General features: G+C 69.4%; 56 protein-coding genes and 1 tRNA gene (1 of these 57 running past the window's edge). 34 read left to right on the top strand and 23 right to left on the bottom strand.

What is annotated here, in order from left to right:
- Nucleotides 1–112: 112 nt before the first annotated feature.
- On the bottom strand, nt 113–2,851 hold the full coding sequence (locus ACLFA2_RS14950) for a phosphoenolpyruvate carboxylase (RefSeq protein WP_208323588.1): 2,739 nt from the start codon (nt 2,849–2,851) through the stop codon (nt 113–115).
- A 68-nt stretch (nt 2,852–2,919) separates the two neighbouring features.
- Between ACLFA2_RS14950 and nhaA the strand changes: the two genes are divergently transcribed.
- The 4 genes from nhaA (at nt 2,920) to ACLFA2_RS14970 (ending at nt 7,022) form a co-directional block, all read left to right on the top strand.
- A complete protein-coding gene (gene nhaA / locus ACLFA2_RS14955) occupies nt 2,920–4,089 on the top strand; it encodes a Na+/H+ antiporter NhaA (protein ID WP_029260412.1) in 1,170 nt (389 codons plus the stop codon).
- Between the two features lie 136 nt (nt 4,090–4,225).
- Nucleotides 4,226–4,831 (top strand): MazG family protein, encoded by a 606-nt coding sequence (locus tag ACLFA2_RS14960; protein ID WP_208323757.1) that lies wholly within the window; start codon nt 4,226–4,228, stop codon nt 4,829–4,831.
- Nucleotides 4,832–4,900: 69 nt separating this feature from the next.
- The gene (hisS, locus tag ACLFA2_RS14965; RefSeq protein WP_426622479.1) at nt 4,901–6,151 is read left to right on the top strand and encodes a histidine--tRNA ligase; all 1,251 of its coding nucleotides are present in this window, start codon (nt 4,901–4,903) and stop codon (nt 6,149–6,151) included.
- 64 nt (nt 6,152–6,215) lie between these two features.
- Nucleotides 6,216–7,022, top strand: a complete 807-nt coding sequence (locus ACLFA2_RS14970) for an SGNH/GDSL hydrolase family protein (RefSeq protein WP_240750690.1) — start codon at nt 6,216–6,218, stop codon at nt 7,020–7,022.
- Here the strand turns inward: ACLFA2_RS14970 and ACLFA2_RS14975 are convergent.
- Complete coding sequence (locus ACLFA2_RS14975; RefSeq protein ID WP_426621572.1) at nt 6,991–7,557, bottom strand: VOC family protein; 567 nt, start codon at nt 7,555–7,557, stop codon at nt 6,991–6,993. The two genes, ACLFA2_RS14970 and ACLFA2_RS14975, sit on opposite strands and share 32 nt — an antisense overlap.
- Nucleotides 7,558–7,644: 87 nt before the next feature.
- On the opposite strand from ACLFA2_RS14975, the gene ACLFA2_RS14980 reads away from it, so the two are divergent.
- Nucleotides 7,645–8,436, top strand: a complete 792-nt coding sequence (locus tag ACLFA2_RS14980) for a helix-turn-helix domain-containing protein (protein WP_029266611.1) — start codon at nt 7,645–7,647, stop codon at nt 8,434–8,436.
- 79 nt (nt 8,437–8,515) lie between these two features.
- Here ACLFA2_RS14980 and ACLFA2_RS14985 read toward each other — a convergent pair whose 3' ends face one another.
- From ACLFA2_RS14985 to ACLFA2_RS15005, 5 genes are read right to left on the bottom strand one after another with little or no spacing between them, the layout of a single operon-like run.
- Entirely contained in the window at nt 8,516–9,745 is a 1,230-nt protein-coding gene (locus ACLFA2_RS14985) for an APC family permease (protein WP_426621573.1), read from the bottom strand.
- Between the two features lie 4 nt (nt 9,746–9,749).
- Entirely contained in the window at nt 9,750–11,483 is a 1,734-nt protein-coding gene (locus ACLFA2_RS14990) for a CocE/NonD family hydrolase (protein WP_021199517.1), read from the bottom strand.
- Nucleotides 11,480–12,778 (bottom strand): MFS transporter, encoded by a 1,299-nt coding sequence (locus ACLFA2_RS14995; RefSeq protein WP_031207206.1) that lies wholly within the window; start codon nt 12,776–12,778, stop codon nt 11,480–11,482. The genes ACLFA2_RS14990 and ACLFA2_RS14995 overlap by 4 nt, the downstream gene beginning before the upstream one ends.
- A 35-nt stretch (nt 12,779–12,813) precedes the next feature.
- Entirely contained in the window at nt 12,814–13,830 is a 1,017-nt protein-coding gene (locus ACLFA2_RS15000) for an alpha/beta hydrolase fold domain-containing protein (protein ID WP_021199519.1), read from the bottom strand.
- Nucleotides 13,827–14,837, bottom strand: a complete 1,011-nt coding sequence (locus ACLFA2_RS15005; RefSeq protein ID WP_029260402.1) for an alpha/beta hydrolase — start codon at nt 14,835–14,837, stop codon at nt 13,827–13,829. Before ACLFA2_RS15005 ends, ACLFA2_RS15000 begins: the two co-directional genes overlap by 4 nt.
- A gap of 104 nt (nt 14,838–14,941) precedes the next feature.
- Between ACLFA2_RS15005 and ACLFA2_RS15010 the strand changes: the two genes are divergently transcribed.
- Nucleotides 14,942–15,946: a LacI family DNA-binding transcriptional regulator gene (locus ACLFA2_RS15010; protein WP_318391221.1), complete on the top strand. Its 1,005-nt coding sequence runs from the start codon at nt 14,942–14,944 to the stop codon at nt 15,944–15,946.
- Here the strand turns inward: ACLFA2_RS15010 and ACLFA2_RS15015 are convergent.
- Nucleotides 15,927–16,397 carry a PaaI family thioesterase gene (locus ACLFA2_RS15015; protein ID WP_021199522.1) on the bottom strand — a complete coding sequence of 157 codons (471 nt, stop codon included), beginning with the start codon at nt 16,395–16,397 and terminating at the stop codon, nt 15,927–15,929. The genes ACLFA2_RS15010 and ACLFA2_RS15015 overlap by 20 nt on opposite strands.
- Nucleotides 16,398–16,506: 109 nt before the next feature.
- On the opposite strand from ACLFA2_RS15015, the gene ACLFA2_RS15020 reads away from it, so the two are divergent.
- From ACLFA2_RS15020 to ACLFA2_RS15070, 11 genes are all read left to right on the top strand, one after another.
- Complete coding sequence (locus ACLFA2_RS15020) at nt 16,507–16,935, top strand: GntR family transcriptional regulator (protein WP_021199523.1); 429 nt, start codon at nt 16,507–16,509, stop codon at nt 16,933–16,935.
- Complete coding sequence (locus tag ACLFA2_RS15025) at nt 16,932–18,002, top strand: DUF1648 domain-containing protein (protein WP_021199524.1); 1,071 nt, start codon at nt 16,932–16,934, stop codon at nt 18,000–18,002. The genes ACLFA2_RS15020 and ACLFA2_RS15025 overlap by 4 nt, the downstream gene beginning before the upstream one ends.
- Nucleotides 17,999–18,949, top strand: coding sequence for a CPBP family intramembrane glutamic endopeptidase (locus ACLFA2_RS15030; protein ID WP_426621574.1), 951 nt, complete (start codon nt 17,999–18,001; stop codon nt 18,947–18,949). Before ACLFA2_RS15025 ends, ACLFA2_RS15030 begins: the two co-directional genes overlap by 4 nt.
- Before the next feature lie 31 nt (nt 18,950–18,980).
- Complete coding sequence (locus ACLFA2_RS15035; protein ID WP_021199526.1) at nt 18,981–19,640, top strand: O-methyltransferase; 660 nt, start codon at nt 18,981–18,983, stop codon at nt 19,638–19,640.
- 132 nt (nt 19,641–19,772) lie between these two features.
- Nucleotides 19,773–21,053 (top strand): phosphopyruvate hydratase, encoded by a 1,281-nt coding sequence (gene eno / locus ACLFA2_RS15040; RefSeq protein WP_021199527.1) that lies wholly within the window; start codon nt 19,773–19,775, stop codon nt 21,051–21,053.
- Nucleotides 21,054–21,128: 75 nt separating this feature from the next.
- On the top strand, nt 21,129–21,704 hold the full coding sequence (locus ACLFA2_RS15045) for an FtsB family cell division protein (protein WP_021199528.1): 576 nt from the start codon (nt 21,129–21,131) through the stop codon (nt 21,702–21,704).
- Nucleotides 21,705–21,751: 47 nt separating this feature from the next.
- On the top strand, nt 21,752–22,294 hold the full coding sequence (locus ACLFA2_RS15050; protein ID WP_021199529.1) for a DUF501 domain-containing protein: 543 nt from the start codon (nt 21,752–21,754) through the stop codon (nt 22,292–22,294).
- Nucleotides 22,291–23,598 (top strand): S8 family serine peptidase, encoded by a 1,308-nt coding sequence (locus ACLFA2_RS15055; RefSeq protein ID WP_029260395.1) that lies wholly within the window; start codon nt 22,291–22,293, stop codon nt 23,596–23,598. The genes ACLFA2_RS15050 and ACLFA2_RS15055 overlap by 4 nt, the downstream gene beginning before the upstream one ends.
- 25 nt (nt 23,599–23,623) lie before the next feature.
- Nucleotides 23,624–25,150, top strand: a complete 1,527-nt coding sequence (locus tag ACLFA2_RS15060; protein WP_426622480.1) for an NAD(P)/FAD-dependent oxidoreductase — start codon at nt 23,624–23,626, stop codon at nt 25,148–25,150.
- A gap of 625 nt (nt 25,151–25,775) precedes the next feature.
- Nucleotides 25,776–26,384 carry a hypothetical protein gene (locus tag ACLFA2_RS15065; protein ID WP_231494486.1) on the top strand — a complete coding sequence of 203 codons (609 nt, stop codon included), beginning with the start codon at nt 25,776–25,778 and terminating at the stop codon, nt 26,382–26,384.
- Between the two features lie 6 nt (nt 26,385–26,390).
- Nucleotides 26,391–27,056: a DedA family protein gene (locus ACLFA2_RS15070; RefSeq protein WP_347123056.1), complete on the top strand. Its 666-nt coding sequence runs from the start codon at nt 26,391–26,393 to the stop codon at nt 27,054–27,056.
- A 24-nt stretch (nt 27,057–27,080) separates the two neighbouring features.
- Here the strand turns inward: ACLFA2_RS15070 and ACLFA2_RS15075 are convergent.
- Nucleotides 27,081–27,153: transfer RNA gene (locus ACLFA2_RS15075), tRNA-Leu, on the bottom strand.
- An 86-nt stretch (nt 27,154–27,239) separates the two neighbouring features.
- On the opposite strand from ACLFA2_RS15075, the gene ACLFA2_RS15080 reads away from it, so the two are divergent.
- The 3 genes from ACLFA2_RS15080 to ACLFA2_RS15090 all read left to right on the top strand — a co-directional run bounded on the left by ACLFA2_RS15080 (nt 27,240) and on the right by ACLFA2_RS15090 (nt 30,452).
- Nucleotides 27,240–28,487, top strand: a complete 1,248-nt coding sequence (locus tag ACLFA2_RS15080; RefSeq protein ID WP_347123055.1) for an amino acid deaminase/aldolase — start codon at nt 27,240–27,242, stop codon at nt 28,485–28,487.
- On the top strand, nt 28,484–29,797 hold the full coding sequence (locus ACLFA2_RS15085) for a D-arabinono-1,4-lactone oxidase (protein ID WP_347123054.1): 1,314 nt from the start codon (nt 28,484–28,486) through the stop codon (nt 29,795–29,797). Before ACLFA2_RS15080 ends, ACLFA2_RS15085 begins: the two co-directional genes overlap by 4 nt.
- Before the next feature lie 88 nt (nt 29,798–29,885).
- On the top strand, nt 29,886–30,452 hold the full coding sequence (locus ACLFA2_RS15090) for a LemA family protein (protein WP_021199536.1): 567 nt from the start codon (nt 29,886–29,888) through the stop codon (nt 30,450–30,452).
- Nucleotides 30,453–30,477: 25 nt separating this feature from the next.
- Here ACLFA2_RS15090 and ACLFA2_RS15095 read toward each other — a convergent pair whose 3' ends face one another.
- Both ACLFA2_RS15095 and ACLFA2_RS15100 read right to left on the bottom strand, forming a co-directional pair.
- Entirely contained in the window at nt 30,478–31,383 is a 906-nt protein-coding gene (locus ACLFA2_RS15095) for a hypothetical protein (RefSeq protein WP_426621575.1), read from the bottom strand.
- Nucleotides 31,380–32,633, bottom strand: a complete 1,254-nt coding sequence (locus ACLFA2_RS15100; RefSeq protein WP_167254595.1) for a winged helix-turn-helix domain-containing protein — start codon at nt 32,631–32,633, stop codon at nt 31,380–31,382. The genes ACLFA2_RS15095 and ACLFA2_RS15100 overlap by 4 nt, the downstream gene beginning before the upstream one ends.
- 88 nt (nt 32,634–32,721) lie before the next feature.
- Here ACLFA2_RS15100 and ACLFA2_RS15105 point away from each other — a divergent pair, with 88 nt between their 5' ends.
- Nucleotides 32,722–33,918, top strand: coding sequence for an AI-2E family transporter (locus tag ACLFA2_RS15105; RefSeq protein WP_021199539.1), 1,197 nt, complete (start codon nt 32,722–32,724; stop codon nt 33,916–33,918).
- Entirely contained in the window at nt 33,915–35,144 is a 1,230-nt protein-coding gene (gene ilvA, locus ACLFA2_RS15110) for a threonine ammonia-lyase (protein ID WP_029266649.1), read from the top strand. Before ACLFA2_RS15105 ends, ilvA begins: the two co-directional genes overlap by 4 nt.
- 69 nt (nt 35,145–35,213) lie before the next feature.
- Here the strand turns inward: ilvA and greA are convergent, their stop codons facing one another.
- Together greA and ACLFA2_RS15120 are read right to left on the bottom strand one after the other, a co-directional pair.
- A complete protein-coding gene (greA, locus tag ACLFA2_RS15115) occupies nt 35,214–35,702 on the bottom strand; it encodes a transcription elongation factor GreA (protein ID WP_021199541.1) in 489 nt (162 codons plus the stop codon).
- Between the two features lie 98 nt (nt 35,703–35,800).
- The gene (locus ACLFA2_RS15120; RefSeq protein ID WP_021199542.1) at nt 35,801–36,187 is read right to left on the bottom strand and encodes a DUF4307 domain-containing protein; all 387 of its coding nucleotides are present in this window, start codon (nt 36,185–36,187) and stop codon (nt 35,801–35,803) included.
- A 67-nt stretch (nt 36,188–36,254) separates the two neighbouring features.
- On the opposite strand from ACLFA2_RS15120, the gene ACLFA2_RS15125 reads away from it, so the two are divergent.
- A complete protein-coding gene (locus ACLFA2_RS15125) occupies nt 36,255–36,554 on the top strand; it encodes a hypothetical protein (protein WP_021199543.1) in 300 nt (99 codons plus the stop codon).
- Between the two features lie 7 nt (nt 36,555–36,561).
- Here the strand turns inward: ACLFA2_RS15125 and trhA are convergent, their stop codons facing one another.
- The gene (trhA, locus tag ACLFA2_RS15130; RefSeq protein ID WP_426621576.1) at nt 36,562–37,293 is read right to left on the bottom strand and encodes a PAQR family membrane homeostasis protein TrhA; all 732 of its coding nucleotides are present in this window, start codon (nt 37,291–37,293) and stop codon (nt 36,562–36,564) included.
- 97 nt (nt 37,294–37,390) lie between these two features.
- On the opposite strand from trhA, the gene ACLFA2_RS15135 reads away from it, so the two are divergent.
- From ACLFA2_RS15135 to ACLFA2_RS15150, 4 genes are all read left to right on the top strand, one after another.
- Entirely contained in the window at nt 37,391–38,170 is a 780-nt protein-coding gene (locus ACLFA2_RS15135) for an isoprenyl transferase (RefSeq protein WP_029260386.1), read from the top strand.
- A 55-nt stretch (nt 38,171–38,225) separates the two neighbouring features.
- The gene (locus ACLFA2_RS15140; RefSeq protein WP_036271866.1) at nt 38,226–39,356 is read left to right on the top strand and encodes an aminotransferase class V-fold PLP-dependent enzyme; all 1,131 of its coding nucleotides are present in this window, start codon (nt 38,226–38,228) and stop codon (nt 39,354–39,356) included.
- Between the two features lie 158 nt (nt 39,357–39,514).
- Nucleotides 39,515–40,897, top strand: coding sequence for a PhoH family protein (locus ACLFA2_RS15145; RefSeq protein WP_426621577.1), 1,383 nt, complete (start codon nt 39,515–39,517; stop codon nt 40,895–40,897).
- 515 nt (nt 40,898–41,412) lie between these two features.
- Nucleotides 41,413–41,988, top strand: coding sequence for an endonuclease domain-containing protein (locus ACLFA2_RS15150; protein ID WP_426621578.1), 576 nt, complete (start codon nt 41,413–41,415; stop codon nt 41,986–41,988).
- Nucleotides 41,989–42,155: 167 nt separating this feature from the next.
- Here the strand turns inward: ACLFA2_RS15150 and ACLFA2_RS15155 are convergent, their stop codons facing one another.
- Genes ACLFA2_RS15155 through xseA form a run of 5 tightly spaced genes read right to left on the bottom strand, consistent with a single transcriptional unit; the run spans nt 42,156 to nt 46,430 of the window.
- Nucleotides 42,156–43,550 carry a class II fumarate hydratase gene (locus tag ACLFA2_RS15155; protein ID WP_021199548.1) on the bottom strand — a complete coding sequence of 465 codons (1,395 nt, stop codon included), beginning with the start codon at nt 43,548–43,550 and terminating at the stop codon, nt 42,156–42,158.
- Nucleotides 43,547–44,236: a carbonic anhydrase gene (locus tag ACLFA2_RS15160; protein WP_167254587.1), complete on the bottom strand. Its 690-nt coding sequence runs from the start codon at nt 44,234–44,236 to the stop codon at nt 43,547–43,549. Before ACLFA2_RS15160 ends, ACLFA2_RS15155 begins: the two co-directional genes overlap by 4 nt.
- Complete coding sequence (locus ACLFA2_RS15165) at nt 44,233–44,877, bottom strand: DUF4245 family protein (RefSeq protein ID WP_021199550.1); 645 nt, start codon at nt 44,875–44,877, stop codon at nt 44,233–44,235. The genes ACLFA2_RS15160 and ACLFA2_RS15165 overlap by 4 nt, the downstream gene beginning before the upstream one ends.
- Entirely contained in the window at nt 44,874–45,116 is a 243-nt protein-coding gene (locus ACLFA2_RS15170) for an exodeoxyribonuclease VII small subunit (protein WP_021199551.1), read from the bottom strand. Before ACLFA2_RS15170 ends, ACLFA2_RS15165 begins: the two co-directional genes overlap by 4 nt.
- Before the next feature lie 36 nt (nt 45,117–45,152).
- The gene (gene xseA / locus ACLFA2_RS15175) at nt 45,153–46,430 is read right to left on the bottom strand and encodes an exodeoxyribonuclease VII large subunit (protein ID WP_021199552.1); all 1,278 of its coding nucleotides are present in this window, start codon (nt 46,428–46,430) and stop codon (nt 45,153–45,155) included.
- A 66-nt stretch (nt 46,431–46,496) separates the two neighbouring features.
- On the opposite strand from xseA, the gene ACLFA2_RS15180 reads away from it, so the two are divergent.
- The 3 genes from ACLFA2_RS15180 to ACLFA2_RS15190 all read left to right on the top strand — a co-directional run bounded on the left by ACLFA2_RS15180 (nt 46,497) and on the right by ACLFA2_RS15190 (nt 49,157).
- Nucleotides 46,497–47,576 carry a 4-hydroxy-3-methylbut-2-enyl diphosphate reductase gene (locus tag ACLFA2_RS15180; RefSeq protein ID WP_172889151.1) on the top strand — a complete coding sequence of 360 codons (1,080 nt, stop codon included), beginning with the start codon at nt 46,497–46,499 and terminating at the stop codon, nt 47,574–47,576.
- A 2-nt stretch (nt 47,577–47,578) separates the two neighbouring features.
- Complete coding sequence (locus ACLFA2_RS15185; RefSeq protein ID WP_315069359.1) at nt 47,579–48,370, top strand: IclR family transcriptional regulator; 792 nt, start codon at nt 47,579–47,581, stop codon at nt 48,368–48,370.
- 247 nt (nt 48,371–48,617) lie between these two features.
- On the top strand, nt 48,618–49,157 hold the full coding sequence (locus ACLFA2_RS15190; protein WP_426621579.1) for a DUF6264 family protein: 540 nt from the start codon (nt 48,618–48,620) through the stop codon (nt 49,155–49,157).
- 93 nt (nt 49,158–49,250) lie between these two features.
- On the opposite strand, the gene fbaA is transcribed toward ACLFA2_RS15190, so the two are convergent.
- Nucleotides 49,251–50,279, bottom strand: coding sequence for a class II fructose-bisphosphate aldolase (gene fbaA, locus ACLFA2_RS15195; RefSeq protein ID WP_426621580.1), 1,029 nt, complete (start codon nt 50,277–50,279; stop codon nt 49,251–49,253).
- A gap of 185 nt (nt 50,280–50,464) precedes the next feature.
- Here fbaA and glpX point away from each other — a divergent pair, with 185 nt between their 5' ends.
- Entirely contained in the window at nt 50,465–51,451 is a 987-nt protein-coding gene (gene glpX / locus ACLFA2_RS15200) for a class II fructose-bisphosphatase (RefSeq protein ID WP_017828697.1), read from the top strand.
- A gap of 180 nt (nt 51,452–51,631) precedes the next feature.
- Nucleotides 51,632–51,916, top strand: coding sequence for a hypothetical protein (locus ACLFA2_RS15205; RefSeq protein WP_021199558.1), 285 nt, complete (start codon nt 51,632–51,634; stop codon nt 51,914–51,916).
- 30 nt (nt 51,917–51,946) lie between these two features.
- Here ACLFA2_RS15205 and ACLFA2_RS15210 read toward each other — a convergent pair whose 3' ends face one another.
- Together ACLFA2_RS15210 and ACLFA2_RS15215 are read right to left on the bottom strand one after the other, a co-directional pair.
- Nucleotides 51,947–53,242, bottom strand: coding sequence for a DNA recombination protein RmuC (locus tag ACLFA2_RS15210; RefSeq protein ID WP_021199559.1), 1,296 nt, complete (start codon nt 53,240–53,242; stop codon nt 51,947–51,949).
- Between the two features lie 119 nt (nt 53,243–53,361).
- Nucleotides 53,362–53,964: an exonuclease domain-containing protein gene (locus ACLFA2_RS15215; RefSeq protein WP_021199560.1), complete on the bottom strand. Its 603-nt coding sequence runs from the start codon at nt 53,962–53,964 to the stop codon at nt 53,362–53,364.
- 59 nt (nt 53,965–54,023) lie between these two features.
- Here ACLFA2_RS15215 and ACLFA2_RS15220 point away from each other — a divergent pair, with 59 nt between their 5' ends.
- Nucleotides 54,024–54,764 (top strand): class I SAM-dependent methyltransferase, encoded by a 741-nt coding sequence (locus ACLFA2_RS15220; protein ID WP_096359590.1) that lies wholly within the window; start codon nt 54,024–54,026, stop codon nt 54,762–54,764.
- Nucleotides 54,765–54,907: 143 nt separating this feature from the next.
- Here the strand turns inward: ACLFA2_RS15220 and ACLFA2_RS15225 are convergent, their stop codons facing one another.
- Nucleotides 54,908–55,345 (bottom strand): hypothetical protein, encoded by a 438-nt coding sequence (locus ACLFA2_RS15225; protein ID WP_021199562.1) that lies wholly within the window; start codon nt 55,343–55,345, stop codon nt 54,908–54,910.
- Between the two features lie 77 nt (nt 55,346–55,422).
- On the opposite strand from ACLFA2_RS15225, the gene ychF reads away from it, so the two are divergent.
- A protein-coding gene (gene ychF / locus ACLFA2_RS15230; protein ID WP_426621581.1) for a redox-regulated ATPase YchF crosses the window boundary here: on the top strand, nt 55,423–55,842 show its start. It continues 657 nt past the right edge of the window; 420 of the gene's 1,077 nt are visible here — the first part of the coding sequence; it begins with the start codon at nt 55,423–55,425; the stop codon falls past the right edge of the window.

The raw sequence follows: 55,842 nt of genomic DNA on the forward strand, positions 1-55,842 counted from the left end.
GGGGATGGTGGTGCAGGCGATCGTGTCGCGTGAGGCTGTGCCGGATCCGGCAGAGACTTCACTCTAGTCGCCACCGAAGCGGGGGTTCCCGCCGGTTCGGTGGCGACGTCGGTCACCCGGTGTTCTGCAGGCCGGCGGCCACACCGCTGACGGAGAGCAGCAGCAGTCGCTGCTGTTCCGCGTCGGCGCCGGAGCCCGTGGGATCCTCCGCGGCCGAGCGCAGCGCCCGGAGCGCGCGCAGCTGCAGGAGCGAGAGCGCGTCGACGTACGGACTGCGCAGCTGTACGGCGCGCTGGAGCACGGGCTTGTTCTCGAGCAGACTCTCGCCGCCGGTGAGGCGGATCACCCAGCGCCGCGTCGTCGCGAGCTCGTCGAGCACGAGCTGCGCCAGGTCGTCGCGGTCGCCGAGGGCGAGGTACTGGCGCGCGATGCGCTCGTCGGTCTTCGCGAGGCTCATCGCGACGTTGTCGATCATGGTGCGCAGCAGCGGCCACTCCCGGTACGCCTCGACGAGCAGCGCCTCATCGCCGACGGCGTCCAGAGCGGTGCCGAGGCCGAACCATCCGGCCAGGTTGATGCGAGCCTGCGTCCACGCGAAGACCCACGGGATCGCCCGCAGGTCTTCCAGCGACTCCACCGACAGTCCGCGGCGGGCGGGGCGGGAGCCGAGCGCGAGCAGACCGATCTCCTCCATCGGGGTCACGGTGGCGAACCAGGGAGCGAAACCCTCCGCCTTCACGAGGGAGAAGAAGCGCTCGCGGGAGGCAGCGTCCATGATCGACGCGACCTCGGCGTACCGCGCGGCCGCCCGGCTCGTGCGCTGCTCCTCGGTGGGGGAGGAGGCGAGCAGCGTCGCCGCGGCGACCTGGTCGATGTGACGCATCGCGATCGCGGGCTCACCGTAGCGCGCGAAGATCACCTCGCCCTGCTCGGTGAGCTTGAAGCGGCCGTCGACCGAGTGCGGCGGCTGCGCGAGGATCGCGGAGTTGGCGGGGCCGCCGCCGCGTCCGAGGGCACCCCCACGACCGTGGAAGAGGGTCAGCTCGATGCCGGACTCCCGGGCCCACCGCGCGATCTTCTCCTGCGCCTCGTACAGGGCGAGGTTCGCGGCCACCGGGCCGACGTCCTTCGACGAGTCGGAGTAGCCGAGCATGACTTCGAGCCGGTTGCCGGTGGCCGCCATGCGCTCGCGGAACTCCGGGAACGTCACGGCTTCCTCGAGGATGCCGGGAGCCGCCTGCAGGTCGGCGAACGTCTCGAACAGCGGCACCACGTCGAGCACCGGAGCGTCGTCGCCGAGGGCGTAGTGGGCGAGGCGGTGCACATTGGCGAGGTCAGAGGCGGCCTGGGTGAACGAGACGACGTAGCGCCCGGCGGCGCGCAGCCCGCGGTCGCGCTGGATATCCGCGATCGCGCGGAACACCTCCAGCACCTCCTCGGTCTGCGCGCTGACGGCCTCTCCCGCCTCGAGTTCTGCCAGTGCCTTCGCGTGCACCTGGGAGTGCTGACGCACCTCCAGCTCGGTGAGGTGGAAGCCGTAGGTCTCGACCTGCCAGATCAGGTGCTGCACGCCGCCGAACGCATGGCGCTTCGCGCCGGCATCGGCGAGCGACGCCTGCACGGCGCGCAGATCTTCCAGCAGCTCCTCGGGACGTGCGTACGCCTGGGCGCTGTCGTCACCCCGGCGCGTGGCGGCGACGCGACGCGCCAGGATCAGCAGCACGCGGCGGTGCGGCTCGTCGGGAGAGCGGGTGGCGAGCTCGGCTGCCAGCGCGGGCTCTGCAGCGGCGAAGCTCTCCCAGAGTGCGGTGACCTCGGCGCTGGGCGGCGTGTCGTCTGAGGCGAGGGTGAGCGTCCGGCCGATGCGCTCCAGCGCACGCTCGAGCCCGCGCAACACGTGGTCCGCCGCGATCTGCGAGGCCTCGCGCGTGACGGACGCCGTGACGAAGGGATTGCCGTCGCGGTCGCCGCCGACCCACGAGCCGATCCGCACGAAGGCGGGGACGACGGGGGCGCTGGCACCCGAGTCCTCTCCCCGGAGCGCGTCGTCGATGCGACGGTACACATGAGGCACCGTCGTGAAGAGCGTCTCGTCGAAAACGCCCATCACGGTGCGGACCTCGTCGGTCGGAGACGGCTTCTGGGAACGCAGCGGAGCGGTGCGCCAGAGCGTGTCGATCTCCTCCAGCATCCGTCGGCGGGCACGGTGCTCTTCCGATCCGCCCTCGCTCGCGGCGTCGTGCTGCGTGAGCAGCTCCGACAGGCGGCGGATGCTCGACGAGACCGCACGGCGGCGGGCCTCGGTCGGGTGCGCGGTGAAGACCGGGTGGAAGCGGAGGCCCTCCAGGCGGCGGCGCGCCTCGTCGTCGCCGACCTCGGTGCGCAGTCGGGCGTACGCGGTCGCGACGGTGTCGGCGGCGTCCTCACGTCCCGGCTGTCCGGCACGCTCGCGCAGCACGCGCACACGCTGGTGCTCCTCGGCGAGGTTGACCAGGTGGAAGTAGCAGGTGAAGGCGCGGGCGACCTCGTCGGCCCGCTCGACCGTGAACGACTCGGCGATCGCCGCCGCGCGCTCGAACGCGTCGGGGGTCTCCTCGTCGTAGGCCTGGATCGTCGCGAGTCGCAGCCGTTCGACGTCTTCGAAGAGGCCGTCGCCGCCGGCTTCGCGCAGCACCTGCCCGAGCAGCTGCCCGAGCATCCTGACGTCTGTGCGCATCGCATCCGGGATGCCGCGGCCGGCTTCGAAGCGGCCGATCACGCGGATGGCCTCGGTGTTCGTGGGCTCGGAGAAGGAGTGTGCGGGGGTCACCCTTCGAGAGTATCCCTCGGGGAAGGGGTGTCCTGCACGCATGACGGACTGCGTCCGGGCACGGGATCGAGAGAAGCACCGGGGCTTCCCGGCGACCTACGATGGGGGGAATGCGCATCTCAGCGAATCCCCTCCGCGGACAGCAGTTCCCTGCCGTCCTCCTCCTCGTCGCGGCCGGGCTCGGGCTGCTCCTCGCGAACCTCCCGACGCACGACGCGCTCGCCGCCTTCCTCGACTTCCACATCGCGATCCCCGGCACCGCTCTCGACCTGTCCATCGCGCACTGGGTGTCCGACGGTCTTCTCGCCGTCTTCTTCCTCGTCGTGGCCATCGAGCTGCGTCACGAACTGACCCACGGCGAGCTCGACTCCCCACGCAAGGCCGTGCAGCCCGCGATCGCGGCAACCGGAGGCGTGCTCGTCCCGATCGCGGTCTACCTCCTGATCGCCGGCGGCGACGGCACCACGGCGCCGGGCTGGCCCATCCCCACGGCGACCGACATTGCCTTCGCCCTCGGGGTGCTGGCGATGTTCGGCAAGGGGCTGCCGTCGCGGGTGCGCGTCTTCCTGCTCGCGCTGGCCATCCTCGACGACATCATCGGCATCATCTTCATCGCGGTGCTGTTCGCCGACGACGTGCAGTGGCTGCTGTTCGGCCTCGCGATCGTCGGCGTCGCGGTGTTCTGGGCGCTGAGCCGGCTCCTGCACGCCAAGGGGCACCCGCTGATCGCGGTGGCGATGGTCCTGGTCGGCGTGCTCACCTGGGGCCTGGTCGCTTCCTCCGGCATCCATGCCACGATCGCCGGTGTGCTGCTGGGCCTCGTGATGTCGCCCGTTCCCGCCGGTCGCACCCGGCATGCGCTCGAACCGACCGTGAACGGTGCGATCCTGCCGCTGTTCGCGTTCGTCGCGGCGTTCGTCGTGATCCCCGCCGTGTCGATCACGCAGCTGTCGCCGGCGTTCTGGGCCATCGTCGTGGCCCTGCCCGTGGGCAAGATCATCGGCATCTCGCTGTTCGGCTGGCTGGCGATGCGCATCCGCCCGAAGGGCGCCGATCCGGCGCTGCCGTTCGCCGACATCCTCGCCGCGGGAGCCCTCGGCGGCATCGGCTTCACGGTCTCTCTGCTGCTGGCGAATCTCGCCTTCGCCGACGACGGCGGCATCAGGGACCAGGCGATCCTCGGCGTGCTCGTGGGGTCGCTGATCGCTCTCGTGCTCTCCGGGATCATCGTGTCGCTGCGGGCCCGCTGGTACCGTCGGGTCGCATCCGCAGCATCCTGAGAGGCATCATGACGGGAAGTCCGACTCGGGGCCTCTCCGCGCCCGACCGATTCGAGGAGGAAGCGTGAGCGCTCAGCCCGAGACCGATGCCGGCGTCGACGACGCACAGGATCCGCTCCGTCAGGCCGCCGACACCATGCACGCGGTCAGGGACCGCTGCGTGTGGTCGCAGCAGATCACGCACCGCGACCTCGTGCCGTACCTCATCGAGGAGTCGCACGAGGTGATCGACGCGGTCGAGGCCGGCAGTCGCGACGACCTTCGCGAGGAGCTGGGCGATCTGCTGTGGCAGGTGCTGTTCCACTCCGCCATCGCGGCTCAGGACCCGGATGATCCGTTCGACATCGACGATGTGGCGCGCACGCTCACCGAGAAGATGGTGCGTCGCCATCCTCACGTGTTCGCCGGGGAGGTCGCCGACACCCCCGAACAGGTGCTGGTGCACTGGAACGCGGCGAAGGCGGCCGAGAAGCGCACGCGACGCAGCGTGCTCGACGGTGTGCCGCGGGGGATGCCGGCGCTCGCGCTCGCACAGAAGCTCGCGGGCCGCGCCGCCGGTGCGGGCGTGACGATCGACCCGACACCGGCCGCCGTCTCGCCGGACTCGGAAGCGGAGCTCGGCGAAGCGCTCCTCGCCCTCGTCGCGACGGCGCGCGCCGAGGGCTGGGATGCCGAGCGGGCGCTGCGCGAGCGGCTGCGGGTGCTCGAAGACGACGTGCGCGCGGCCGAAGCCGCCTCCTGACGCCCGGCGCGACGACGCCGACAGACCTGGGAAGATGGAACCGTGGCTACCGTGAATCCGCCGCGCGGCATGCGCGACATCCTCCCCGCCGACAAGGCCCGCCGTGAGCGTGTGCTCTCCGTCATCCGCGAGCGCTACCTCGCACACGGATTCGACGAGATCGAGACGCCCGTCGTCGAGGACTACGAGCGACTGCATGCCGGTATCGGCGGCGACAACGAGAAGCTCTCGTACAACATCCTGCGCCGTGGTCTCGATGCCGATGCGATCCGCGCCGCCGCCGACGACCCGGCCGCGCTCTCCGATCTCGGCCTCCGGTACGACCTGACCGTGCCGCTCGCGCGCTTCTACGCGAGCAACCGTGGTCAGCTCCCCACCGTGTTCCGCTCGATCCAGATCGGTCCGGTCTGGCGCGCCGAGCGTCCGCAGAAGGGCCGCTACCGTCAGTTCGTGCAGTGCGACATCGACATCATGGGCGATGACTCCTCGCGCGCCGAGGCCGAGCTGATGGTCGCCTCGCTCGACGCCGTCGACGCGCTGGGCCTCGAGGGCGCGACCGTGCGCATCAACGACCGCCGGGTGCTGGATTGGATGCTCGACAGCTTCGGGTTCACGGCGGAGGAGCGCCCAGGGGTGCTCATCACGATCGACAAGCTCGACAAGATCGGCCCCGAGGGGGTGGCGACCGAGCTGCGGGAGCGCAGTGCCTCGACTGCGGCCGCCGACGCGTTCGACGCCTTCCTGCGACGTCCGCAGACCATGGAGTATCACCCGTTCGGCGAGCGGCAGATCCGCAAGGCGCTGCCCGAGGGGGCACCGGCCGAGCTGATCGAGCACCTGGTCGGCATCGGCGAGGCCGTGGCCGCGGGGCGCGGGCAGTCCGACATCCCGCTCGTCTTCGATCCGTTCCTCGTGCGTGGCATGGGGTACTACACGGGCACGATCTTCGAGCTCGCGCACCCGTCCGTCGGGTACTCGCTCGGAGGTGGCGGCCGGTACGACGGCATGATCGGGCGCTTCCTCGGGCAGCAGGTACCGGCGGTGGGCTTCTCGCTCGGATTCGAACGCCTGGTCGACTTGATCGCCGATGAGGCCGAAGCCGGGGCGCGGGCGGTCGTGCTCATCCACGATGCCGAAGTTCCGGTGCACGAGCTGGTCCGGCACAAGGCGGCACTGATCGCCGGCGGGGCCAGGGTGCGGCTCGAGCGACGCACCAAGAACGTCAAGGCGCTGCTGGAGCGATCGGCTGCCGACGGCTACACCGCCTTCGCGACCGTCTCCACCGGTGCCGACGAGCTGGAGCTCAAGCCGCTCTCCTGACGAGCCGGGGTCGTCGCCGGATCCCGTTCACGCCGCGTTCACGGTGTCGGGATGGAATCAGGGCGTGAGCCGCTTCCGCATCCCCGTTCTGGCCGGGGTGACACTCGTTGCGCTCCTCATCGGCTTCCGGCTCGTGCTCCGCCGACAGGCGGCGCTCGCGCGACGGCGGATCGGGAAGCCGCTGGGGGAGGAAGCACTCGATGCGGATCGCCTCTGGCGTCGAGGTCTCGACGGAGCGCCCCTCGACCTGCTGGTGCTCGGCGACTCGATCGCCGCGGGTCTCGGAGCCGAGCACCGCAAGGAGACGCTCGGCGGGCGTCTGGCGAAGTCGACAGGACGCCGGATGCACCGCCCCGTGAGGCTGCGCACGGCGGCAGTGGTCGGTGCGGAGTCGCCCGATCTCCCCGCTCAGCTCGACGCCCTGCCCGCCGAGTACCGCCCACACGTGGCCGTGATCGTCGTCGGAGGGAACGACGTGACCCACCGGCTGCCGGTGGGGCTGTCCGCGCAGCATCTGCACGAGACGATCCGCCGGCTGCGCGAGATGGGTGCCGAGGTCGTCGTGGGCACCTGCCCCGACCTCGGTGCGTTGCGCGCCGTGCCGCAGCCCCTCCGGCGGATCGCGTCGAGCCTGTCGCGCCGTCTCGCTGAGATCCAGGACGAGACGGCCCGACAGGCGGGCGCCGAGCCGGTGGATCTGCGCCACGCGGTGGGATCGATGTTCTTCGACGAGCCCGAAGCGATGTTCAGCCTCGACCGCTTCCATCCGAGCGCGCTCGGGTATCGCCGCACAGCCGAGGCGCTGCTGCCGGCGGTGTATCGCGCGGCGGAGAGGTCGCTCAGCTCGCGCCGTCCGTCGGCTCCGCGCTGAACGACGCTGCCCATTCGGCCACCCGGCGGCTGCTCTCCTCGTCGGAGATGTCCTCGACACGGGTCATGACCGACCAGCGCACACCGAACGGATCGCGGATGCTGGCGAACCGGTCGCCCGAGACGAAGGGCGCGGGCGCTTCACGCACGGCCGCTCCCGCGGCGACGGCCTTCTCGACGACCGCATCGACGTCCGAGACGTACAGACCCATGGAGTAGCAGTCGTCGTCGCCGTCGGGGGAGCGCACGAGGTGGTAGTCGGGGTTCGGCTCTCCGAGCTGGAGCAGGCCGAGACCGAAGTCGAGGTCGGCGTGCGCGACCACCTCGCCGAACTCCGTGACGTCGATGACGCGGGCGCCGAAGACGTCGCGGTAGAACTCGATCGCCTGCTTCGCGTCGGGGATCGCCAGGAAGGGCGTGAGGGAGGTGGCGCTGTTCGGGCGCCCGTTCGTCGTGTATGTCCCGTTCGCCCCGGTCGTCGGGGCGTTCGCGGTGGTCTTCGCGGTGGTGTCGTTCGTGGTGTCGTCAGTGCTCATGCCGCCACGTTAGGCGGGTCGGGATGGCGGTGGCTTGAAGATCTGCGACAGCATCCGGATGTCGGGTCCGGAGCCTACGCTGGGGCTATGGTGAACCCGAGCCGCGGTGTGCTGTATCCCGCACGTCTGCCGCAGTTCCATCGGTTGCCGGCACCGTCGTCGGTGGCGGATCTGGTCGCGTGGTTCTGGATTCCGGAGTGGGACATCGAGCCCGGGCGCTCGTCGCGGCAGGAGGTGGTCGCCTATCCGGCGCTCAACCTCGTCGTCGATGCGGATGCCGTGACGCTGTCGGGCGCGACCACCCGCCTGTCCCACCGCGATCTGCAGGGGAGCGGATGGGCTGTCGGTGCCCTTCTGCGACCGGCAGCAGTCGTCGCGCTGATCGACGATCCGTCATCCCTGGTCGACGCGGAGCGGGTGCTCGACGCGGGAGAGGTCGTCGCCGACCTCCGCCGTGCCGTGGCCGACGCGATGGAGGCGGGTGAAGGGCGCCGGGAACGGGCGGTCGAGGCTGTCTCCCGGTGGCTCGAGAAGCGTGTGGGACCGGTTGGCGAACCTGCACGCCAGGCCAATGCCGCCATGGAGGTGCTGATGGGAGACGGGGCCGCCCTCACCACGGAGGAGGCCGCCACACGCCTGGCGGTCTCGGTGCGGACCCTGCAGCGCATGACGCACCGCCACGTCGGGCTCTCGCCGGCCGCGATGATCCGGCGTCGGCGCCTGCAGGAGGCGGCGCAGCGGGTACGCGACGAGCCGGGAGTCGACCTGGCTTCGATCGCCGCAGAACTCGGGTACGCCGATCATGCGCATCTCACGCGGGACTTCCAGGCTGTGCTCGGCATCGCGCCGCGGGTGTACCGTTCCGAGACGCGCGGCTGAGATCGGACAGGCGGAGCCCCGGAGTCGTGAGAGCTCAACCCCGAGGGCTCAACCCCGAGGAGCTCAGCGCCCGAGGAGTTCAGGCCAGTGTGAGCCGCAGACGCAGCAGGCGGTATCCGATGCCGAGCAGCACGACGGCGGTGCCGATGATCGACGCGAACACGGGCAGGGTGTTCACCAGGACCAGACATCCGAGGGCACCGAGAACCTGCAGCGCTCGCGGGTAGCGTCGCGCACGCCCGCGCTGCCGGAAGGCCGCGGCGTTCGCGATGAGGTAGTAGAGGAGGACACCGAAGGAGGAGAAGCCGATGGCACCGCGCAGGTCGGCGACGAGCACGATGGCGATCACGATGAGGGCGATGGTGATCTCGGCACGCTGCGGAACCTGGTGGTTCCGGTCGATCTTCGCGAGGAACCGCGGAACATCGCCCTCGCGGGCCATCGCCAGGGTCGTGCGGCCGATTCCGGTCAGCAGCGCCAGGAGCGCGCCGAGCGAGGCGGCAGCCGCGGCCACGCGGAGCACCGGAATCCACACCGATGCACCGGCTGCGGCGAGCAGATCGACCAGCGGCGCCGTCGCCCCGATCGCTTCGGCACCGAGCACGAGCACGACGACCGACCCGACCAGTGCGTACACGACAACGGCGCCGCCCAGGGCGAACACGATCGCACGGGGGATCGTGCGGGCGGGGTCGACGACCTCTTCGCCCATCGTCGCGATGCGCGCGTATCCGGCGAACGCGAAGAACAGCAGCCCGGCTCCCTGGAGCACCCCGTAGACCGTCGCCTCGGGCAGCGGAGGAGGAGCGGCCGTCGGGGCGGCTGCTATACCGAATCCGACCGCGACCGCGAGCCCGAGCAGCGAGCACGCCACGAGGATGCGGGTGACCAGTGCTGTGCGGGTCACACCGAAGCAGTTCACGACGGCGAGAAGCACGACGGCCGAGACGGCGACGGGCACCTGCCAGCCGGCGGGGGCTGCATAGGCGGCGAACGTCATGGCCATGGCTGCGCAGCTCGCGATCTTGCCGATCACGAAGCTCCACCCCGCGATGAAGCCCCACCAGGGGCCGATCTCGGCGCGGGCATAGGCATACGTGCCGCCGGCGACGGGGTGGGCGGCGGCGAGCTGCGCCGACGAGGTGGCGTTGCAGTACGCGACGACGGCGGCGATCGCGAGGGCGATGAGGATCCCGCTCCCGGCGACCCCGATCGCGGGTGCCCACACCGCGAAGACGCCGGCGCCGATCATCGATCCGAGGCCGATGGCGACGGCATCCGCGAGTGTCAGGCGACGGGCGAGGGGCATCCCGTCATCGTGGCACGCGGCGGTGAACGGCGGGTGACGCCGCCCCCGCGTGCGCCCCAGCCGTCACTGCGGCGGGCAGGGTGAGGGTGGCGGGATCGGAGCCTCCCACACGCACGGTCTGCTCGCTGGCGATCAGGCGCGAGTGATCGCGCACCGGATCATCGGTGCCGGAGTTGCGCAGATGCAGCGGGTGGGCGCCGGACGACACCTGCACGCGCAGACGCGACCCTGCGGCGAAGCGGTGGGCAAGGGGCGCGAGTTCGAGCCGGATACGGCCGGTGTCGTCGGTGCCGGTGTCGTCGGTGCCGGTGACGTCGGTGCCGGTGTCCTCGGTGCCGGTTTCGTCGGGCGAGAGACGTCGATACCCGTCGGTGACCGCTCGGGAGACGCCCCTGGAGTCGACCTCGCAGAGACGCACGAACAGGTCGGCTCGAGGATTCGACGATGCGAGACGCAGGGCGATCTCGGGCACTCCGATGACGATCAGGTCTTCCGGAAGCGGATCACCGGTGAACACGAGGACATCGTCCCGGCGTTCGCGGGTGCTTTGTCTGCGTCGCCCTGCGGAGAAGGGATTGAGCGTGCGTCCGCCCCCGTCCGGCGTCGGGTCCGCCGGGTCGTAGCGGTATGTCAGCTCGGCGGTGGGGTGCTCGACACCGCTTCGGTCGAGTCGTCCGTCGGCGGTGAGGGCCATCGACATCGCCGAATGCGGCGGGGGCCAGATCTCCAGCTCCCGCGGGCCACCTCCTCCGGTCACGTCGAGGCGTACGCCCTCCGCGGCGGCGTCCGCGCGGAAGGAGCGCAGTACCTCGCGGGCGCCGATCACCGTGATCTCGGGGGCACCGTGCACCCAGTCGCCGATGATGAGGCGCACCGGGCGCCCCGCATCGCGGAGTGCGGCGTAGTCCGCCAGCTGACCGACCAGGAACAGGTCCTGCCATCCGGCCACGAGAGTGACCGGCGGGATGCTCTCGATGTCCTGTGCGAAGTGCATCGGCTCCCACCAGGGGTCGCCTTCGTCGCTGTGCTCGACCCAGTCGCGGAAGAACTGCGGGTCCGCGCCACGTGCCACGCGCACCGCGTCTGCAGGCGGGATCGCGAGCGCACCCCGACGGAAGGCGCGGCGGGCGCGCAGCAGTGCCCACGCCTTCGACGGCAGCGACCGCTCCTGGATGTCCAGCGCGTACGCCCACGTGAGCGGCGTGTCGATCGAGAATCCGCCGCCCGGGTAGAGGATCGCGTCGTCGAACCGCCGCGCCGAGATCGCGATGCCCAGGGCGTCCGGACGCACGTCGCCGTCGCAGTAGGCCCACTGGGTCACGCCGAAGTAGCTTCCGCCCCAGGAGTGCACGCGTCCTGTCGCCCACGGCTGCGCGCGCAACCACCGCATCGTCGCCTGTCCGTCGGAGACCTCGTCGTGCAGCGGGTCGAACACTCCTCCCGACCCGAATGTGCCCCGGCAGCTCTGCACCACGACATGGTGCCCGCGTTCGGCGAGGAACAGGGCCACCCCGGCGATGCCGTCACGCCCGTACGGGGTGCGGATCAGCACGGTGTGCCCGTCGGATCCCTCCGCATGCCAGTGGTCGGTGAGGAGTGCGGCTCCGTCGTCCGCCGAGACCGGGATGTCGGCCGTGCGCGTGACCTTCCGATGCGTCTGCGGGGGCATGTCGACGGATCGGGAGAGGCGTCGGTACTCACGGCGGGCTGTGCCGCCGAGACGGGGAGCATCGGTCATCGCACGCCCTTCACTCTGGTGACCGCGAATGCGGCGATCACGGCCATCACGACCGCGCCGATGTAGAGGGCCGCGAAGTTCTCACCTGTCGGCGAGCCTATGCGGGTGGCGAAGAATCCGAAAACGGGCACGAGGATGCCCGGCAGCAGATAGGCGAGGGCCACGATGCCGAGATCCTTGCCGGCGTCATCCACGGAGGGGAGGCACTCCGTCATCAGGGCGACATCGGCCGCGATGTAGGCGCCTTGACCGGCCCCGACGACCGCGATCCCGACGAGGAAGAACGCGATGTCACCGAAGGAGATCGCCAGTATCAGGCCTCCCGCGCTGGCGAGTGCGCCGATGACGACGCTCGGCTTGCGGCGGCCCGTGCGATCGGAGATCACCCCGAACACGAATGCCATCACCAGGTTCATGAGCGTGAAGGCCGCCGTGGCCTGCGTCTGCACCGCGGCGATCTCCGTCGGGTCGTCGATGCCGAAGCGGCCCGAGATCGTCAGGTAGAGGTAGCTCGTGACCGACACGATCGATGCGGTCATGAAGAAGCGGCACAGCCAGGCCCAGGCGAAGTCGGGGTAGCGGCGGGGGCTCAGCCAGAACGTCGCCAGAACGGCGTTCCAGTCCATCGGGTCGGCGGGCTGCCGGCGACGGATGTCCTTCAGCGTGAAGAACAGCATCAGTGCCAGGAGCACGGAGAACCCGCCGGGGATCAGGAACATGCCGACCTGGCCGATCGGGGCGACCACTCCGGCGAGCGACACTCCGCCGAGGATCCCGATCGCGGTGGCGGCCCCCGTGACGGCCGACATGATGGCGCGGATGCTGCGGCGGATCTGGTCGGCGAACAGCGTGTGGACCGTCATCGACACGGCGCCCCAGCCGACCAGGACCAGGATGGTGCCGGCTCCGAGCGCGAGGAGGGAGGGGGCGGTCGCCTGCACGACGTATCCGGCCAGGGCGATCAGCGAGCCGGAGAGGATCCAGGGGCGGCGGATGCCGAGGCGGGACATCGATCGATCGCTCAGACGACCGAAGATCGGCGTCGTGATGAGGATGGCGGCGCCGCCGAGCGTGAGGATGATGCTGAGGTCGCCCGTCGCCTGGTCGGGGTCCCACTCCTTGAGGAGCTGGGGGATCGCGACGCTGGCGACGCCCTGGGCGATGCCGGATCCGAGCCACGCGAGCACGAAGGCGATCCAGAACCAGCGTGTCTGGCGCTGACCGGGGATCGCGTCGGTGGTGAGTGGCGGAGCGGGGTCTGCGGGGAAGACAGGATCGACTGCGTGGGTGGACATCATCGTCTCCGGATCTCGGTCGGGGTGGGGAAGGGTCACAGGTGCGCTCCCGTGGTCGTCACTGCATCCGCGGGGGAGTGGCCGGCGGAGCGGTAGGCATCGGCGAGTTCCCGGACGAAGACGTCGCGCCACTGGCGTGCCCTCTCCCACCGGCCGGTCAGGCCGGGGGAGGCATGGTCGTGGCCGGCGCCGATGCGCAGGACCACGGGGACTCCGGCCTCGCGCAGCGCGTCGGCGTACGCCATCGCGCCGTCCAGGAGGGGATCGAATTCGGCGGCGAGGATCAGGGCGGGAGCGAGGTCGCGGTGGTCTGGCGCGTCCAGCGGAGAAGCGTCGGCGAGGGGAGCGCCGGCGCGATAGACCTCGGCGAGGTGCATGGCCGCCTCCCAGTCCGCGGCGGCGAGGCGGCGGGGCATCGATGCGCCGACGAGGCGCAGCGCGGCCGGAAGCACTTCGAGCGCCTGGTGGTGCAGAGATGTTCCGGCGTCGCGCTCGCGCAGCGCGGCGGAGGCTGCGATGGTCGCGCCGGCGGAGTTGCCGCCCACGCCCAGCCGATCCGCATCGATCGCGAGCTCGTCGGCACGTTCGCGCAGATCCGCCAAGGCCGCGACGGCGTCGTCGACCGGAGCGGGGAACGGGTGCTCGGGCGCCAGCCGGTATTCGAGCGAAATGATCTGGACGCCGGAGCGCAGTGCGCGATCCGCACAGAGCCGATCGTTGAGCGACTCGTCGATCGTGCCGCCGGTCCAACCGCCGCCGTGCAGCCACAGCATCGTGGGGAGGGCGCCCGGCGCGGCTGCGGTGCGGAACCGTCGGGCGCGCAGCGGACTTTCCCCTCCCGCCACCGTCAGATCGTCGATCTCCACGCCCGAGGGGACCGGCGCGGTGAACTCGGAGGCCAGGAGGTCGCTCAGCTCCCGCTGCGCCCGGCGACGCGCACCCATGGCGGGCGACTCCAGCTCGGGGAGGGTCGCGGAGAGCTCGCGGATGCGCTGGATCCACTCCAGGATCGCCGGACTCAGCGGCGGCTCGTGCTGCTCCTGGTCGCTCATGACGGCGTCCTTCCATGGAGGGTGCGCAGCTCGGAGACGACCAGGCGATGCGCGGCATCCGCTGCGGGCACGAATCCGGTCGAACCGAGCGAGCCGTGCGTCTGTCCGATGAAGCGCATCGCGGTCACCGGGACCCCGGAGGCGGAGAGCGCTCGGGCATAGGCTTCTCCGTCGCCGCGCAGGGGGTCGAGCTCGGAGGTGAGGATCACGGCGGGCGGAAGCCCCTCGTGCGATGCGGCCCGCAACGGGGACGCATACGGGAGGCGAGCGGCCGCGGCATCCTCGCCGACATACTGCCGGACCAGGGTGCGGCCGACCGCGCGCACGATGACTCCCGGCATCCGCGCATCGATGCCGGCCATATCGGCATGACCCATGGTCAGGTCGAGTGCGGGGTTCTCCAGCAGCTGCAGGGCGATCGGATGCGCCGAGCGATCGCGGTTCATCAACGTCACGGCTGCGGCGAGGTCGCCTCCCGATGAGGCCCCACCCACGGCGAGGCGGTCCGGCGATGCCCCCAGCTCCGTCGCGTGGGTGTGCGTCCACTCGAAAGCCGCCCAGCACTGCTCCGGTTGGGTCGGGAACTGCTGCTCCGGGGCGTGGGCGTAGTCGGCGGCGACGATCACGATCCCCGCATCCCGCGCTCGGGCTCGGAACCGCGCGTCCCACGAGACCCAGTCGATCCCGGCGATCGTGAATCCGCCGCCGTAGAAGTACACCAGCGCGGGGAGGCCCGAGCCGGGTGGCGTGCGCTCCTCGCCGGGCCAGTAGACGCGCACGCGTACGTCGGGGTGCCCGTCGACCGGAACGATGTGCTCCTCGGCGGCGGTGGGGAGCGGCGTGATCCCGAGCGCGGCGCTCACGGTGTCGTCGTTCCTGGCAGCGACCCGGCGTCGTCCTGCGGGGTCTGCGGGTTCCTCCTCGAGCAGAGGCGCGACCCGCTCCTCCCACGCCGCCACGGCGCTGTCGAGGGTCGGGCGCCGGAATCGGGACCGCGGTGTCGGCATCGGGCATCTCCTTCGACGGTTCCGCACCGGTGGGTTCCGACCGGGGCGGGTTCCGACCTAGTCTGAGGAATCGAAGAACTTCGATGAAGAAGGGAGGTCCGAGCATGCGCGCACGACCGGGGCGGGTCACCATCTACGACGTCGCGGAGCGCGCGGGAGTGAGCATCTCCACCGTGTCGCTGGCGGTGAGTGCGCCGCACAGGGTGCGACCCGAGACCCGCGAACGCATCGTCGCCGCGGCCACCGCGCTCGGGTATCGGATGACGCAGGGGCGACGCGTGGGGGCCGCGCGCATCGCGGTCGCTGCACCGTTCACGACCTACCCCTCGTACCTGCGTCGCCTGTCCGGGATGCTCCGCAGGGCCAGGGATGCGGCGGTCGACATCATCCCCTACGACCTCGATTCGGCGGCGGCCGCCGATGAGCCGCTGCTCGACGTGCTGCCCACGCGCACGGACGCCACCGGCCTCGTGGTGATGGGGGTTCCGCTCGGCGGCGCGGCGCGACGGGCGAGCAGGGCCGCGCGCATCCCGGTGGTCCACGTCGACGTGGTGCCGACGCGGTCGGACGTGGGAGGTCCGGTCGTCCTCGTCGACGACCGTGACGGCGGTGCGCAGATCGGCCGCCACCTCGCCGGCCTCGGACATCGTCGTGTCCTGTTCGTGCATGAGCCGCAGCGCTCGCCGGCCTACGTGTCGGCCGGGATGCTCCGTATCGAAGGGCTCACGCAGCACCTGGCGATGACCGACCTGGCGGTCGCCGATCCCTCCGCGGTCGACGGCCGGGTGATCGCTGCGGCCCGCGCCGCGGGTGCGACGGCGATCGTCGCGAACCACGACCAGTTCGCCGCCGCGGTGCTGTCGGCGTTGCGCGCGGACCCCGGCACCGCTCCGCTCGCGGTCGTCGGCTACGACGACGGCGAGGTCGCTGCGGCGCTCGACCTCACGACCGTGCGGCAGCCGTTCGAGGAGAGCGGTCGCACGGCTCTGGAGCTCGTCCTCGGACTGGTGTCGGGCGCATCGACCGCGCACGACACCGTGCGCCTCGCCCCCACCCTGATCGCGAGGGCGTCGACGCTCGCCGGCGGGATCAGCCCCGCGAAGCGGTGACGCGCTTCTTCTCCCGGATGTAGACCTCGCGGCGCACCTTCGCGACGACGTCGCCCTCACGGTCGGTGATGACGGTCTCGAACCACTCGAGCACCTTGGCTCCGCCGCGTGCACGCTCGCGGATCTCCTCCGCCTTCTCCTTCGACACCTCGAACTCGGCGGTGAGCACGCCTCGGCCGGGCTTGAGGAACTCGATCTCGCCGCGGGTGTCCCACACGACGTGGTCGCGTCCGAGCTGGTGCATGACCAGCATGAAGAAGTACGGGTCGGTCATCGCCGACATCGAGCCGCCGAACGCGGTCTTGACGTAGTTGCGGGTGAAGACGTTGACGTGCAGCTCGACGGTCGCGTGCGTCCAGTCCTCGCTGAAGCGGCGGATGCGGATGCCGCTGAAGAGGTTGGGGATCCACAGGCTCATGCCGATCGCGAGACGGCGGGGAGTGATGCGCATGAAGGCCAGTGTGCGGCACCAGGGCGGAAGCGACGAAGACGTCTGGAGGGTTGGCACAGTTGTTATAGTTCGCATAGAATAAGTAGCGATGATAGGAGAGGAGGGCCGGATGCTCATCCGCGTCGATCCCGACAGCCCCCGCGCGCTCTACGACCAGGTGGCGGCCTCCATCCGCTCCGACATCCTCACCGGGGTCCTCGCGCCCGGCGATCGCCTTCCCGCGGCCCGCGACGTCGCCGAAGCGCTCGACATCAACCAGCACACCGTCCTGCACGCCTACCAGCGGCTGCGCGATGAGGGGTTGGTCGATCTGCGTCGCGGGAGGGGAGCGGTCATCGCGGCCTCGGCTGCGCCCCTCGCCGAACTCGCTCACGACATCGACGAGCTGGTGCGCCGTGCCGCAGCCCTCGGCGTCTCCGCCGACACGCTCGCCGGCATCGTTCATGCGCACCGTGACGCCCGATCCGATCTCGACCGTTCTGATCTCCCCCGTTCCGATCCCGACCGCCCCGACAGCCGCGAGGAGGACTCGCCATGACCATCCACGACCTCACCCGCACGCCGCCTGCGCTGCTGCGACGCGCTCGGCTGACCTTCTTCGTCGTCGCGGTGATCCTGCCGATCGTGATCACCGCCGTCGCCGTCGTGATCCTGCTCGCCTGGCTGCCCACGCTGCCGCCACAGGTGGCGACCCATTGGGGTGTGAGCGGCGCCGACCGGTTCGGCCCGCCGTCCGTGTATCTCTGGATCCTCGTCGGGGTCGGGCTCGGCTTGCCGGCGCTGATGGCGATCGTCACCCTCGCGTCCGTCGGTGCGCACTGGGGCGGGGCGGCCCGGCTGATGGGCGCACTCTCCGCGGGGATGTCCGCCTTCGCGGCCGTGATGAGCCTCGGGTCCCTCGCGATCCAGCGTGAGCTCGCCGACCCCGCGGAATCGCCCGGCATCGGGGGCACCATGGCACTCGCGTTCGCCGCACTCCTTCTGGTCGGCGGCATCGCCTGGGCCGTGCAGCCGCGCGTGCGGCCGGAGCAGGGGCGCACGCTCGAACCCCGCTACTCGGTGCACGTCGCGAAGGGCGAACGCGTCGTGTGGGTCGCCACGACGACGATGCCGCGCGGCGCGCTCGCCTTCCTGCTGTTCGTGCTCCTCGGTCTCGTCGCGCTCGCCGCGTACATGCTCGGCACCGGCGTCGAGGGTGGCTGGATCGTCGCGCTGGTCGTGGTCGTCGTGGGCTTCGCCCTCGCGGCGACCGCCTCGTTCCGCGTCACGGTCACACCGGAGGGCTTCTCCGCTCGTGCCCTGCTGGGCTGGCCGCGCATCCGTGTCCCGCTCGACGAGGTCGAGGCGGCGCGCGCTGTCGACATCTCCCCGTTCGGCGAGTTCGGCGGCTGGGGATGGCGCATCGCCGTCGACGGGCGCACCGGGATCGTCATGCGCCGCGGATCTGCGATCGAGGTCTCCCGACGGGGCCGGCGACCCTTCATCGTCACCATCGACGGCGCGGAAGAAGCCGCGGCGCTGCTCCAGGCCTATGTCGACCGCGCGGGGACCGCGGCCATCGCCTCGACCGATCGATCGACGGACTCCGGAAAGGAGACCTCATGAACGACCAGACCCTGAACCCGCGCCGTGTGCCGTGGACCGCGGTGATCGTCTTCGTGGCGGTCTCCTTCGTCCTCTCCTGGCTGGTCGCCCTGCCCCTGTGGCTGGGCGACGGGCTCGCCGAGCCGAGCTCGGTGTTCCTGCTGCCGGTGATGATGTTCACGCCTGCGGTGGCGGCTCTCATCGTCACTTTCGCGATGCGCGTCCCCGCACCCGGGCAGCGCGCCCGCTTCCTCGGACTGTGGCCGCTGCGCCCCGCGAAGCGCGTGATCTGGCTCATGGTCGCGGGGTGGCTCGTTCCGCCGCTGCTGGTGGGCCTGGGCGTCCTGCTCTCCGCCGCGCTCGGTTTCGTGCAGCTCGACCTGACATTCTCGGCTCTCGCAGCCGATCTCGAGAAGGCAGTGCCGGCCGGAACGCCACTGCCTCCTGTCCAGGTCGTCGTGTTCGCGCAGCTCGCGATGATCCCCATCGGCGCGCTGTTCAACAGCCTCTTCGCGTTCGGCGAGGAGCTCGGCTGGCGGGGGTGGCTGCTTCCGGCGCTGCGCCCGCTCGGCACCTGGCCGGCTCTGATCCTCAGCGGCGTGATCTGGGGCGTGTGGCACAGCCCGATCATCCTGCTCGGCTACAACTTCGGGCGCACCGACATCACGGGCATCCTGTTCATGATCGGTGGATGCGTGGCCTGGGGCGTCCTGCTCGGCTGGCTGCGGCTGCGGTCCGCATCGGTGTGGCCGGCGGTCATCGCGCACGGATCTCTGAACGCCGCGGCGGGGCTCATCCTCATCGTCGCCGCGACGCAGCCCGACCTGGCGTTGGCGGGACCACTCGGCGTCGCGACCTGGGTCGTCCTCGCGCTCGTCGCGGTGGTGCTGCAGCTGACGGGACAGTTCCGTGCCCAGCCCGAGCTCGCCGACGCGTCGGGGCGGCTGCTCTCGGCACCGCGGCCTTGACGGAGGGCGGCGCCGGGGGTTGGCTGAGGCCATGGAATCCACCCCCGCCGCCTGGTCCGACGCCGACAGCTTCCTCTCCGATCTGCTCGTCGGTCCCGATCCGGCGCTGGAGTCGGCCCTCACTGCGCAGCGGGCCGCCGGCCTCCCGGAGATCGAGGTCGCGCCCGTCGCCGGCAAACTGCTGAACCTGCTGGTCCGCATCAGCGGCGCGCGCCGCGTGCTCGAGATCGGCACGCTCGGCGGCTACTCGACGATCTGGCTCGCCCGCGCCGTCGGCGCCGAAGGACGGGTCGTGACGATCGAGGCGGAATCGGACAACGCGGCGGTCGCCCGTGCCAGCATCGACGCCGCGGGGGTCGGTGATCGCGTCGACATCCGGGTGGGGCGGGGAGCGGACGTGCTGCCGACCCTGGTCGGCGGATTCGATCTGGTGTTCATCGATGCCGACAAGGAGTCGAACACGATCTACCTCGATTGGGCGGCGAAGCTCGGGCACCCCGGCACGGTGATCGTGCTCGACAACATCGGGCGCGAGGGCGAGATCGTCCGCGACGACAGCACCGATCCCAAGGTCGTGGGCACCCGCGACGGACTGCGGATGCTGGGGGAGGATCCGCGCTTCGATGCCACGGCCCTGCAGACCGTGGGCGTGAAGGGATGGGACGGCTTCGCGATCGCCGTGGTCGTCTGACCTTCCGGGGCTTCCCGCCGCGGGCGATTCGCGTCCGGGCGAGTCCCGGAGTCCGTCGGGAGGCCGGGCTAGACTGGGCGCGGATCGACGACGCTCCACACAACGTTTTCCCCCTGAGCAAGGAGCACATCAGTGGCACTGATCGAGGCTGTAGGCGCACGCGAGATTCTCGACTCGCGCGGAAACCCGACCGTCGAGGTGGAGGTCCTCCTCGACGACGGCATCGTGCAGCGGGCGGCCGTTCCGTCCGGCGCATCCACGGGCGCGTTCGAGGCGTACGAGCTCCGCGACGGAGACAAGAGCCGCTACGGCGGCAAGGGCGTGCTGAAGGCCGTCGAGGCCATCATCGATGAGCTCGGACCGGCGATCGAGGGTGTCGAGGCGAGCGAGCAGCGCATCGTCGACGAGATCCTGATCGATGTCGACGGCACCGAGAACAAGAAGCGCGTCGGCGCCAACGCCATCCTCGGCGTGAGCCTCGCCGTGGCCAAGGCCGCCGCGGACTCGGCCGACCTCCCGCTGTTCCGCTACCTCGGCGGCCCGAACGCGCACGTGCTGCCCGTTCCGCTGTTCAACGTCATCAACGGTGGCGAGCACGCCGACAACGGCATCGACATGCAGGAGTTCTTCCTCGCGCCGATCGGCGCGGAGACCTACTCCGAGGCACTCCGGTGGGGCGTCGAGACCTACCACGTGCTGCGCGCCGAGCTGAAGGCCGCCGGCTACGCGACCGGTCTGGGCGACGAGGGCGGCTTCGCTCCCGACCTGCCCAGCAACCGTGAGGGCCTCGACTTCCTGGTGAAGGCGATCGAGAAGGCCGGGTTCACGCCCGGAACCGACATCGCCCTCGGGCTCGACGTCGCCGCGACCGAGTTCTTCAAGGACGGCGTGTACCGTCTCGACAATAAGGACTGGGACGCCGCCGCGCTCACCGAGTACTACGTCGGACTCGTGAACGACTTCCCGATCGTCACGATCGAAGACGCTCTCGCCGAGGACGACTGGGACAACTGGAAGCACCTCACCGACGTCCTGGGCTCCAAGGTCCAGCTGGTCGGCGACGACCTGTTCGTCACCAACCCGCAGCGTCTCGCCGACGGCATCAAGCGTGGCGTCGCCAACTCGCTGCTCGTCAAGGTCAACCAGATCGGCACGCTCACCGAGACGTTCGACGCCGTCAGCCTGGCGCAGCGCTCCGGGTACACGGCGATGCTCTCGCACCGCTCGGGCGAGACCGAGGACACCACGATCGCCGACCTGGTCGTCGCGACCAACGCGGGCCAGATCAAGGCGGGCGCCCCTGCCCGCAGCGAGCGTGTCGCGAAGTACAACCAGCTGCTGCGCATCGAGGAAGAGCTCGGCGACGCCGCGGTCTTCGCCGGCCGCTCGGCGTTCCCGCGCTACCAGGCCTGAACGCACGACACATCGAAGAAGCCGCCGACACGGCGGTGAACACCGCCGCTGAGCCGGCACGACGAAGGAGGAGCCGTGGCACGACGACCGGCTCCTCCTTCGTCGTCTCCGCGAGCGCAGCCGACGCCCTCGCCCACGAAGAAGGGCGCGAAGCCCCGGGCGCAGGCAGCGACGACGTCGTCTCGGCGTGCGTCGAGCGCGTCCCGAGGCGAGGCGCCTCGCGTCGACGTGCGCGAGTGGGCATCCGGCATCCGGCTCTCGGCGTTCTCCGTCATCATGCTCTCTCTCGTGGTGCTGGGAGCCTGGGTGCTCGTGCCCACGCTCGGGACCTTCATCGATCAGCGTCAGAAGATCGCTGCTCTCGAGGCATCGGTGAAGGTGAGCGAAGACCAGATCGAGGCGCTCGTCGCGGAACGCGAGCGTTGGAACGACCCCGCGTACATCGCCACCCAGGCCCGCGAACGCCTCTACTACGTCAAGCCCGGCGAGGTCGTCTACCTGGTCGACAACGACCTCGACCCCGCAGCACTTCCGCGTGAGCAGGACCCCGTGAGCGAGACGCTCGTCGAGACGCCGACGGACTGGATGCCGCAGTTGCTGCGCACCGTGGTCTCGACCGGGCTCAGCGACACGGCCGCCGTCGCTCCCTGAGCATTCGCTCCGAGCATCCTCCCTGGCGGCTCCCCTACGCTGGTGGGGTGACCACGCCGCCGTTCCCCGCCCCCACGCCCGCCGAACTCGCCGTCGTATCGGCTCAGCTCGGTCGTCCCGCCCGAGGCGTGGTGGGCATCGCGGCCCGCTGCGTGTGCGGCAACCCGACGGTCGTCGCGACCACCCCGCGTCTGCCGGACGGCACGCCGTTCCCCACGTTCTACTACCTGACGCACCCGGCGGCGACCGCGGCGATGTCGACGCTCGAGGCCACCCAGGTGATGCCGGAGCTCGCCGCCCTCCTCACCGACGACGAAGACGTGGCCGCGGCCTACCTCGCAGCCCACGAGGCCTATCTCGCCGACCGTGGGCAGTTCGGAGAGGTCTCCGAGATCGACGGCATCTCCGCCGGAGGCATGCCCACGCGTGTCAAGTGCCTGCACGCCCTGGCCGGACATGCCCTGGCTGCGGGCCCCGGGGTCAACCCGATCGGCGACGCCGCACTCGCACGCTCTTCATGGTCGCCCTCGGTCTGCCGCTGCGAAGACCCCGGTGCCGCCGTGCGCGACGGGGCGGCCCCCTCGGCATGACCGCGCGCCGGAAGCTGCGCAGCGCTGCCGCCATCGTGGTGGTCGCGGCGACCGTGCTGCTCATCGGCGCTTCCGCCACGCCGCCGCCGATCCCCGATGACCCCGCAGATCCGGTCCGCGCCTCGGAGTACTGGCTCGACGGCGCACGCATCCGCGAGGCCTGGCAGACGACCCGCGGCAAGGGCGTGACGATCGCGGTGATCGACACGGGCATCGGCAAGGTGCCGTCGGTCTTCGGCGACGCGGTCGTCGGGGGCACGGACGTGTCGGGGGCCGGGACTCCGGACGGACGCACCCCGCTGGGCGCGGTCGACGGCAACCACGGATCCTGGGTGGCTTCGCTGGCTGCCGGACGCGGTGCACCGGACGGAACGGGCATGATCGGCGTGGCTCCGGAGGCCAACCTGCTCTCGATCTCCGTGGGTTTCGGTGCGGCCGCGGCGGTGCCGTTCACGGAACAGGTGGCGAAGGGCATGAAGTGGGCCGTCGACAACGGGGCCGACGTCATCAATCTGTCGTTCACCACGAACACGCTCGATTGGGACGAGAGCTGGGACGAGGCGTTCCTGTACGCCTTCGAGCACGACGTGGTGGTGGTCGTCGCCGCCGGCAACCGGGGGAGCGGGACGAACATCATCGGCGCCCCGGCGACCATTCCCGGCGTGCTCACCGTCGGCGGCGTCGACCAGACGGGCACGGCCAGCATCGAGGCGTCGACGCAGGGCATCACGATCGGGATCTCGGCGCCCAGCGAAGGCCTGATCGGTGTCTCGGCCGATGGCTCGGTCGTCCCCTGGCGCGGCACGAGCGGTGCGGCGCCCATCGTCGCCGGAGTCGCGGCGCTGATCCGCTCGGCGCACCCCGACATCAAGGCGATCGACGTCATCAACCGCATCATCAAGACCGCGATTCCGGTCGACGATGCGATCAAGCCCCAGGATCCGCTGTACGGGTACGGGCTGGTGGATGCGGCGGCGGCGATCTCTGCGAACATCCCCGCAGTGAGCGAGAACCCCATGGGAGACCTGGCGGAGTGGATCCGCGTGTTCCGCCGTGCGCAGTCGGAACCGCAGCCGGTGGAGACGAGGACTCCGGTCGCCGTTCCCCCTCTTCCTGCCGCAGACGCTCCGACCGAGGCGGGTTCACCGTTGCTTCCCAGCGCGGATTCACTGCGCTACGGTACCCTGCCGCTCATTGCGCTCACCGTCCCTGGTATCCTGGTAGCGCTTGGCGTCACCGCAGCTGCCCGGCGCATCCGATCGGCGCGCATTTCCGTACGCCACACCCCCGACTCCGAGGAGTAGTTCTTCTGTGCCTCAGAACAGCACTGTGCCCAAGATCCTGATCGTCGGCGGAGGGTACGCGGGTTTCTACACCGCGTGGAAGCTCGAGAAGCACCTGCGCAAGGGCGAAGCCGACGTGACCATGGTCGACCCGCTGCCGTACATGACGTACCAGCCGTTCCTGCCCGAGGTCGCCGCCGGCTCCATCGAGGCGCGACACTCGGTGGTCGCGCACCGTCGTCACCTCAAGCGCACGAACGTCCTCACCGCCAAGGTGACGAACATCAACCACGCGCAGAAGGTCGCGACCATCACACCGCCCGTGGGTGAGCCGTACGAGTTCGCGTACGACCAGATCGTCGTCACCGCCGGTGCCGTGTCGCGTACCTTCCCGATCCCCGGCATCGCCGACAACGCGATCGGTCTGAAGACGATCGAAGAGGCCGTCGCGATCCGCGACAAGGTCATGTCGAACTTCGACAAGGCCGCGTCCCTCCCGGCCGGCCCTGAGCGCGACCGTCTGCTGACCGTCGTGGTCGTCGGTGGTGGCTTCGCCGGCATCGAGGTGTTCGCCGAGCTGCGTTCGCTGGCGTCCGCGCTGGTGGCCAAGTACCCGCAGATCAGCTTCGACGACACGCACTTCCACCTCATCGAGGCGATGGGCCGCATCATGCCCGAGGTCTCGCTGCAGACCAGCGAGTGGGTGCTCAAGGACCTGGCCAAGCGCGGAGCCAACGTGCACCTCGACACGCAGCTGACCAGCGCCGTCGACGGCAACGTCGAGCTTTCCACCGGTGAGGTCATCCCGACCGACGTCATCGTGTGGACCGCGGGTGTCATGGCCAACCCGACCGTCGTCCGCGGCGGAGACCTGCCGGTCGAGGAGCGCGGTCGCATCCAGACCCGCGCCGACCTGCGCGTCGGAACGCCGGAGGCGTTCGTCGAGGGAGCGTGGGCGGCCGGTGACGTCTCGGCCGTTCCCGACCTGTCCGGTGGCGGGGTCGGCGGCTTCTGCGTGCCGAATGCCCAGCACGCGGTCCGCCAGGCCAAGCTGCTCGCGAAGAACCTCGTCGCGGTCCTCCGGGGAGAGAAGCCCAAGGAGTACTTCCACAAGAACCTCGGTGCCGTCGCCGGCCTCGGCCTGTACAACGGTGTCTTCCAGTCCGGCAAGATCGCCCTCAAGGGTTTCGTGGCCTGGGTCGCGCACCGCGGCTACCACGGTCTTGCGATGCCCACGTGGGAGCGCAAGTTCCGCGTCATCTGGGGCTGGTGGAACAACCTGTGGCTCGGCCGCGACCTGGTGAACCTCGAGACCGTGCAGAACCCGCGCTACGTCTTCGAGGAGTTCGCGGCGCGCCCGCGCCCGGCTGCTCCGGCCGCGCCCGTGGCAGAGGCTGCTCCGGCCGCGAAGGCTGCTCCGGCTGCGAAGAAGTCGGCGGCCAAGGCCGCTCCGGCCGCATCGGCTGAGGTGACGGAGAAGCCGGCTGCGAAGAAGCCGGCGGCGAAGAAGCCCGCAGCGAAGAAGCCCGCCGCCGAGAAGGCCCCCGAGCCGGCCGAGGCTGCCGCCAAGTAGCAGACACGCTCGCACACGAACATCGGCCCCCACGCGCTCCGCGTCGGGGTCGATGTTCGTCTCTGCGGGGCGGCTCCGAGGCCATGCATAGGTACGGCCGGTATCGTCACGCGAGCAAGGGGAGTACTCCCGAATGCGGCGACGTCGTCATTACGAGCACGAGATCGTGCTCCGGCCCGCCGGCCCGTGAGGGTGGAGGAGACCTTGGCACCCGCATCGCGGGCTGCCGAGAGAACCCTGCCGTCGTCCCGGCGTCGTGGATCCGCGGTGGTCCGCACCACGAAAGGGACCACTCATGGGAAAGCTCTCCCGACTGATCGGAATGGCATCCGAAGCACTCGAGAAGAACGCCGGCACGGGGCGCGACCCTCACGCGGGCGACCGATCGCGCTCGCAGGACGGGTCCCGGTCGACGGACTGGGGAGGCATGCTCCGTGGAGCAGTCGACGCGGTCCGCGGTCCTGCCGACCCCGCACGGTCGTCAGGCCAGGACAGGCCTTCGTCGGCCGACCCGTACGCGCCGCCGGCCGCGTCCGGTGGACGACCGCGTCCCGCGCACACGGCACCATCTGCTGCAGACCCGTACGCGCCGCCTCCTCCCGGAACCGCGCGGGGCTCACACGCCGTGACCGACGCCGACCGAGCGGCCATCGCCCGCTACGACTACCTCCTCCAGACGGCGGATCCGCAGCGTGTCGAACAGATCCACCGCGAGGCGTTCGCCCGCCTCACACCTGACCAGCGCGCGCAGGTCGAGGCCCGGATGAGGCAGGAGCTCGAACCCGGTGAGCGACCGCGGTCCTCGTCGGCGGACGACCTCGCCCGCGCCGCCGGACGTGCTGAGGCCATGAAGCCGGGCCGGATGCGCGGACTGCTGTCGCGAGCACGTGGAGCCGGTATCGGTGGCGCGGCTGGTGGTGCGGCGGTCGCGGCTGGCGGCGCGGCCGTCGGATTGCTCGGCGTGGTGGCGGGCGGGGCCGTCCTCAGCACCGTGGCGGGGCCCCTGTTGGAGCAGGCCGCGAACAGCGGCGTCGACTTCGGCGCTATGGCGGAGGGCATCGACATCGAGTCCCTGGCCGCCGGCATCGACGTCGAGTCGCTCACGGGAGGTGCCGGTGAGCTCCTGGGCTCGGCCGGCGAGACCGTGTCGGGTCTGGGCGATGCGGCGAGCGGGTGGGGCGAGCAACTCGGCAATCTCGGCATCCCCGGTATCGGCGACATCTTCGGGCGCTGATCGCGGATGGTCCTCACTGCTGCCGCCGATCATGGCTTCACCGGGCTCACCGGATTCGCGGCCGACGTCCTCACCGCACTCGGGGATGTCGGGGTGGGTGTGCTGGTCTTCCTCGAAGTCCTGGTGCCCCCCATCCCGAGCGAGGTCATCCTGCCGTTCGCGGGGTACCTCAGCCAGAGCGGCGCCCTGAACCTGGGGTGGTTGATCTTCTGGAGCACTCTCGCGTCCCTGCTGGGCGCTTTGCTGCTGTACGGACTCGGTGCCGCGATCGGCATGGATCGGGCCGTGCGCATGCTGGCGGCCACTCGGCTGGTGAGCCGGTCCGACCTCGAGCGGGGAGGGGACTGGTTCGTGCGCAGCGGCGGTTGGACCGTGCTGGTCGGGCGGATGGTCCCCGGCGTCCGCAGCCTCATCTCGATCCCGGCGGGCGCATCCCGCATGAACCTCGTGACGTTCAGCATCTACACGGTCATCGGCAGCGGCCTCTGGAACACACTCCTGCTGGGCGTCGGCGCAGCGCTGGGCACGCAGCACGAGCAGTTGGAGCAGTATCTCGGCTATCTCGACTACGTCGTGTACTCGGCGATCGCGATCGCACTCGTCGTCCTGATCGTGCGGAGGATCCGTGAGGCCTCGGGCGAGAAGAAGCGAGCCATCGACGTCGAAGACTGAGAGGGCGGGGGCGGAACCCCGGTGTGCCCCCGCTGGGACTCGAACCCAGACTGAAGCGATTTTAAGTCGCCTGCCTCTGCCATTGGGCTACGGGGGCCCCGCCGCCAGCCTATCGCCGTGCCCGCATGCGACGCGGTGCCGCAGGGGGTGATCCCGAGTCCGATGAGGCCTTAGGGTGGGGGAGTGCTCGACCTCATCGACGAACTGAGCCCCGTCCATGGTGCGCCCGCGGTCGCCCCCGAGTGGGAGGACCCGGCCCGCTACTGGCCGCGCCTGTCCGCCGTGACCGGGCATCTCCCCGCCCCGGTCGCGGTGATCGACCGGGAGGCGCTCCGCTACAACGCCATGGACCTTCTGGTGCGCGCCGGCGGGCTGCCGATCCGTGTCGCCTCAAAGTCGGTGCGCGTGCGATCCGTGCTCGATGCCGTGCTCGCGCTGCCCGGGTTCCACGGCATCCTCGCCTTCACGCTGGAGGAAGCGCTCTGGCTCGCCGAGACGCACGACGACATCGTGCTCGGCTACCCGACCGTGGATCGCGGAGGACTGGAACGGCTGTTCGCCGACGAGCAGGCCGCGCAGCGCATCACCCTGATGGTCGACGACCTCGTGCATCTCGATCTGATCGACAGCGTCGCCGGCCCGGGGTCGCGCCCCGAACTCCGCGTCGCGATCGACGTCGACGCCTCCTGGCGCTCGTCGCTCCTCGGCCACATCGGCGTGCGTCGTTCGGCGCTCTTCAGCGCCGGAGAGGTGGCGGCATTCGCTCGCAAGGTGGTCGCGCGGCCAGGATTCCGACTCGTCGGACTGCAGATGTACGACGCGCAGATCGCGGGCCAGGGCGACGACGCCGGCCCCGATGCGCCGTTGATCCGGATGGTGCAGGCCCGCTCGCGCAATGAGCTGCGGGAACGCCGGGCAGCCATCGTCTCCGCCGTCGGCGCGATCGCTCCGCTGGAGATCCTCAACGGCGGTGGCACCGGATCGCTCGAGTTCACCGGAAGCGATGAGTCCCTCACCGAGGCGAGTGCGGGGAGCGGGCTCCTGGGCGGCCATCTGTTCGACGGGTACCGTTCGTTCCGACCGGCCCCAGCCTCGGCGTTCGCGTTCGACGTGGTGCGGCGCCCGGCCGTCGACATCGCCACCGTGCTCGGCGGAGGCTGGATCGCCTCCGGCCCCGCAGTCGCGTCCCGTCAGCCGCGTCCCGTATGGCCGGAAGGGCTCCACACGCTCTCCCGGGAAGCGGCCGGAGAAGTGCAGACACCGCTCCAGGGTCCGACGGCCACGTCGCTGGGTGTGGGGGACCGGGTCTGGTTCCGCCATGCCAAGAGCGGCGAACCGGCCGAGCGCATCGAGAGTTACCACCTGGTCTCGGGCGACGAGATCATCGACGAGCTGCCGACCTACCGCGGCGAGGGAAAGGCCTTCCTGTGACGAGAATCGGCGGCACCTGGCAGAACTGGGGCCGCTCGGCCTCGGTCCGACCCGTGCGTGTGGAGCGTCCGCGCAGCCCGGAGGGCGTGCAGCGCGCGGTGATCGCCGCAGTCAAGCACGGGCTGCCGGTGAAAGCCGTCGGCGCCGGTCACAGCTTCACGGGCATCGCGGTGGCCCCGGGCGTCCTGCTCGAGCTCGACGACCTGCAGGGCCTCGTCTCCGCGGACGCCGCCACCGGGCGCGTGACGTTGCTCGCCGGCACTCGGCTGCACCGCATCCCGGCTCTGCTCGCGCCCTACGGGCTCGCGATGGAGAACCTCGGCGACATCGATCGGCAGTCGATCGCCGGTGCGATTTCGACGGGCACGCACGGAACGGGAGCCGGATACGGCGGCCTCGCGACCCAGGTGGTCGGTGTCACGATGGTCACGGCGGCCGGCGAGTTCCTCCGCATCGACGAGGAGCACGAGAATGAGCTCCTGCCCGCCGTGGCGTTGGGCCTCGGCGCGCTCGGCATCGTCGTCGAGGTGACTCTCCAGTGCGTGCCCGCGTTCGTCATGCACGCGACCGACGAGCCGGTGGCCCTGGACGAGGTGCTGGCCAGCCTCGACGAGCGCGTCGCTGCCGCCGATCACTTCGAGTTCTACTGGTTCCCCCACACCGATGTGGCCCTGACCAAGCGCCAGACGCGCATGCCGGAGGCGACGGTCCGCAAGCCGCTACCGGCGGTCGGGCGATGGATCGATGAGACGCTGCTCTCGAACGGCGTGTATCGCGTGGTGTGCGCGGCGGGCCAGGTCATCCCCGCGATCACTCCACCCTTCAGCCGGCTCGCCGTCAAGCTCACGGGCGATCGCGAATACACCGAGCTGTCGCACCGGGTGCTCATCCAGAGCAGGACCGTGAGATTCCGCGAGATGGAGTACGCGATCCCCGCCGAGAACGCCGTGGCCGCCTTCCAGGCGGTCCGGGCGCTCATCGACCGACGAGGGTGGCGGATCGAGTTCCCGATCGAGGTGCGGTTCGCGGCCGCCGACGACCGCTGGCTGTCGACGGCCCATGGGCGTGCCAGCGCCTACATCGCCGTGCACCGGTACTGGCGAGCCGACCCCACGGAGTACTTCGGTGCCGTCGAAGAGATCATGCACGAATACGGGGGACGCCCGCACTGGGGCAAGCTCCACACGCTGACCGCGGAGACGCTCCGGGAGCGGTACCCGCGGTTCGACGATTTCGTCACGCTGCGCGATCGCCTCGACCCCGAACGTCGATTCGCCAACCGCTATCTTGAACGGGTCCTCGGCAGCTGATCGGTCTGCGGTTGTCGCCGGGCATGCCCAGTCCACGTGCAGGCTGCGCGTCTAGGATGAGAGAAACACGAGGAAGGGTGGGCCTCTGATGGAATGGCTCGTGCCGGTACTGATCGTTGTCGGAGTGATCCTGCTCGTCGGCATCTATCTGTGGGCCACGTACAACTCGCTGGTGCAGCTGAACGTCCGCGTCGATGAGGCGTGGAGCGGAATCACGGTGCAGCTGAAGCGACGAGCCGACCTCATCCCCAACCTGATCGAGACGGTCAAGGGATATGCCTCCCATGAGAAGGCCGTCTTCGAGAACGTGACTCGCGCGCGTGCCGAGACGCTGTCGGCGGGAGGCCCCGGGGAAGCAGGCATCGCCGAGGGACACCTGCAACAGGCTCTGCGCAGCCTGTTCGCGGTCGCCGAGGCGTACCCGCAGCTGCAGGCGAGCACGAACTTCCTCCAGGTGCAGCAGGCACTGGTCGACACCGAGGACAAGATCCAGGCCGCACGCCGTTTCTACAACGGCGGTGTGCGCGAGCTCAACACCAAGATCAAGGTGTTCCCGAACAACCTGTTCGCGAAGGGCTTGGGCTTCTCCGAGCGGGAGTTCTTCGAGGTCGCCGACAGCAGCGCCATCTCCGAGCCACCGCGCGTGCAGTTCTGATGACCTCCGCCTGACCAGACCCCGCTCACCACGGTGAGAGGACGAGGCCGTCAGTGGTGAATGAGACGTCGCCGCGCAGGCTCCAGGAGTCGGTGCGATACGTGGTGGTGCGAGGTTCGCCGTTCTGGCCGGTCCCGGTGACGGTGGCCACGAGAACTCCACCCTCCGCTGTGAAACCGGCTGGGGAGAGCGCGATGGTCGGTGACTCGTCGATCCGATAGCGGATGCCGGTCACATCGCGGAACTCCGTCCCCCAGGGGATTCGGATTCCGCAGCCCTCCGCCTCCGTGGTGGCTGGGGCGGTACAGGTCTCGAGGAGCTCGTCGAGCCTGTCCTGTGCGGCAGCAGTCGCTTCCGGGCGCACGGCGACATCGACCGTCGCCGTGGTCTTCGCGCCGGGCAGCACCGACACCGATCTCTCGCCGTCGAGCAGCGTCGTCGGCGCGACAGCCACGGTGTAGGTCGCAGGCAGCAGCGGAACACCCTTCCCTGCCGGAATGGTCGCGTCGCCGATCGCCACGTCGGAGCCGATGCCCGACTCGATGGTCAGGCTGCCCAGACCCGCGGAGTCGACGATCCAACGGTCCTCCACGACGCCGAGGCTCAGCTGCGCCTCCTGCTCCGCGCCGTCCAGGCGGAACGAGATGTCGGCGACGGCGGATGCTCCGTCGGTGTCTTCACGGACGCGCGTGACCTCCGCATCCTCGATCAGAGAGGTCGCGGCGTCGAACGCGTCGAGGGCGGTCGTCGAGACCTTCATCCCGGTGGCCGCCACAGCATCGGCGTCGCCGGATTCCAGGGCGTGCAGGTAGTCGAGTGCCGCCTCCTCGGGAGTGGACGAGTGGGCTGTCGACTGCCAGATCCACAGGCACGCGGCGGCCAGGACGAGTCCCGCGGCACCGCCGATGAGCCACCAGCGCGCCTTTCTCACGTCCGGCTCTCCCGCGCATGCAGATGACGGCCCACGGCACGGCTGTTCGCCAGCGCTGCATGCAGGGCATCGGTGGCGTCGCCCCAGCCGGAGACCGAGACGTTCTCCAGACCCTGCCACCCCGCCGCGAGGGCGAGCTCTGCCGCGATCGGTTCCGCATCGCCGGGGCGCGCCTGCGGTTCCCACCAGGCGGACTGGACCTGCAGCGTCGACGTCGCGCGGTCGGCCTTGAGGTCGACCCGCGCCACGATGCGGTCGCCGACGAGGACGGGCAAGGAGTAATAGCCGTACCGACGCTTCTCCGCCGGCACATAGATCTCGATGCGGTAGTCGAGTTCGAACGCGCGGAGTGCTCGATCGCGGAACCACACGACGGGGTCGAACGGGGTCAGGATCGCGGCCGCATCGATTCCCCGGGGAAGCACCGCGTCACGATGCCGCCAGGCCGCGAGCGGACGCCCGCCACGTTCCCAGCCGCGCACCTGCACCGGCTGCAACTCGCCCGCATCGGCGAGGTCGGCGATCGAGCGGGCGACGGCCGCCCGGTCGCGGATCCGGTAGTAGTCTGCGAGGTCGGACTGCGTCGCGACACCGCTCGAACGGGCCGCGCGACGCGTCAGCTCGAGAATCGCATCGGCGCGGGAGACCTCCTCCGAGCGGATGCCGTCGGGGATCACATGCTCGGCCAGCGCATACGTGCGCTCGAAACCGCGGCGCCCGCTGATCGCGACGTCGCCGACACGCCACAGGTGCTCGAGGGCGAGCTTCACATCGTCCCAGTCCCACCACGTTCCCCGCTCTCGGGGTGCATCGGCGCGGAGGTCGGCCGGCCGCAGCGGCCCACGCGCGCGCAACTCGTCCTGCACCCACTGCACCGTGCGCGCGTTGCTGCTCATCCAGGAGTCCTCGCCGGCCCACCGCCGACGGAAGTCCTCCATGCGGAACCGCCACAGCGGCCAGTCCTGGATCGGGATGAAGGTCGCCTCGTGCGCGAGGTACTCCACGTAGTGGGTCGTGCGGGAGAGGAAGACGCGGTCGAGGAGAGCGGGTTCATACGCGCCGAGTCGCGAGAACAACGGCAGGTAGTGGGACCGGGCGAACACGTTGACCGAATCGATCTGGAGCACCCCGAGCCGGTCCATGACCCGGTGCACGTGCCGCCCCGTGACCGATGCGGGGCGGGTGCGTGTGAAGCCCTGAGCAGCCAGAGCGATGCGGCGTGCCTGGGTGGAGCTGAGGGTGTCGGTCACACGGCCAGGGTATCTCCGGCCGCCGACATGCCACCCCCCGGAGAAAGGATGCGTCCGACGGCATACGGCATGACCGTAGACTTGGGCGATGAGCGAGGACCAGCGACCCCGGCTGCGAGATCTGTTCCGTCCGCGCCCGGTCTCCACCGACCGCACCGTGACGACCGAGGCCGACGAGGCGGTGCCCCTGCCCCTGCGGATAACGGCGGGATATGCCTGGCGGCTGCTCCTGATCGCCGCCGCGATCGGCGTCTTCATCTGGCTGGTGATGCTGCTCAAGCTCCTCGTCATCCCGCTGATGGTGGGCATCCTCATCACGGCGTTGCTGTGGCCGGCGTTCTCGTGGATGCTGCGACGTGGTCTTCCGCGCTGGCTGGCGATCGCGCTCTCGCTGATCGGCACGGCCGCCATCGTCACCGGATTGATGTGGCTCGTCGTCTGGCAGGTGCGGGCTCAGCTTCCCGACGTGCAGGCGCGCTCGACCGAAGCGTTCGATCAGTTCCAGGTGTGGCTGCACGACGGTCCGCTGAACCTCTCGGACACGCAGATCGCCGACTACCTCCAGCAGGGTCTGGATCTCATCAGCGAGCAGGCGCAGGTCCTCTGGACGGGCGCGCTCGCCATCGGCACGACGGTCGGTCACGTCGCCACGGGCGCCCTGCTCGCGCTGTTCATCCTCATCTGCCTGCTGGCCGATGGTGCGGGGATCTGGCGCTGGACCCTAAAGATCTTCCCGCGTCGCGCCCGCCCGGCCGTCGATGGTGCCGCGCGCAACGGCTGGACCACGATCGTGAACTACGCGCGCACCCAGCTCTTCGTGGCCACCATCGACGCGATCGGCATCGGCCTCGGGGCGTTCCTCCTCCAGGTGCCCCTCGCGCTCCCGGTCGCCGTGCTCGTCTTCCTCGGCTCGTTCATCCCGATCGTGGGTGCGGTGGTGACCGGCGCCGTCGCCGTGTTCCTCGCGCTCGTGTACAACGGTCCGTGGATCGCGCTCTGGATGCTCGTGGTGGTCCTCGCCGTCCAGCAGATCGAGGGGCATATCCTGCAGCCGATCATGATGGGTTCTGCGGTCAAGGTGCACCCGCTCGCCGTCGTCCTCGTGGTGGCGGGTGGCGCGATGATCGCCGGCATCCCCGGCGCCCTTTTCGCTGTGCCGCTGGCGGCCTTCGTCAACGTCGCCGCGGTGACCATCAGCTCGGGCTCCTGGCGCACCGGCGTCGGGCCGAGCGGAGACCTTATCTGGAGCACAGTTCCGCGCGAGCGGAGACGGAGGAATCGATGAGCGCAGTCCCCAGCCTGACCGAGTTCGAGCACGCCGCTCAGAGTCTGGCTGAGGTGATCTCGCACACGCCGACGCTGCCCTCGCGAGCCCTCTCCGACATCCTCGGAGCCCCCGTCCTGCTGAAGATGGAGAATCTCCAGCGCACCGGGTCGTTCAAGATCCGCGGGGCGGCGTACCGGCTGTCGAAGCTGAGCGCCGAGGAGCGCTCGCGCGGCGTGGTCGCGGCGTCCGCGGGAAACCATGCGCAGGGAGTGGCGCTCGCCGCGCAGGAGCTCGGCATCCCCGCCACCATCTTCATGCCGTTGGGCGTTCCCGTGCCGAAGCTGCTCGCCACGCGTGGCTACGGAGCGGAGGTCGTGCTGGAGGGCGAGACGGTGGCGACATCCCTGCGTCTCGCCGCCGAATTCTCGGAGCGTACGGGGGCGGTGCTGATCCACCCGTTCGACCACCGCGACGTGGTGATCGGGCAGGGAACGCTCGGTCTCGAGCTTCTCGAAGATGCACCCGATGTCGACACCGTCGTGCTCGGCATCGGCGGGGGAGGTCTCATCGCCGGCGTCGCCGCGGCGGTGAAGGCACGCGCCGCCGAGCTCGGGCGCACGGTCCGCATCATCGGCGTGCAGGCCGAGAACGCGGCCGCGGTCCCGCCCTCGCTCGAGGCCGGAGAGCCCGTCGACATCGTGACGCGACCGACCATCGCTGACGGCATCCTGGTCGCTCGACCGGGCGCGGTCCCCTTCGACATCATCAAAGAGCTCGTCGACGAGGTTGTCACCGTCTCCGACGATGACCTGGCGAGGGCCATCCTCATCCTGCTCGAGCAGTCGAAGGTCGTGGTGGAGCCCGCCGGTGCGGCCGGTGTGGCGGCGATCCTGGCCGGCAAGGTGTCGGCCACCGGGACCACGATGGCCGTGTTGTCGGGCGGGAACATCGATCCGCTCCTGCTGCAGCGCGTGGTCTCCCACGGACTCGCCGCCTCCGGTCGCTATCTCACGATCCGCATCCCTCTGCCCGACCGTCCCGGCCAGCTGGCCCGCGTGTCGGAGCTCATCGCCGAGGCCGGTGCGAACGTGATCGAGGCGATGCATACCCGCCACGGCCACGGCCTCCAGATCAGCGAGGTCATCCTCGAGCTCAGCGTCGAGACGCGTGGACCTGAGCACTCGGAGCACACGCTCGACACGCTGCGCCGCGCCGGCTTCGAGCCCATCCTCGTCCCCGATTGAGCACACCGATCGATCACGCAGAAGCGCCCCCGCGTCCGACAGGATGCGGGGGCGCTTCTGACAGGATGCTCAGCCCGTGTAGGTCTCGACGTTCACGATCTCGACGCTGATCGATCGCCCGTTGGGAGCCTCGTAGGAGGACTTCTCGCCGACCTTCAGGCCGAGGATGGCCTGACCGAGGGGGCTGGCTTCGCTGTACACGTCGAGGTCGCTGCCGGCCGCGATCTCACGGCTGCCGAGGAGGAAGACCTCTTCACCGCCCGCGACGAGGGCGGTGACCACGGTGCCGGGCTCGACGATCCCGCGGCTGGCAGGAGCCTCGCCGACCTTGGCGGTCTTCAGCAGGCCTTCGAGAGTGCGGATGCGCGCCTCCTGCTTGCCCTGCTCGTCCTTGGCGGCGTGGTATCCGCCGTTCTCCTTGAGATCGCCCTCTTCGCGGGCCGCCTCGATGCGCTTGGCGATCTCGTCGCGGCCGAAGGTGGACAGGTGCTCCAGCTCGGCGACGAGCCGGTCATACGCTTCCTGCGTGAGGAAGGGAACCTGAGCATCGGTGGACATGACGAAGCTCCTTCTTTCGGGATCCCTCCGGCATGCTGCGGGGGATATGCCAAGACGCCCCGGCACGGTGCCGGGGCGTCGTCTTGTCTGGCACGAGTCTAAGCGACCCAGCAGGCGTTCACCAAACCTGTGGTGGCCGCCGAGACGGTCGGAATGGTGACGGAGCGGGCCTGGGAGTGGCTGTCTCCGGCCTCGATCTCGACGATCTTCCAACCCACTACGCCGAACTCCTCGTCGAGGGCCTCCACGGCGCACACGACATCCTTGCCCTGCACGCCGGTCACCTGGAAGCTGATGTTCACGGAGTGCTCGTCGACGAGTTCGAAGCCCAGGTCGTCCGCGTCGACCGACGCCATCGACTGGGCGACGGTCATCCAGCTGAACGCGCCCACGATCAACAGCGCGATCACGCCACCGATGATCCACGGCGTCCGGCGTCGTCGGGTTCGGCCATAGCGTTCGTCGAGCTCTTGTGCGGTCGTCACAGGTGGGTCTTCCGGTCGTTAGGCTGGTGTTACCAGGTTATGCGACCTGCGTACGAAAGGCCGATTCATGTTCTCTCTGTCCGAGACCCCGATGCCGACGCCGAGCATGACCGTCGATCCGGTGTCGGTCACCCCGGGGTTCGTCGGCTTCGCCGCGATCGTCGTGGTCGTGATCGCGGTGATCCTGCTGATCTGGGACATGAACCGTCGCATCCGCCGGGTCCGGTACCGCGAAGAGGTGCGTGACGAGCTGGACGCCGAAGAAGCGGCGCGGGCCGAGGGCGGTGCCGCTGCACCCGGAGCGAACGAATCGACAGCCGACGGCACGACCTCAGCGGAGGGCGAAGGCGACACGCCCGCTCGCTGACCGACCGCTACGGTGCGCCCATCGAGGGCGACAGCGGTGACAGCGCGATGAGCAGGCACGCGGTCCAGTGGCACAGGAACGCGAGCACCGTGCACACGTGGAAGATCTCGTGGAACCCGAAGTGCCCCGGCCAGGGGTTGGGCTTCTTGAGCGCGTAGACGACGGCGCCCCCCGTGTAGAGAAGGCCTCCCACGATCACCAGCACCATCATCGCGAAGTTCGCGTTCATGAGGTCGACGATGTACATCACGGCCGCCCAGCCGAGCAGCAGGTACAGGGCGACGTAGAGCCAGCGCGGCGCGTGGATCCAGAAGACCCGGAAAAGGATGCCGACGAGGGTTCCGCCCCACACCAGGCAGAGGAGCAGTACGCCCTTCGCGGGCGGGAGCGCCAGAACCGCCAGAGGAGTGTAGGTACCGGCGATCAGCAGCAGGATGTTGGCGTGGTCGATGCGCTTGAGCAGCACCTTCACCTTCGGCCGCCAGTCGATGCGGTGGTAGAGCGCCGAATTGCCGAAGAGCAGCAGCGAGGTGAGCATGAACACGGCGGAGGCCCACTTCGCCGGGGCGCCATCGGCCACGACGATGAGGACGATGCCCGCGATCAGAGCCACCGGGAACGTGCCGGCGTGGATCCATCCGCGCCAGGTCGGTTTGACCTCGGTCGCCGCATCCACGGCGGCCGCTTCGAGCAGGGGCAGCTGGGGGACGTCGGGGCCGGAGGGCTCGGGAGTGCTCACGTGCTCACTCTAAGCCGACGCGCATACCCCACAGGGCACATATCCTCAGCGCGCACACACGATGCCGCGGGCCTCGACACGGTAGCGTAGGGAGGTGATGTCACGCGAGAGCCCGGGGCGAGGGCCGCTGTATCGGCTCTACACCAGCCGGCTGCGTCGCCACCTCGATCCGGCCAGCGTGCCGCATCATGTTGCGATGATGATCGACGGCAACCGTCGCTGGGCGCGTCAGCTCGGACTGGACACGCCCGCAGAGGGCCACCGGGCGGGCGCCGCCAAGATGCGCGAGTTCCTCGGCTGGTGCGACGAGCTCGGTGTGCGCGTGGTGTCGCTGTATCTGCTCTCGAGCGACAACCTGCGAAAGCGCGATTCCGCGGAGCTCGCCGACCTCATCGAGATCATCGCCGAACTCGCCGAGGCTCTGTCCCGTGAAGGCAACTGGCGGGTCAAGCACGTCGGCCGATCCGACATCCTCCCGGCGGAACTCGCGCGCGTCCTCTCCGACGCCGAGAAGCGCACGAAGGATCACACCGGATTACACGTGAATCTCGCCGTCGGCTACGGCGGACGCAATGAGATCGTCGACGCGGTGCGGAGCATCATCACGAAGCACGAGGCATCCGGCGGCACGCTGGAAGACCTCGCCGCCCATCTCACGCCCGAGATGATCGGCGAGCACCTCTACACCGGCGGTCAGCCCGATCCCGACCTGGTGATCCGCACGAGTGGGGAGCAGCGGCTGAGCGACTTCCTGTTGTGGCAGAGCGCGCACAGCGAGTTCTACTTCGTCGAGGCGCTGGGTCCTGATCTCCGACAGGTGGACTTCCTCCGTGCGATCCGCGACTACGCCGATCGGGACCGACGCTTCGGGCGCTGAACGGGTGTCGGGAGGCCGGGGACCAGGGACCTGTGAGCCGTGCCACAATGACGCAGTGAGCACTTTCCGGGACTATGTCGACACGTTCGACACCGAGTCCGGCTATCTGAACTGGGCGGCCTTCGGTCCGCTGTCGCCGTCCGTCCGTGAAGAGGTCTTCGCCGACGCCGATCTGCTCGGCAGCGGGCGGCCGTCATCGCTCTCCCTGGTCGCCGAGCGCATCGGTCAGGCCCAGGAGCTCGTCGCCGAGCTGCTGGACGCGGAGGCCGACGACGTCACTTTGCAGCCGTCGTCGACCCACGGGCTCATGCACGCGCTGTTCGGGCTCTCCGGCGACGTGATCGCGAGCACCGCCGAATTCCCGAGCGTCAGTCTGACCCTGGAGCGCGCATCCACGGCATCGGATCGAACGGTCGCACCGCGCTGGATCACACCCGACGACGGGCGGGTGACACCCGACACCGTGATCGAGGCCCTCGATGACGAGGTGGTCGCGCTGGCGGTGAGCCACGTCGACTTCCGCACCGGATTCCGCGTCGATCTCGCGGCGCTTCGCGAGTCGATCGGGCCCGACCGCCTGCTCATCGTCGACGCCGTCCAGTCGTTCGGTGTGATCGACGCCGACTACTCCGCTGCCGACGTGGTGGTCGGACACGGCTACAAGTGGTTGCGCGCGGGTCGTGGCAGCGCCTTCGCGTGGTTCTCGCCCCGTGCACGAGAGCGCATCACCCCCGTGTTGTCCGGTATCACCGGCACGACGGCTGCGGGGCTGTTCGTCGACGAACTGCCTGCACCTGCGCCGTCGGCCCGCGCCTTCACCGTGAGCCAGCCCGACACGCTCGCGGCCGGCCGACTCGCGATCGGCGTGCGCGACGTGCGCGATGCCGGCGTCGTCTCGATCGAGGAGCGGCTCGCCCAGAACGTCGACACCGTGATCGAGATCGCCGACCGCCACGGCATCGAGGTGAGCTCCCCGCGCGAGCGCAGCCGGCGTGCGGGCATCGTCGCGCTCGCTCCGGAGGAGCCCGCGCGGCTCGCCGCGGCACTCGCCAACGCCGGAGTGGTCGTCACGGCACGGGGTGCCTCGGTGCGGATCGCGCCGCACGCGGGCACCGACGCCGCGACATTCGAGCTCCTCGACGATGCTCTGCGGGCGTTCGGCAACGAGACGTTCATCAGCGCGTAACGAATCATTGGCGTGTCGAATTCGGGTTAATCACCCGCACGGTCGTACGTTCTAGGCATCGGGCAAGGCGCCCGTTCGAGTCGGCCTCAGGTTGACGACTCGTGACCCCCTGGTCGACTCGTTCGAATAGCCGGGATTCCCCGGGTCGGGAGTGGGTCGTGACCACACGTACAGCGCAGCAGTCCACCAGCACCGCGCAGCAGTCCACCCGTAAGACGTCGAGCCGGGCATCGTCCGCCGATCCGGATCAGGATCTGCGCACGTATGTCCTCGACACCTCTGTCCTGCTGAGCGATCCGCAGGCGTTCTTCCGTTTCGCGGAGCACTCGGTCGTCCTTCCCGTCGTCGTGATCACGGAACTCGAGGGCAAACGCCACGACCCGGAGATCGGCTACTTCGCACGGCAGGCCCTGCGCCACCTCGACGACCTGCGCATCGAGCATGGACGGCTCGACTTCCCGGTGGAGGTCGGCGAGGGTGGCACGCTCCGCGTCGAGCTGGCGAACACCGACTCCTCCGTGCTTCCCGCCGGCATCCGCCTCAGTGACAACGACACGCGCATCCTCTCGGTCGCCATGCACCTCGCGCAGGACGGGCAGGACGTCACGATCGTCTCGAAGGACCTGCCGATGCGCGTCAAGGCCGCCTCTCTCGGCCTGCGCGCCGAGGAGTATCTGGCCGAGCAGGCGGTGGACTCCGGGTGGACCGGCATCTCGACGCTCGACCTCTCCGGTGACGACATCAGCGACCTCTACGAGAGCGAGGTCGGCATCAGCGAGCAGGCACGCGGTCTCCCGGTGAACACCGGACTGATCATCCACTCCGAGCGCGGTTCCGCGCTCGGCCGGGTGACGGGCGACGGCGAGTACCGACTCGTACGAGGAGACCGCGACATCTTCGGTATGCACGGCCGTTCGGCCGAGCAGCGCATCGCGATCGACCTGCTGCTCGATCAGGAGGTCGGCATCGTCTCCCTCGGCGGACGCGCCGGTACCGGCAAGTCGGCGCTCGCGCTCTGCGCCGGACTCGAAGCGGTGCTGGAGCGGCAGCAGCAGAAGAAGATCATCGTGTTCCGGCCGTTGTTCGCCGTCGGCGGGCAGGAGCTCGGCTACCTTCCCGGCGACCAGGGCGAGAAGATGGGGCCCTGGGGTCAGGCGGTGTTCGACACGCTGGGCTCGGTGGTGTCGGGAAACGTGATCGAGGAGGTCATCGAGCGCGGACTGCTCGAAGTGCTCCCGCTGACCCACATCCGCGGCCGCTCCCTCCACGACGCGTTCGTGATCGTCGACGAGGCGCAGTCGCTCGAGCGCAACGTGCTGCTGACGGTGCTGAGTCGGATGGGCCAGAATTCCCGGGTGATCCTCACCCACGACGTCGGTCAGCGCGACAACCTCCGGGTCGGACGTCACGACGGAATCGCCAGCGTGATCGAGACGCTGAAGGGGCACGACCTCTTCGGGCACGTGACTCTGACGCGCTCCGAGCGTTCGGCCATCGCCGCCCTCGTCACCGAGCTCTTGGAGGGTGGAGAGCTCAGCTGACGACGGAAACAGCGCATGCCGCGGGGACTCGCTCCTCGCGGCATCCGCTGTTTCGGCTCGGTGCCGTTTCGTCCGTTCGCATGGACCCCGCCCGATCGCATGATGCTTTGTCGTGCTCGGTCATGCATTCGTCGGGTGGTCATGCGCCTGAGACGCGGAAGCGAATCAATCGGACTGCACGGCGGCGCGTTCCGCACTCGTGCTCACCGTTTACGTGAAGGAGCACTGCCCGAGTGGGCGCACGCCCTCAGAATCGGACGATGATCGACGTCAACGTGTTCCTCGAACGCCTGGGAGGCGTCGCACGCGGAACCCGGCTGCAGGCCTTCGGATGCTCGCGATCGCGGCTGGGCGCGGAGTGCAGAGCGGGTCGTATCGTCCGCGTGCGTCCGGGCGTGTTCGCATCTCGACGCGCAGCGACCGATGTGGTCGCTGCAGCGGCTCACGGGGGCGCCCTCACGTGCGCGAGTGCCTTGAGGATCAGGGAGGTGTGGACGCTGGAGGTTCCTACGTAAGTGCATGTCTGGATGGGGCTCGGCGGGCGGCGACATCACCCGGAGCACTGCGGCTGCGTCGGCCACTTCACCCGCGGTCGCATGGAGGTCGGCATCGCGCCGATCGAGGTCGCGTTGACCCACGCATACGCCTGCTACGGGGAGGAGTTCTTCTTCGCCGCATACGAGTCGGCTTGGAACAAGCGGATGCTGACGGCTGCGGCGCGTGCGCACGTCCGCTCTGCCCTTCCTGCGACGGCGCGCTGGCTCGTCGATTTCGCGCGTCCGGACGCCGAGAGCGGCCTGGAGTCCCTGGTGCGGCTGAGGCTCCATCTCATCGGAGTCGCTGTGCGCACCCAGGTGGCCGTCGACGGGGTCGGGCGGGTCGACTTCGTGATCGAAGATCGTGTCATCCTCGAGGCCGACGGTCGCGAGAACCACGACGGTGCCGCGAAACGGCATCGTGATCTCATGCGAGACGCGCGGGCATCCGACCTCGGCTTCGAGACGCTCCGCTTCGACTATTCGATGATCGTGTACTCGTGGGACGTGGTCGAGGCTGCGATTCTGGCCGCGCTCGCACGGGCTCGTGCGTGAAGTGGCGCACCTGCATGAGGTGATGCCGGATGCACGTGCCGTCCCGCCGAATGGTCATGCAATCGTCGATTGGTCATGCGTGTGCACCGAGAGCGGGGAAGCGGGCCCGGAAAAAGCGGATGCCGCGAGGAAGAGTCCTCGCGGCATCCGCTGTTTCGCGCTATGGGTCAGCCCGGGTGCGTCATCGACAGCAGATCGAGCTTCTCGTCGAGCTGCTCCAGAGTGAGGTCGCCGCGCTCCACGTAGCCGAGGTCGATCACGGCATCGCGCACCGTGATCCCCTTGGCGACCGAGTGCTTGGCGATCTTCGCAGCGGCTTCGTAGCCGATGAGCTTGTTCAGCGGGGTCACGATCGACGGGCTCATGCCCGCGAAGGCAGCGGCACGCTCGACGTTGGCCTGCAGGCCGTCGATCGTCTTGTCCGCGAGAACGCGCGAGGCGTTCGACAGCAGACGGATCGACTCGAGCACGGCCGTGCCCATGACGGGGATGGCGACGTTGAGCTCGAAGGATCCGGATGCGCCGGCCCAGGCGACGGTCGCGTCGTTGCCGATCACACGCGCGCACACCATCAGCACGGCTTCGGGCACGACCGGGTTGACCTTGCCGGGCATGATCGAGGATCCGGGCTGCAGGTCGGGGATGTGCAGCTCTCCGAGACCCGTGTTGGGGCCGGAGCCCATCCAGCGCAGGTCGTTGTTGATCTTGGTCAGCGAGACCGCGATCGTGCGCAGGGCGCCGGAGGCCTCGACGAGACCGTCGCGGTTGGCCTGCGCCTCGAAGTGGTCCTTGGCCTCGGTGATCGGCAGCTCGGTCTCGGCTGCCAGCAGCGCGATGACCTTCTGCGGGAAGCCGAGCGGGGTGTTGATGCCGGTGCCGACTGCGGTGCCGCCGAGCGGGACCTCGGCGACGCGGGGGAGGGCCGACTGCACGCGCTCGATGCCGAGGCGGATCTGGCGGGCGTAACCGCCGAACTCCTGGCCGAGCGTGACGGGCGTCGCGTCCATGAGGTGCGTGCGACCGGACTTGACCGCGTCCTTCCACAGCTCCGCCTTTGCCTCGAGGGCGACGGCAAGGTGGTCGAGCGCGGGGATGAGAGTGTCGATGAGAGCCTGGGTGACCGCGATGTGCACCGAGGTCGGGAACACGTCGTTGGACGACTGCGAGGCGTTCACGTGATCGTTGGGGTGCACCGTCGCGCCGAGGATGCGCGTCGCGAGCGTGGCCAGCACCTCGTTCATGTTCATGTTCGACGAGGTGCCGGATCCGGTCTGGTACGTGTCGACCGGGAACTCTCCGTCATGGGCGCCGGACGCTACCTGATCGGCGGCCTGGGCGATGGCGTCGGCGATGGCGCCGTCGAGGGTGCCGAGCTCCTTGTTGGCGAGCGCCGCGGCCTTCTTGATGCGGGCCAGGGCGGCGATCTGCGTCGACTCCAGACCCTTGCCCGAGATCGGGAAGTTCTCCACGGCGCGCTGGGTCTGCGCTCCGTACAGCGCGTTCACGGGCACCCGCACCTCACCCATGGTGTCGTGCTCGATGCGGTAGTCCTGCTCGGTCATTCCGAACCCTCCTCGGTTGCGGGGTCAGTTCCCTCGGTGGTGACGCCGTCGGCGTCGATTCCGACCGTGATCACGGGCACTGCGGTGCCCTCGGCCAGACGGTAGTTGGCGCCGACGATGCCCAGGCGGCCCGCGGAGACGGCGTCGCTGATGATCTCGGACGACTGCAGCAGGTCGCTCACCGTGTTGCGCAGGTGTTCGATGCCGACGAGCTCCGAGTCGATCTCGGCGACGGTGGTTCCGCCGTTCTCGGCCAGCACCTTCCGCGCCGCGGGGACGATCGGGGCGATCAGCTTCCAGATGTGCGGTGGCAGGGGAGCGGCGTCGATCGCGGTGCCCTCGATCGCTGCGCGCACGGCGCCGCAGGAGTCGTGGGCGAGAACGACGATCAGGGGCACTTCGAGCACCGCGACGGCGTATTCGAGGCTCGCGACGATCGACTCGCCGATCACCTGTCCGGCGTTGCGCACCACGAACAGGTCGCCGAGGCCGAGGTCGAAGATGATCTCGGCGGCCAGACGCGAGTCCGAGCAGCCGAAGAGCGTCGCGACCGGGTGCTGGGCCGCTGTCAGATCCTTGCGGCGGGCGACGTCCTGGTTCGGGTGCCGCGGCTCGTCCTGCACGAAGCGGCGGTTGCCGTCCTGCATCTGCTTCCAGGCGGCGGTGGGGGTCAGCGGGTGCGTCATGAAGCCTCCGAGATGGTGCGGATCTGCGGAATGAGCGACTCGGCGAGCTCAGCGGTCGAATCCGCCGACCGCGATCCGTAGAGCAGGATGTAGTCGTCGCCGGCCTGGGTGCCGATGGCGTAGGTGACGTTCGCGTTGGATTCGGCGCTGCCCGGCTTGTAGACGTCCCAGTCGAGTCCGCCGATGCGCACCGTGTCGGTGGGGGCGATGCCGTTCAGGCGCTGCGGTGCCCAGGAGGAATCGGCGTCGAACGCTTGCGCGACCTTGATGAAACCACGTTCCTTGTCGGACTTGGGAGCGAGGGTGACCTCCCACACCACGGTGGCTCCACCCTGCATCTCTGCACCGTTCGCACGCCAGAAGTCGCCGAGCTCGGGGATGAGGACAGGGCGGTCCATCGAGGACTCCACACCTTCGGCGACCGCGGCGACGTCGAGGGGCTTCTGCTCGACGGGGGCGCCGCGAGGCACGGCGAAGATGATGACGGCGACCACGGCGAGAGTGACCAGCAGCGCGGCGACGAGGTTGCGCACCGTCTGGCTCGATCGGTAGGCCTTGCTGGATGCGGCCTTGCGTGCGGCGGTCTCGTCCGGAGTCTCGGGGCGGCCGAGTTCGGCGATGATCGGGGGCTGCTTGCTCATGAATCTCCCGCCGGGGTCTCGGCGTCCGAAGCCGCGGCGCGGGCGGCATCCAGGCGGCGCTTGGCCCCCAGCAGCCACTCCTCGCAGCGGGCGGCGAGAGCCTCACCGCGTTCCCAGAGGGCGAGGGAGTGCTCGAGCGTCGGGGAACCCTGCTCGAGTTCGGCCACGACCTTGACCAGCTCGTCACGGGCCGCCTCGAACGACAGCGTGTCCACAGGGGTGTCGTTCAGGGCGCTCACTCCTCCATCTTACGTCGTGTGCCGCGGGTGCTCGGCTCAGGCGTCTTCCGCGATCTCACCCTCCGAGCGGGCGCTCAACGAGCCCCGATCGAGGGTGATCGTGAGCGCGCTCCCGGCCGGCGCGTCGGCGGCGTCACGCAGGATCACGCCGCCGTCGAGATGGGCGATGGCATAGCCCCGGGCCAGCGTCGCCGCGGGGGAGAGCGCGCGCAGCGACGCGCGGAGCTCGCCGGTGCGGCGGCCGGCGTCGTCGAGCTGTCGGTTCACGGCGTCTCGTCCACGTCCGAGCAGCAGCCAGATCTCCTGGGCGCGGGCGTCGATGATCGGCGCGGGCGAGCGCAGCACGGGGCGCGAGCGCAATTGCTCCAGCTGCGAGATGTCGTGGGTGAGTCGCTGCGTCAGCCGCGTGGTGGCGCGGGAACGCAGCTGGGCGATGAGCGCACGCTGTTCGCCGACATCGGGCACGACGCGTTTCGCAGCGTCGGTCGGGGTCGAGGCGCGCAGATCGGCCACGTCGTCGAGCAGCGGGTGGTCGTTCTCGTGCCCGATCGCACTCACCACCGGGGTGGAGACCGCGGCGACCGCTCGCACCAGCTTCTCGTCGCTGAAGCCGAGCAGCGTCTGCGGGTCGCCGCCGCCGCGGGCGATGATGATCACGTCGACCTCGGGGTCGGCGTCGAGTCGAGCGAGGGCCGCGAGCGTGTCGGGAACGCAGCGGTCGCCCTGCACAGCGGCGTACTCGGTGCGGAAGCGCACCTGTGGCCAGCGCAGTTCGGCATTGCGGTGGACATCCTTCTCGGCGTCGGACCGCTCACCGGTGATCAGACCGATCACGTGCGGGAGGAACGGCAGGCGTCTCTTCCTGGCCGGGTCGAACAGCCCCTCCTGCCGCAGCTGCACGCGGAGCTTCTCGAGCCGCTCGAGCTGGTCGCCGAGCCCGACGTGCTTCATCGCGGAGACCGCGAAGCTGAAGTCGCCGGCCTTGACGAAGTAGTCGGCCTTCACTGCGGCGACGACGTGATCACCGACGCCGATGTCGGACGGGATGCGTCCGCGCACGCTCGACCACACCCGGATGGAGATCTGCGCATCGGAGCGGGTGTCCTTCAGTCGCGCGAACACGTTGCCGGCGCGGACGTTCCAGGAGGTGATCTCGCCCTCGACCCAGACGGTGTTCCACCGGGCGATGAAGTCGCGGATGGTCGCATTCAGACGCGTGACCGAGGTGGGGGCGTCAGCGGTCGAGTCGCGGGGTGCGACGGAATCGGCCGGAGGGGTCTCGCCCTGGCCCGTCGTCGCTTCGAAGACTGTCATCCGCTCCCGTTCCGTGCCCCTGAACCTCCCCGGCCGCGCACAGCTGTGCGACGGTAGAATTCAAGGGTGACTTCGACTGCCGTTCATCTCCCCGTGCCCCGCCTTCCACGAGTGCGTGCGGCGGCCGGGCGGCTTCAGGATAACCCGGTGGCCGGACACAAGCGCGTTCTGCTCGCCGCACCGCGCGGCTATTGCGCCGGCGTCGACCGCGCTGTGGTCGCCGTCGAGAAGGCCCTCGAGCGCTATGGCGCTCCGGTCTACGTGCGCAAGCAGATCGTGCACAACATCCATGTCGTGACGGAGCTCGAGGAGAAGGGCGCGATCTTCGTCGAAGAGGTCGACGAGGTCCCCGAGGGCGCTCACGTGGTCTTCAGCGCTCATGGCGTCTCGCCGGCGGTCGTGAACGCAGCCGCCGATCGCGGACTCCACGCGATCGACGCGACATGCCCGCTGGTCACGAAGGTGCATCGCGAGGCCGTGCGTTTCGCCCGGGACGACTTCGAGATCCTGCTCATCGGCCACGACGGCCACGAAGAGGTCGAGGGAACGGCCGGTGAGGCTCCCGAGCATGTGACGGTCGTGAACTCTCCGGAAGAGGCCGACACGGTCGTCGTGAAGGATCCGAACAAGGTCGTCTGGCTCTCGCAGACCACGCTCTCGGTCGACGAGACGATGGAGACCGTCAACCGCCTGCGCACTCGTTTCCCCGAGTTGCAGAACCCGCCGTCCGACGACATCTGCTACGCCACGCAGAACCGCCAGGTGGCGATCAAGAAGGTCGCCGCCGGTGCGGATCTCGTGATCGTCGTGGGCTCGTCGAACTCGTCCAACAGTGTGCGCCTCGTCGAGGTCGCGCTCGAGTACGGGGCGAAGGCCGCTTATCGCGTCGACTACGCCGAGGAGATCCAGCAGGAGTGGCTCGACGGCGTCGAGACCGTCGGCGTGACCAGCGGCGCCTCGGTGCCCGAGGTCCTGGTGCGCGAGGTGCTCGACGCGATCGGCGACGCCGGTTACCGCGACGTCGAAGAGGTGAAGACGGCAGAGGAGGACCTCATGTTCTCCTTGCCCAAGGAACTGCGTCAGGACGCTGCGGGACAGCGCGACGCGCGGGCACTCGGCGGTCGTGCATCAGGAGGAGGCGCGTAGCGGTGAACGCCGCGGAGGCGGAGCCCACCCTCATCGGGTCGGTGCAACGCGCTCTGCGGCTGGTCGACATCGTCGCCAACTCTCCTCGTCCTCTTCCGCCCAAGATGCTCGCGGCGATCACCGGTCTGACCCCGGGCACCACCTACAACCTGGTGCGCACGCTCGTGCACGAGGGGTATCTCGCGTCGGAACCCGACGGGGTCGTGCTCGGCGCCCGGTTTCCGTCTTTCCAGGAGCAGATCAGCTCGCGGGGCGTGTTCCTCGCCCGCGTGCGCGCGGCGCTCCGCGAGGTGACGGAAGACGTGGGTGCCACGGCCTATCTCTCACGCTTCGACGACGGGGAGATGCACCTGGTCGATATCGTCGACGCGGTCCGCAACCCCCGCATCGAACTATGGGTGGGGCTGCAGTCGAGCGCCCACGCGACGGCGTTGGGGAAGCAGATCCTCGCAGCCCTGCCGGAAGCCGATCGCCTGGACTACCTCTCGAGGCACCGGCTGCCGGAGCTCACCCCGCGGACGATCACCGACCGCAGGGCGCTGCTCACACAGCTGGACCGATCGCCGGGCTGGGCGATCGATCGGGAGGAATACGCCATCGGCGCCACCTGCGTCGCCGTGCCGGTCATCGCGCCGGGGATCACCGCGTCCCTGGCGATATCACTGCCGGCGGATCGGGCCGTCGTGGATCGCGCGCTCGTCTCGGCGCTGCAGCAGACCGCGCGGAAGCTCTCGCTGCAGTTGGGGGCGGATGCGCTGGATGAGGGGATCTCCGGAGCCGAGTTCACTATCTGAAGTACGACCCCTGGTATTGCGGCATGCGTTTTCCTACTATGGGGAGAGTAGCGGCATACATGAACGCTACTGATCGCCTTCAGCGTCCCCAGCGCTGGCGATCAATCTGGATGAGGAGCGTCCCCAGTGCTCCACGTCCGCGGCCCCGAGAAGTCCCCACTTCTCCGGGGCCGCTATCGTTTCGGGCGCGCGGTCCCGCGGCGATCGACTGTGAACCGGCCAGAGGTGGGGCCGTTAGCATGGCGAGATGAGTGAACAACGGCCCCGGTACGGCGAAATCGCGACTCCCGAGGAGCAGCGACGAGCGGCCGGTCTGCCGCCGCTCGAAGACGTGGTGATCGCACCGCCCACGACGCCCCTGCCGCCTGCTCCACAGGCAGGTCCTTCGACGAATGATCCCGCGACGAAGCGATCGCACCCTCTCGATCGTTTCGCGACGATCGCGATGCTCGCCTACGGGCTGATCAACATCGTTGTCACCGGTCTGTCCTACCTCGACCTGCCCACGGTCATGAACCAGACGATGAAGGTCCTCGGCATCGAAGGGGAGTTCACGAACTTCGCGCAGGGGAAGACCTGGGGGACGATCGCCGCGATCGTGCTCGCGGTCGGATGGTCTGTCACCGCCGCGCTCTCGATCCGTCGCCTGCGTCGAGGACGGATCACCTGGTGGCTCCCGATCGTCGGCGCGATCATCACGATGGGCGTGGTGTCGATCTGCATCGCGGTGCCGATGATGAGCGATCCGGCGTTCGTCGCCCACCTCGAGCAGATGACGGCTCCCTGACCTCATCCCGTCGGCGTCGACGCACGACGCCCCTCGGCTACGAAGAAGGGGCCCGGCAGGAATGCCGGGCCCCTTCTGTCGTCTCGCGACCGATCAGCTCTGGGACTGGCCGTACGAGCCGAGCTGACGGGTCGACTCGACCACGCGGGCAGCCATCGCCGACTCGGCGATCTTTCCCCAAGCGCGCGGGTCGTACTGCTTCTTGTTCCCGACCTCGCCGTCGACCTTGAGGACGCCGTCGTAGTTCTTGAACATGTAGTCGGCGATCGCACGCGTGTAGGCGTACTGCGTGTCGGTGTCGATGTTCATCTTGATCACGCCGTTGGCGACCGCGAGGGCGATCTCCTCATCGGTGGAACCCGATCCGCCGTGGAACACCAGGTCGAGCGGCTTGGCGCCGGTGTTGTACTTGGCGGCGACCTCGGCCTGGATCTCGCCGAGGAGCTCCGGGCGCAGCTTCACTCCACCGGGCTTGTACACGCCGTGCACGTTGCCGAAGGTGAGGGCGGCGATGTAGCGGCCCTGCTCGCCGAGGCCCAGTGCCTGGACGGCCTGGTCGACATCGGCGAAGGTCGTGTAGAGGGCTTCGTTCGAGCCTTCGTGCTGCACGCCGTCCTCTTCGCCGCCGACGACGCCGATCTCGACCTCGAGGATGGCGTTGATGTTCTTCATGCGGGGGAGCAGGTCCTTCGCGATCTCGATGTTCTCCGCGAGGGGAACTGCCGAGCCGTCCCACATGTGGGACTGGAAGATCGGGTTGCGACCGGCCTTGACCTCTTCTTCGGACGCGGCGATGAGCGGCTCGACGAAGCCCTCCAGCGCATCCTTCGGGCAGTGATCCGTGTGCAGTGCGACGGTGATCGGGTAGTTCTTCGCGACCTCGGTGGCGAAGCGGGCGAACGCGAGGGCGCCCGTGGCGCGGGCCTTCACCGTGTGGCCGGCGAAGTAGTCGGCTCCACCCGTGGTGACCTGGATGATGCCGTCGGAGCCGGCTTCGGTCAGCCCCTGGAGGACGGAGTTGATCGTCTGCGAGCTGGAGACGTTGAATGCGGGGTACGCGAAGCCGCCGGCCTTCGCGCGGTCGAGCATTTCGGCGTACTGATCCGGGGTGGCGACGGGCATGAGAACTCCTGCGATAGGGGAAGCCGGGACAGCTGCCACTCTATCGGGGCGTGTGGGCCTCTACCGCAGTCATGACCTCCAGTGCGCGAGACGGCTTCTGCTTCATTGTTAAGAATCACGAATCCTTCGCGGGATACGGGCCGAAAGGGGCCGGATTCGGACCCGTCGGTGGCTAGGCTGACCGCATGGTGAGTCTGACAGCGGATCTGAGCCCTCTTCGTCCCGACCGTAACCTCGCGATGGAACTGGTGCGTGCGACGGAGGCCGCGGCGATCCGCGCGGTGCCGTTCATCGGCCGCGGTGCCAAGGAGGCGGCGGACGGTGCGGCTGTCGATGCCATGCGCGCCTTCCTCGGCACGGTCGACTTCCAGGGCCGCGTCGTCATCGGCGAGGGGGAGAAGGACAACGCCCCGATGCTCTTCAACGGCGAGGTGGTGGGCACGGGCCGCGGACCTCTGTGCGACATCGCGGTCGACCCCATCGACGGAACCTCTCTCACGGCCGCCGGTCGGCAGAACGCCCTTTCCGTGATCGCCGTCTCGGATCGTGGCACGATGCTCGACGCATCGACCGTCTTCTACATGGACAAGCTCGTCACGGGCCCGGCAGGTGTCGGGGTCGTCGATATCCGTCTGCCGATCGGTGAGAACATCCGCAAGCTCGCGGGTGCGCTCGACAAGCCGGTCGACGAGATCGTCGTCTCGGTGCTGAACCGCCCGCGTCACGAGCAGCTGATCCAGGAGATCCGCGACGCCGGCGCCGGCACCCGTCTGATGAGCGACGGTGATGTCGCCGGTGGCATCAACGCCGCCCGTCACGATGCGCGCACCGACATGTGCGTCGGGGTCGGCGGCAGTCCCGAGGGCATCGTCACGGCGTGTGCGATCAAGGCTCTCGGCGGGCACATCCAGGGTCGCCTCTGGCCCCGCGACGATGACGAGCGTCAGCGCGGCATCGACGCCGGACTCGATATGGACAAGGTCTACGAGGCGGACGACCTGGTGCAGGGGAACAACACGATCTTCGTCGCGACCGGTGTCACCGACGGGCAACTCGTCGCAGGCGTCCGTCGCGAGCGCGGCTACGTCTACACCGAGAGCGTCGTGCTCCGCGGGGCATCCGGAACCCTTCGGCGCATCGCATCGGAGCACCTCGTCTCGAAGTGGCTCTGATCGTTCGGGAGTCCACCGGCACGTGATCGTCGGCCGGTGAACCGGCGGCATCGTTATCGAGCCGGTATCGCCCGGCAGGGGCACGATCCACGGTTCTCCGGGGCGCCGTGTCACAATTGTCACTGGGTTTGTCGCCGTCGACGGAGCCGCCAGGCACCGCAGGCACAGGAGGGCGAACAGATGACAACGCAGCACACGAGCGGCTCGAAGGCCGCCCCGACGAAGATCATCACGACCAACACGGGCCGCATCCTGCGGGTGAGCGCCGATGCGGAATCCGTTCCGACACCGCCCGTCGCCACACCGGCCGCTTCGGTGGTCGATCCGGCTCGCCGGGCCGACGTGCTCTTCCGTGTGCGTCGAGACGAGGGACACGAGATCAGCGCCTGGTGGATGATCGGCGCGTTCCTCGCGACCAGCGGTCTCGTCATCCTGCTGCTCAGCGGCGTTCCTGGCATCGCCTGAGGGCCGTCCCCGGTCGCTGATCCGCCCGCATCATCCCTCGTCGAGTCGATGCCGCACGTCGCCGACGTCCGCACGGACCGTCTCGCCACGCGTGGCCTCGAGAGCGGCGATCCCGCCGGTCTGCGACGCATGATCGCCGGAGGCGGTGTCATCCGTCGTGAGGAGCTCAGGGGCGGTGAATCTTCTGGCTGCGCCCACCGTGGTGGCAGATGCGGTCGCGAGCGCAGAGGCATCGACGCCCGGGAACTGGCGGGCGGTGACGAGCACGCGCGTCTCGAGTGAGCCGGCGAATCGGTTGTAGCTGTCGACGGTGCGCTCCAGCGCCCGACGCAGGTCGTCGGCATGCCCGGCGAGCGTACCCAGCCGGTCGTACAGCTGTGTGCCGAGGGCGAGCAGCGTGCGCGCCTCGGTCGACACCTCCTGCTGCGTCCAGGTGAAGGCGACGGTCTTCAGCACCGCCCAGAGGTTGACGGGGGAGGCGAGCGCCACCCGGCGGCTGAACGCATAGTCGAGCAGGGTCGGGTCCTCATCGATGGCGGCGGCCAGCAGCGACTCGCTCGGCAGGAAGCAGATCACGAACTCGGGACTGGCATCGAGCCCGGCCCAGTAGGCCTTCTTCGCCAGGGCGTCGATGTGCGCACGGACCGCCTTGACGTGCTTCTGCATCAGCGTGCGGCGTTGCGGCTCTCGCGCATCGCCCCCGGGGAGAGCGGAGGCCTCGAGGTAGGCGTCGAGAGGCACCTTGGCGTCGACCGCGATCGAGCTGCCGCCGGCGAGGCGGATGACCATGTCGGGCCGCCCCTGACCACGGTCGGAGGAGATCGTCGCCTGCAGGTCGAAGTCGATGTGACGGGTGAGCCCGGCAGCCTCCACCACGCGGCGCAGCTGGGTCTCTCCCCAGACACCGCGCGTGGCGGTGGAACGCAGAGCGCCGGCCAGCGATTCCGTCGTCGCCCGCAGCGCCTCGTCGGACTCCTGGGCGCGACGCAGCTGCTCTTCGAGAGTGCCGAACTGGGCGTGCCGCTCCCGCTCGATGGCCGTGACCTTGGTCTGCATCTGCTGCAGACTCTCGCGGACCGGAGCCAGGGCCGTCAGCACCGCGTTCTGCTGCTGCACCCGCTGCGCCTCCGCACGCTGCTCGTTCCGCGCATGCTCGACGGCGTCGCGGTACAGGTCGTACTGCCGGTCGCGATCGTCACGCGCGGCCGCCAGCTCGGCCTGGGCACGCGCGAGGTCAGCTGCCCCGCGACCGGCACGGAGGAACCAGCCCACGGCGACACCCGCCGCGAGGGCGACGAGGAGGAGAACGACAGCCAGAGCATCCATGTGTTCATGATGCGGCCGGCATCCGACATTCCCGGGTCGCCGCGCACGGATGCCGTGTGACGCGCCGGCCGCGGTGCGGCGGTGCGGCGGTTCAGGCTCTGCGGTTCAGGCCCGGCGGTTCAGGCGACGGCGCGCTCCAGAACGGGCGCGACGGGTGCGACGGGAGCGGTCACACGCAGGCTCAGGGCATCGGCGAGTGCGAACACGTCGGCCGCGCCGGCCCTCGCGGCCGCATCGATGACGATCTGCGCGCAGGCGCGGGCATCGGCGAGGGCGTCGTGGTGCGCGAACTCCTCGAATCCGGCAGCGGCGGCGGCGATCGGCAGGCGATACGAATCGAGTGTGTACGTCTTGCGGGCGACCTGCAGGCTGCACAGCGAGCGGTAGGGCGGGCAGAGCTGCCCGGTCGCCTCGGAGGCGCGACGCAGGACGTTGAGGTCGAAGCCCGCATTGTGCGCCACGAGCACGTCGGCCCCGGCGAACGCGCACAGGCGATCGAATTGATCGACCCACGTGGCGGCCGACAGCACGTCCTCGGGCTGGATGCCGTGGATGCGGACGTTCCACTCCTGGAACTCGTCGTGCCCTGGCGGTGGTTGGATCAGCCATCCCGTGGTCGCGACGACTTCACCGCCGCGCACGCGGACGAGACCGACGGAGCAGGCAGAGGCCGGACTGGAGTTCGCGGTTTCGAAGTCGATCGCAGTGAAATCCAGTGGCACATCCCCACTTTCCCCCGGCGGCTCGCAGAGGGGTCGGAGACTCGCCGTATGCTGGCGACATGGCTGAGGACATGGCGACGTCGTTCGGAGCGCAGGCCGGGGATTACGAGGCCGGACGGCCCGACTATCCGTTCGAGGCGGTGGCGTGGATGCTCGAACGGATGCCCGCGGATTCCCGTCGCGTCGCCGATGTCGGCGCGGGAACGGGCAAGCTCACGCGCGTCCTCTCGCAGGCTCCCGACGCCGAGGTCGTCGCGGTCGACCCCGACCCGGAGATGCTTGCCACGCTCCGCGCTGCGGTTCCGGGGGTGCCCACCTTCGTCGGGTCCGCGGAGCAGCTGCCGCTTCCGGACGCGAGCGTCGACGCCGTCGTGCTGGGGCAAGCCTGGCACTGGGTGGATCCGGTCGCCGGCTCCGCGGAGATCGGGCGCACCGTACGCAGTGGGGGAGTGCTCGGCCTCATCTGGAACATCCGCGACGATCGTGTCGAGTGGGTCCGCAGGCTCACCGAGATCATGCACGGCAGTCACGCCGAGATCATGCTCGCCGAGGGAGATCCGGTCGTCGCCGCGCCGTTCGGGCCGCTCGAGCAGGAACGCTGGGAATGGGTCCGCCCCGTCACCCGCGACGTGCTGCACCGGATGGCGGCATCACGGAGCTACATCATCACCGCCCCTGACGAGGAGAAGGAGCGCATCCGCCGGGAGCTCGACGCCCTCTTCGATGAGCTCGACCTGCATGGCGATGCGACCATCGACCTTCCGTACGTGACCCGTGCGTACCGCGCCGTCCGCGACTGACCCACAGCTCCCGCAGGATCGCCGGGCACCGGCCAGGTAGACTCGTGCCCCGTGGCTCTCACTATCGGCATCGTCGGTGACTGCAACGTCTAAGTAAGTCCACTTCTATCGCGGGGCAGCACATGGCAGGCCCCGCCAGTGGTCTAGGACGTCGCCCAACTCCGTATCTCGGCCTCCATCGATGGGTCAGCGGCGCCGTGGAGTGCGAATACGGGGGCCGCGGGCGAGCCGCCAATGGTGCAGTACGAGATGGTATCGCCAACTGCGGATGTGGCGGGTACGATGACGAGCCACGGCGGGTCGGCTTCGATTGCTTCCACCGTCGCTTGGTCCTTCTTGAACTCCGGCGAGCCGCCGTGGTCTTGCGTGGTCTTTTCGATGCAGAGATCGACGAGTAGTGAGTCGGTGAACTCCGCCTCAGCAACCGGAGCTGACGTCGGGGAAGAGGTGGGGGTCGCGGTCGCGGCGGAGCCGTTGGTGGCCGACTCGACCGGTGCCGGAGAATTGATGGGTCCGGTCGCGGTACAGCCGGTCAGGGCGACGAGGGTGAAAATAGCCGCGAGGCCGATTCGTGTGCGCATATTCGAATGCTACTGAGCTTGCGGCGAACTGCACGAGTGACCACGCGGGAAGGAGCGCCCGATAAGCTCTTCATGCCATGCCTAACTTATCCATAGGAATCGTCGGCCTGCCCAACGTCGGCAAGTCCACCCTCTTCAACGCACTCACCAAGAACGACGTGCTCGCGGCGAACTATCCGTTCGCGACGATCGAGCCCAACGTCGGCGTGGTGAACCTGCCCGATCCGCGTCTGGAGAAGCTCGCTGAGATCTTCGGCAGCGAGCGGATCCTCCCCGCCGCCGTGTCGTTCGTCGACATCGCCGGCATCGTGCGCGGTGCGAGCGAGGGGGAGGGCCTGGGCAACAAGTTCCTGGCCAACATCCGTGAGGCCGACGCCATCGCGCAGGTCGTTCGCGGCTTCGCCGACGACGACGTCGTGCACGTCGACGGCACGGTCAACCCGGCATCCGACATGGAGACGATCAACGCCGAGCTCATGCTCGCCGATCTGGAGACC

This window comes from Microbacterium sp. As-52 (assembly GCF_049949185.1).
GTDB classification, from domain to species: Bacteria; Actinomycetota; Actinomycetes; order Actinomycetales; family Microbacteriaceae; genus Microbacterium; species Microbacterium maritypicum_A.

Coding starts and splice junctions, on each gene's coding strand:
- ACLFA2_RS14950 (WP_208323588.1), bottom strand. CDS start 2,851: ATGCGTGCAGGACACCCCTTCCCCGAGGGATACTCTCGAAGGGTGACC.
- nhaA (WP_029260412.1), top strand. CDS start 2,920: ATGCGCATCTCAGCGAATCCCCTCCGCGGACAGCAGTTCCCTGCCGTC.
- ACLFA2_RS14960 (WP_208323757.1), top strand. CDS start 4,226: ATGCACGCGGTCAGGGACCGCTGCGTGTGGTCGCAGCAGATCACGCAC.
- hisS (WP_426622479.1), top strand. CDS start 4,901: ATGCGCGACATCCTCCCCGCCGACAAGGCCCGCCGTGAGCGTGTGCTC.
- ACLFA2_RS14975 (WP_426621572.1), bottom strand. CDS start 7,557: ATGAGCACTGACGACACCACGAACGACACCACCGCGAAGACCACCGCG.
- ACLFA2_RS14980 (WP_029266611.1), top strand. CDS start 7,645: ATGGTGAACCCGAGCCGCGGTGTGCTGTATCCCGCACGTCTGCCGCAG.
- ACLFA2_RS14985 (WP_426621573.1), bottom strand. CDS start 9,745: ATGCCCCTCGCCCGTCGCCTGACACTCGCGGATGCCGTCGCCATCGGC.
- ACLFA2_RS14990 (WP_021199517.1), bottom strand. CDS start 11,483: ATGACCGATGCTCCCCGTCTCGGCGGCACAGCCCGCCGTGAGTACCGA.
- ACLFA2_RS14995 (WP_031207206.1), bottom strand. CDS start 12,778: ATGTCCACCCACGCAGTCGATCCTGTCTTCCCCGCAGACCCCGCTCCG.
- ACLFA2_RS15000 (WP_021199519.1), bottom strand. CDS start 13,830: ATGAGCGACCAGGAGCAGCACGAGCCGCCGCTGAGTCCGGCGATCCTG.
- ACLFA2_RS15005 (WP_029260402.1), bottom strand. CDS start 14,837: ATGCCGACACCGCGGTCCCGATTCCGGCGCCCGACCCTCGACAGCGCC.
- ACLFA2_RS15010 (WP_318391221.1), top strand. CDS start 14,942: ATGCGCGCACGACCGGGGCGGGTCACCATCTACGACGTCGCGGAGCGC.
- ACLFA2_RS15015 (WP_021199522.1), bottom strand. CDS start 16,397: ATGCGCATCACTCCCCGCCGTCTCGCGATCGGCATGAGCCTGTGGATC.
- ACLFA2_RS15020 (WP_021199523.1), top strand. CDS start 16,507: ATGCTCATCCGCGTCGATCCCGACAGCCCCCGCGCGCTCTACGACCAG.
- ACLFA2_RS15025 (WP_021199524.1), top strand. CDS start 16,932: ATGACCATCCACGACCTCACCCGCACGCCGCCTGCGCTGCTGCGACGC.
- ACLFA2_RS15030 (WP_426621574.1), top strand. CDS start 17,999: ATGAACGACCAGACCCTGAACCCGCGCCGTGTGCCGTGGACCGCGGTG.
- ACLFA2_RS15035 (WP_021199526.1), top strand. CDS start 18,981: ATGGAATCCACCCCCGCCGCCTGGTCCGACGCCGACAGCTTCCTCTCC.
- ACLFA2_RS15055 (WP_029260395.1), top strand. CDS start 22,291: ATGACCGCGCGCCGGAAGCTGCGCAGCGCTGCCGCCATCGTGGTGGTC.
- ACLFA2_RS15070 (WP_347123056.1), top strand. CDS start 26,391: ATGGTCCTCACTGCTGCCGCCGATCATGGCTTCACCGGGCTCACCGGA.
- ACLFA2_RS15090 (WP_021199536.1), top strand. CDS start 29,886: ATGGAATGGCTCGTGCCGGTACTGATCGTTGTCGGAGTGATCCTGCTC.
- ACLFA2_RS15105 (WP_021199539.1), top strand. CDS start 32,722: ATGAGCGAGGACCAGCGACCCCGGCTGCGAGATCTGTTCCGTCCGCGC.
- ilvA (WP_029266649.1), top strand. CDS start 33,915: ATGAGCGCAGTCCCCAGCCTGACCGAGTTCGAGCACGCCGCTCAGAGT.
- greA (WP_021199541.1), bottom strand. CDS start 35,702: ATGTCCACCGATGCTCAGGTTCCCTTCCTCACGCAGGAAGCGTATGAC.
- ACLFA2_RS15125 (WP_021199543.1), top strand. CDS start 36,255: ATGTTCTCTCTGTCCGAGACCCCGATGCCGACGCCGAGCATGACCGTC.
- ACLFA2_RS15135 (WP_029260386.1), top strand. CDS start 37,391: ATGTCACGCGAGAGCCCGGGGCGAGGGCCGCTGTATCGGCTCTACACC.
- ACLFA2_RS15155 (WP_021199548.1), bottom strand. CDS start 43,550: ATGACCGAGCAGGACTACCGCATCGAGCACGACACCATGGGTGAGGTG.
- ACLFA2_RS15160 (WP_167254587.1), bottom strand. CDS start 44,236: ATGACGCACCCGCTGACCCCCACCGCCGCCTGGAAGCAGATGCAGGAC.
- ACLFA2_RS15165 (WP_021199550.1), bottom strand. CDS start 44,877: ATGAGCAAGCAGCCCCCGATCATCGCCGAACTCGGCCGCCCCGAGACT.
- xseA (WP_021199552.1), bottom strand. CDS start 46,430: ATGACAGTCTTCGAAGCGACGACGGGCCAGGGCGAGACCCCTCCGGCC.
- ACLFA2_RS15190 (WP_426621579.1), top strand. CDS start 48,618: ATGAGTGAACAACGGCCCCGGTACGGCGAAATCGCGACTCCCGAGGAG.
- fbaA (WP_426621580.1), bottom strand. CDS start 50,279: ATGCCCGTCGCCACCCCGGATCAGTACGCCGAAATGCTCGACCGCGCG.
- glpX (WP_017828697.1), top strand. CDS start 50,465: ATGGTGAGTCTGACAGCGGATCTGAGCCCTCTTCGTCCCGACCGTAAC.
- ACLFA2_RS15205 (WP_021199558.1), top strand. CDS start 51,632: ATGACAACGCAGCACACGAGCGGCTCGAAGGCCGCCCCGACGAAGATC.
- ACLFA2_RS15210 (WP_021199559.1), bottom strand. CDS start 53,242: ATGGATGCTCTGGCTGTCGTTCTCCTCCTCGTCGCCCTCGCGGCGGGT.
- ACLFA2_RS15220 (WP_096359590.1), top strand. CDS start 54,024: ATGGCTGAGGACATGGCGACGTCGTTCGGAGCGCAGGCCGGGGATTAC.
- ACLFA2_RS15225 (WP_021199562.1), bottom strand. CDS start 55,345: ATGCGCACACGAATCGGCCTCGCGGCTATTTTCACCCTCGTCGCCCTG.